This window comes from Pelagibacterium montanilacus (assembly GCF_003992665.1).
Lineage (GTDB): Bacteria > Pseudomonadota > Alphaproteobacteria > Rhizobiales > Devosiaceae > Pelagibacterium > Pelagibacterium montanilacus.
Genome location: NZ_RZMX01000014.1, coordinates 223295 through 280238 on the forward strand (window position 1 = coordinate 223295; position 56944 = coordinate 280238).

The window sequence follows — 56944 nt, forward strand, 5'->3', positions numbered from 1 at the left end:
GCGAAGTCCTGCGAGGGGCAGTATGCGGAAGCTGGCCGGTGCGTGTGTCCCCGCGTTATCGCTTCCAAAACACCTTGGTGCCATAAAGCTGGGCCAGAGGCTGGTAACTGATCGGACGGAGGTCGAACGATGGCGAAGGTGCTGACCGTCATCCTGGCAGCGGGTGAAGGCACCCGCATGAAGTCATCGCTGCCCAAGGTGCTCCATCCCGTCGGCGGGATGCCGATTGCAGGGCATGTGCTTCGCGCCGCGCGGGCGGGGGGATCCGAGCGGATCGCCATGGTGACGGGGCCCGGGCATCAGCGCGTGCGCGATGCGATGGCCGCGATCGATCCCGACGTGAAGTTTTTCGAGCAGACCGAGCGCCGGGGCACCGGTCACGCCGCGCAGATGGCGCGGGAGGCGTTCGAGAGCTGGGACGGATATGTGGCCGTGGTCTATGCGGACCATCCGCTGCTCGAGGGGCGGCATTTCTCTTCGGTGATCGCGCGGCTCGATGCCGGTTTCGATGCCGCGGTTCTCGGCTTTGAGGCTGCCGACCCCACGGGATACGGGCGGCTGGTCGTCGAGGGCGAACGGCTGCTGGCGATCCGCGAGCATAAGGATGCGAGCGATGCCGAGCGTGCGATCCGGCTCTGCAATGCCTGCATCCTCGTGATGCGGGCCGGGCTGTTCAGAAGCCTCGTCGACCGGATCGAGGATTCCAACGCGCAGTCCGAATACTATCTGACCGACCTGGTGGGCCTTGCCCATGGGGACGGGCATAAGGTCGGGTATGCGCTGGCTGACGAAAACGAGGTGATGGGGGTCAATGACCGGGTCCAGCTTTCGCGGGCCGAGCACCTCTTCCAGCAGCGCATGCGCGAGGCGGCGATGCGTGGGGGCGTTACGCTGCACGATCCTTCGACCACCTATTTCTCTTACGACACCAAAATCGCCCCGGACGTGACGATCGAGCCGGGGGTGGTCTTTGGCGTGGGCGTTACCGTCCAGACGGGTGCGGTGATCCATGCCTATTGCCACATCGAGGGCGCGAGCGTGGGCGAGGGGGCCAGTGTCGGCCCGTTCGCGCGGCTGCGGCCCGAGGCCGTACTCGATGCGGGGGCCAAGGTGGGCAATTTCGTCGAGATCAAGAAGGCCCATGTCGGGGCCGATGCCAAGGTCAGTCATCTGAGCTATATCGGGGACGCGGACATCGGCGATAACGTCAATGTCGGCGCCGGCACGATCACCTGCAATTACGATGGCTTCAACAAGGCGCGAACCGTGGTGGGCAAGGGCGCGTTCATCGGGTCCAACAGTTCGCTCGTGGCGCCGGTCGAGATTGGCGAGGGCGCCTATATCGCGTCAGGATCGGTGATCACCGACGCGGTCGAGGCGGACGCGCTCGGGATCGGTCGGGCGCGGCAGACAAACAAGCCGGGCTATGGCGCCAGCCTCCGCTCACGCTTTTCGGCCATCAAAGCGGCCAAATCGAAATAGAAGGACAGCGACCTCATGTGCGGAATCGTAGGCATCATCGGCACCGAGCCCGTATCCGAGCGGCTCGTGGACGCGCTTCGGCGGCTCGAATACCGGGGATATGACAGCGCGGGCATTGCGGCTCTGGCGGGCGGAACGCTAGATCGTCGCAGGGCCGAGGGCAAGCTGCACAACCTCGCGCAGCGGCTCACCGAACAGCCGCTGGCAGGCAATATCGGGATCGGTCACACCCGTTGGGCGACCCATGGCGGGGCGACCGAGATCAATGCCCATCCGCACCTGACCGAGAAGGTGGCGGTGGTCCATAACGGGATCATCGAGAACTTCCGCGAAATGCTCGAGGAGCTGGAGCGAGACGGCTACGTCCCCCAGAGCCAGACCGATACCGAGGCGGTGGTGCTCTGGGTTTCGCGCGAGCTCGACCGCGGCGCCAGCCCACGCGATGCGGTGGCGGCGACGCTGCCCCGGCTGCGCGGCACGTTCGGCCTCGCGTTCCTGTTCCGCGACGACGAGAAGCTGCTGATCGTGGCGCGGCAGGGCTCGCCACTGGCGATCGGGCACGGACAGTCCGAAATGTACGTGGGGTCGGACGCCTATGCCCTGGCTCCGTTCACCAACCGGATCACCTATCTCGAGGAGGGCGACTGGGCCGTCATCGAGCCCGGGTCGGTGCGGATCATGGATTTCGCCGGCAACCCGGTAGAGCGGCGCCAGCAGATTTCGGCTGCGTCAGCGGTGATGGCCGACAAGGGCAATCACCGGCATTTCATGGCCAAGGAAATCTATGAGCAGCCTGAAACCGTCTCGCACACGCTGGCCCATTACATCGACATCGCCAACGAGAAGGTGGCGCTGCGCGAGGAGCTGCCATTCGAATTCGCCAAGCTTTCGCGGCTGACGATTACGGCGTGCGGCACCGCATCGTATGCGGGGCTGGTGGCGAAATACTGGTTCGAGCGCTATGCGCGGCTGCCCGTGGACGTGGATGTGGCGTCCGAGTTCCGCTACCGCGAGCCCCCGCTGTCCGAGGATGGGCTGACACTTGTGATCTCCCAGTCGGGCGAGACCGCCGACACGCTGGCGGCCCTGCGCTACGCTGCGGGGCAGGGCCAGCACATCGCCGCGCTGGTCAACGTCAAGGAATCCACGATCGCCCGGGAGGCCCATGTGGTTTTCCCGACGCTCTGCGGCCCGGAGATCGGCGTCGCCTCGACCAAGGCGTTCACGGCGCAACTGACGGCGCTTGCCGGGCTCGTGGTGGCGGCTGCCGTCGCGCGCGAGACCATCTCGGCCTCTGAGGCCCATGCGCTGGTCCGGGCGCTTATCGAATTGCCGAGCGCGATTTCCGAGGCGCTGCGCCACGAGGCGACGATGAGCGAGATCGCGCGCGATCTCTCGCGTGCGCAGGACGTGCTTTACCTGGGGCGCGGGCAGATGTTCCCCATGGCTCTGGAAGGCGCGCTCAAGCTCAAGGAAATCTCCTATATTCATGCCGAAGGCTATGCAGCGGGCGAGCTCAAGCACGGTCCGATCGCGCTGGTGAACGAGGAGATGCCGGTGGTGGTGGTGGCGCCTTCGGACGATCTGATGGAAAAGACCATTTCCAACATGCACGAAGTGGCGGCGCGCGGCGGTAAGATCATCCTGATTACCGACAGCGCAGGGATCGAGGCCGCCGGAGAGGGCATGCACGGTGTCATCGAGATGCCCCGGGTGCATCCGTTCGTTGCCCCCATCCTCTCGGCAATCCCGATCCAGCTTCTGGCCTATCATACGGCCGTGTTCATGGGCACGGATGTGGACCAGCCGCGCAATCTTGCTAAATCCGTCACGGTGGAATGATACAGTTCTGACGCAATGGTCCTTGATTGGTCGCGTTTGCTGCAAACGCCCAGAGTCGTTGAGCTCCAGAGACGTCGTTAGCGGAGGTGCACTTGAAGGACGAGAACTCATCCGAAAGCCCGATGGACGTCCTGATGCCAGGCGGCAAGCCGTCCATCTGGCGGCGGTTGGTCAATTATTTCCTCGCCGGTCTGGTCCTCGCCGGTCCGATCGCGATCACGCTGTATCTGGCGTGGGCGGTGATCGGATGGGTCGACGGCGTCGTGGTGCCCTTGCTGCCCCGCCAGCTCCACCCCGCCGAATATTTGCCATTCCCGCTACCGGGTCTGGGGCTGGTGGTCGCCATCGTCGCGATCACCGTGATGGGCTTCTTTGCCGCCAATTTCGTGGGCAGGCGGCTGTTCCACTTCGGCGAGCGCGTGGTCGCGCGGGTTCCGGTGATCTCGACGGTCTACAATGCGCTCAAGCAGATCTTCGACACGCTGATCACCCAGCGCGGCACGAGCTTCAAGAAGGTCGGGCTGATCGAATATCCGCGCAAGGGCGTCTGGGCCGTGGTTCTGATCGCCTCGGAAGCGCGCGGGGAAATCGCGCACCGCATGCCGGGCCCGGACTATATGGGGGTTTTCATGCCGACCACCCCCAACCCCACGACGGGGTTCCTGATGTTCCTGCCCCGGGACGAGGTGACGATCCTCGACATGACGATCGAGGACGGCTTCAAGCTGATCATTTCGGCGGGGCTCGTTGCGCCGGCCTATTACCCCTCAGCGCCGACGCAGGACCCCGATAGCCATGTGCAAGGGCCGGACGAGACGACCGTCACCCGGCCTTGAGCAGCGGGATCGCGAGATCCTTGCGGAACAGGTAGAGCAGGGCGCGCACAGCCTCGCCCTGCGGGCCTTCTAGCCCGGGATTGCGATCGAGGATCGCACGGGCGTCTTCATGGGCGAATTCGAGCAGGTGCCGATGCACGTCCGGCACCGCGATGCGATAGCCCGGCATGCCCGATTGCCGTGTGCCGAGCACGTCGCCATGGCCACGCAATTCCATGTCCTTTTCGGCGATCTCGAAGCCGTCATCGGTCGTCCTGATGGCCTCGAGGCGCGCTTTGGCGGTTTCTCCCAGCGGCTCGGTGTGCAGCAGCAGGCAGGCGGAGCGGGCGCTTCCGCGCCCCACACGGCCGCGAAGCTGATGGAGTTGAGCCAGACCGAACCGCTCGGCGTGCTCGATGATGATGATTGTGGCGTTGGGCACGTCGACCCCGACCTCGATGACAGTGGTGGCCACCAGGATCTGGGCCTCCCCGGACTGGAAGCGGGCCATGGCGCGCTGCTTTTCGGCCTGGCTCATCCGCCCATGGACGAGTTCGACCACGCCGGGGAACACCTTTTGCAACTCGGCGAACCGGTCCTGTGCAGCGACGACGTCGATGGTCTCGCTTTCCTCCACCAGAGGGCAGACCCAATAGGCCTGGGCGCCTTCGGCAAGTCGGGAGCGCAGGCGCTCGACCACACGGTCATAGTGCGAGATGGGCAGTACCGCGGTGTCGATAGGTTGGCGGCCGGCGGGCTTTTCCCTCAGGACCGAGACGTCCATGTCGCCGAAATGGGTGAGCACGAGGGTGCGTGGAATGGGGGTCGCAGTCATCACAAGCAGGTCTGTGCCCCGGCCCTTGTCCGAGAGCGCGAGGCGCTGGTGGACGCCGAAGCGATGCTGTTCGTCCACGACGGTGAGGCCGAGCTGGTGAAACCGCACATCGCCCTGAAAGAGGGCATGGGTGCCCACCGCGATCTGCACCGAACCGCTCTCGAGGCCATCGAGCGCGGCGCGGCGCTCGGAGGCGCGCATCTTGCCGGTCAGCAGCACGATCGAGAGGCCGGCCTTTTCGCACAGGGGCTCGAGCGTGCGGAAGTGCTGGGCGGCAAGCAGCTCGGTGGGGGCCATGAGCGCCGATTGCGCGCCGGTCTCGGCCATGGCGGCCATGGCCATCAACGCAACCATGGTCTTGCCCGAGCCCACGTCCCCCTGCAGGAGGCGCGCCATGCGGTCGGGGCTTTCGAGATCGGCCATGACCTCGGCGATCGCCTCGATCTGGCCGGCGGTAAGCGCGAAGGGCAGGGCCTCCTTGACGCGTTCGGTCAGCTGGCCGTTGAAGCGGCGGGCTATTCCCCTCGTGCGCTTCATGGTCGAGCGCACGATGCCGAGGGCAAGCTGGCCGGCCAGATACTCATCATAGGCCAGCCGCATGCGGGCCGGGGAGACGATGTCGCCCTGGCTGGGCCTTTCTGGGGCATGGACGGCGCGCAGCGCTTCGGCGAAGCCGGGCCAGCCCAGCATGTCCTTGCGGAACGAGGCGATCCATTCGGGCATGATGGGGATGGCATCGAGCGCCTGGGCGATCACCTTGCGCAGCACCTTGGAGGAGAGGCCATGGGTCAAGGGATAGACGGGTTCGACAAACGGCAGGGTGTCGAGCTTGTCTTCGGCCACGATGTAGTCGGGGTGCGTCATCTGCCGGGATTTGCCGAAGAACCCGATCTCGCCGGAGACGAACCGGACTTCGCCGACGGGCAGGGAGCGCTCCACCCAGCCGCCGCGCGCGCCGAAGAACGTCAGGCTGATCTCTCCGGTCTCGTCATGGGCGAGGACGCGCAGGGGCGCCCGCGCATTGCCCCGCGGGGGGACGATGTGCTCGTCGATGTGGAGCCGTAGCGTGGCGATGGAGCCCACGGGCGCGTAGGCGACGCCGTGCTGCTGGCGCCGGTCGATGACGCCCGAGGGCATGTGCATGAGCACATCGAGCATGATCGCCTGCTGGCCCTCGGGCGCGCCGAAGAACCGGGCGAGCAGCGCGCCGAGCTGGTCTCCCACGCCCTTGATCGCGCTGACAGACCGAAAGAGCGGAGTTAACGACTCTGGACGCGGCACGGTACTCTCGGACGATGGTGATTCTGGGTGATGCTGGAGGCCATTATTCCTCATTCGGGCCAGCGTGTCACAAAGGCTGACAAATGCCCGGGCACCGCTTATGTAGTGCGCCGACACGAGAGACGATGACCATGGCCGAACACGACGACCTCGAGACCAGACGCCGCAGGATGCTGTATCGCTCCACGCACCGGGGAACCCAGGAGCTCGACATTCTTGTCGGGGAGTATGTCAGGGACCGTCTCGCGGACCTCGACCATGCGGCGCTCGACCGGATCGAGGGGCTGCTGGACGAAGAGGAAACCGAGCTTCAGGCCTGGCTTATGGGGCAGGACGTGCCGCCGGCCGGCGTGGATGCGGAATTGATCGCCGAGATCCGGGCGGCCCGGATCGGGAAGGTGACGCCGTGACGGAGACGGCGCACGAGACCAGGCCGGGACCCGATCGCATCCTCGCCAATCTGCCTGACGGGCTGCAGCCGGCCATGCTCGCGCGCATGGTCGAGCGCCGGCTGGCCGAAGCGCCCGATGCGGCGGCGTCGATCGTCTTTGTCGCGCGCGACGGGCGGCGGCTTTTGCGCATGGCCGACATCCTCGAGGCGATGATGCCGGGCCATCCGGTGCTCTCGATCCCGGCGTGGGATTGCCTGCCCTATGACCGGGTGTCGCCGAACGCGATCACGCTGGCCTCGCGCATGAGTGCGCTCAGCCGGCTGGCGCACGGCACGGCGCCGGGCGCGATCGTGCTCACGGCGGTCAATGCGCTGGTCCAGAAGGTCCCGCCCCGCGCGGCAGTGGCGTCAATGACCTTCAGTGCGTCGGCGGGGGGCATGGTCGACAGCGACAAGCTGATCGGCTGGGCGTCCCACAACGGATATCTGCGCGTGCCCACGGTGCGTGAGACTGGCGAATTCGCCGTGCGTGGCGGGCTGATCGACCTTTATCCGGCGGGTCGGGAAGCGCCGCTGCGGTTTGACTTCTTCGGGCGCCAGCTCGAGACGATCCGGAGCTTTGATTCCGAGACCCAGCGGACCAAGGGCAACCTCGATCGCATAACGCTCGTGCCGATGAGCGAGGCGATGCTGACCGAGGAGACGATCCGCCGGTTCCGCCGCAACTACACGACAACGTTCGGCGGAGATACAGCCGACGATCCGCTCTACGGCGCCATCAGCTCGGGGCAGCGGTTCGCGGGCATGGAGCACTGGCTGCCGTTCTTTTACGAGCACATGGAAACGCTCGAGGATTTTACCGGCGACGCGCCGTTCTTCGTTGACGAGCAAGCCGAGGTGGCCTTCGGCGAGCGGCAGGTGCAGATTTCGGACTATTTCGACGCGCGCAAGCAGGCGCGCGGCAATCCGGCAATGTCGGCGGGGGCACCCTACAAGCCAATTGCGCCCGAACTGCTCTATCGCGTGGAGGGCGGGCTGCACGAATCGCTGGCCGGACAAGAGACGGTCGCGCTGTCGCCGTTCATGCCCGCCGAGGCGGGCGTGCCGGTCGTCGATTGCGGGGGGCGGATGGCGCCCACATTCGCAGCCGAGCGCAACGCCGCCGATACCAATCTGTTCGAGGCCGTCATTGATCGGATCAAGGTCGAGGCCAAGGGCGGACGCAAGACGGTCATCACCTGCTGGAGCGAGGGCACCCGGGACCGCATGGAGCAGGTGCTCCGTGACCATGGTCTGAAAGCCGTGCGCAAGCTGGAGTCCTGGCAGGCCGTGTCCAGCCTGAAGGTCGGGCAGCTCGGGCTGGTCGTGCTGCCGCTGGAATCGGGGTATTTCACCGATTCCGAGGCGGTCTTTTCCGAGCAGGACATTCTGGGCGAGCGCATCATCCGCTCGACGCGCCGCCGGAAGGCCTCCGATGCGCTGACCGAGGCCACCAGCCTTTCGGCAGGGGATCTGGTGGTGCATGTGGACCACGGGATCGGCCGTTTCGTCGGGCTCAAGGCCATCGATGTGGCCGGTGCGCCCCATGACTGCGTCGAGATCGAATACGCGCGGGGGGACAAGCTCTACCTGCCCGTCGAGAACATCGAGCTGCTTTCCCGCTATGGCGCGGAGGGATCGGGGGAGCTCGATCGGCTGGGTGGCGTGGCATGGCAGGCCAAGAAGTCCAAACTCAAGCAGCGCATCCGCGAGATGGCCGATCAGCTGATCAAGATCGCGGCGGCGCGGCAGATGGCGACTTCCGAGCCCGTCGTCGTGCAGACCGGGCTGTACGACGAATTCTGCGCGCGCTTTCCCTATGAGGAAACCGAGGACCAGCTCACCACGATCGACGCCGTGTTCGACGATCTCAGCTCCGGCCGGGTCATGGACAGGCTGGTCTGCGGCGATGTGGGGTTCGGCAAGACCGAAGTGGCCCTGCGCGCCGCATTCGTGATGGCCATGAGCGGGCGGCAGGTCGCGGTCGTCGTGCCCACAACGCTGCTCTCTCGCCAGCATTTCAAGACGTTCTCCGAGCGCTTTGCGGGCCTGCCGGTCAATGTGCGGCAGGCGTCGCGCCTCGTGCCGTCCGGCGAGATGAAGGCCATGCGCGAGGGACTCAAGGACGGCAATGTGGACATCGTCGTAGGCACCCACGCGCTTCTGGCCAAGTCGATCGGGTTCCGGGACCTGGGCCTGCTGATCGTGGACGAGGAGCAGCATTTCGGCGTGGTGCACAAGGAGCGCCTCAAGGAGCTGCGCAACAACGTGCACGTGCTGACCCTTTCGGCCACACCCATACCGCGCACGCTCCAGCTTGCCCTGACCGGGGTGCGCGATCTCTCGCTTCTGGCCACCCCACCCGTCGACCGGCTGGCGATTCGCACCTTCGTGTCGCCCTTCGATCCGCTGGCGGTTCGCGAAGCGCTGCTGCGGGAGAAATACCGGGGCGGGCAGGCGTTTTATGTGTGCCCGCGGATTTCCGATCAGGCCGACATCGCCCGGTTCCTGCGCGAACAGGTCCCCGAGGTCAGCTTCGTCGTGGCCAACGGACAGATGGCGCCGGCCCAGCTCGACGACACCATGAATGCCTTCTACGATGGCAAGTTCGACGTGCTGGTGGCCACGACCATCGTCGAAAGCGGGCTGGACGTGCCAACCGCCAACACGTTGATCGTGCATCGGGCCGACAAGTTCGGACTGGCCCAGCTCTACCAGATCCGGGGCCGGATCGGCCGGGCCAAGACCCGGGCTTACGCGATCTTCACCGTTCCGGCAGACCGCAAGCTCAACGATCAGGCGCAGCGCCGTCTTCAGGTGCTCCAGTCGCTCGAGTCGCTGGGGGCGGGCTTCGAGCTGGCCAGCCACGACCTCGACATCCGCGGGGCTGGAAATCTTCTCGGCGACGAACAGTCGGGCCATATCCGTGAAGTCGGGTTCGAGCTCTACCAGTCCATGCTCGAGGAGGCCGTGGCCTCGTTGCGGAGCGGGGAGACCGAGGATCAGCAGGACGGCCAGTGGTCGCCCCAGATCTCGCTTGGCATGGCCGTGATGATCCCGGAAGGCTATGTGCCCGACCTGCAGGTGCGAATGCAGCTTTACCGCCGGCTGGGCGATCTCAGCAATGCCCGGGAGATCGATGCGTTCGGCGCTGAGTTGATCGACCGGTTCGGGCCGCTGCCCGATGAGGTGGAAGGCCTGCTCAAGGTGGTGCTGGTCAAGGCGATGTGCCGTACGGCCAATGTCGAGAAGGTCGAGGCCGGGCCAAAGGGTGCGCTCATTACGCTGCGCAAGGGCGAGTTCCCCAATCCTGCCGGATTGGTCCGGCATATCGGTGACCCGGCGCAGGCCGCAAAGCTGCGCCCGGATCAGAAGATCATGTTTGCACGCCACTGGTCGACACCCGAGCACAGGCTCAAAGGGAGCGCGGCCATCCTGTCCCGCCTTGCCGGACTGGCTGAGGCGGCTCAGGGGTGAAGCAGATAAGCAACAGCGGGTCGCGGAAGCGGTTTGATTGACGAGGGTGTCATGTTATTGCCCGAATTCGCGGCTCTTGAAAGCGATCAGACACTGTTTACGGTGGACCCGATTCCGCCGAGCCACATATAGGGACATTCATGACATTCAACAGAGCACTCCTTGCCGCCACGGCTGTCCTGGGCATCGCAATGACCCCCGGCGCACTCGTTGCACAGCAGGCTGTCGGCACAGTGGAACGGCAGGCAAGCGCTGAAGTCCAGAGCGCCCGCGCTGCGGAAGACAACTGGCTCAAGGTTTGTGACGAACTCGATGACGGCCGCCAGGCCTGCATCATGCGCCAGGTGATCACCACCGGCGGCGTGTTCAACGGCTCGTTCATGCTGCGCGACGATCCCAGCCAGGAAAGTCGCCTGCTCGCCGTCGCCGCGGTTCCGCTCGGCATGCTGTTGCCCTTCGGGCTGACCTGGCAGATCGACGGCGGCAAGCCGGTTCGCGTGCCTTACATGGTCTGCGACCCCCAGTCCTGCGCTGCCCAGCTCGTGGTCAACGAGGCCTACATCCAGTCACTCAAGCGCGGCGGTCAGCTGACCCTGACGGCCAAGAACCGGCGCAACGAGGACGTCACCATCGACGTCACGCTGCAGGGGTTCACCTCCGTTTATGATAACGAAGACGCCATGACGGTTCAGGAGCTCAACGCCGCCCAGGCCCCCGCTTCTGCTATCGACGCGGCTGTTGAGGACTACGCCAATACGCTGCGCCAGCGGATGGGCTCGGAAGGTGGCGAGGCCGCGGAAGGTGAGGCACCTGCCGCACCGGCTGAAGCCGAAGCGCAGCCGGCCGAGTAATCGCACCGGCGCGATATTTGACTTTCCAAACGGGCCCCTCGGGGCCCGTTTTTTCGTTCAGCCGCGCCCCAGGCCAAAGGCGATGGCCTGGCGGCGAAGGGCGGGCAGGGCGTTGAGCGCCCACAACCCTGCCGAGCGCAGGCCCTGACCGGCGGGCCCGCCCGCGACCAGTGACCCGAAGAGCGAATCCACAAACTGGCCTGTCCGCGCCAAATCTCCGGCGCGCATGCGGGCATAAGACCGGGCGACCGGTTCCCCCCAGGCGTAGGCGCCGGTATTGGCGAGCCGCAGCGCCGCGACCAGATCGCCGACATCGCGCAGGCCGAGGTTGAGGCCCTGGGCGCCTATGGGAGGAAATCCGTGGGCTGCCTCGCCGACCAGAACGCCTGAATTGCGCCCGGCAGTACGGACCCTGATCGAGGAAAGCGGGTAGACGAACGAGCCCGATTTCACCGTGACCGTGCCGAAAAGGTTCTGGCTGCGCTCCGCGATGGCGGCGACCAGATCCTCGGGCGTGCGCCGTGAAGCGTCCAGAATTTCCGGCCTGTCGATCCAGACGAGATTGGCGCGGTTGTCCCCGGCCGGAACGAGGGTGAAGGGCCCCTCGGGGTAATGGAATTCGACGGAGGTCGCGCCCAGGGGCCGCGCCAGTTCGAGATCGCAGACCAGTGCGGACTGGCGGTGCGCCCGTTCGGAATGGGCGATCCCCAGGCTATCGCGGACCCTGGAGCCCCGCCCATCGGCGCCGACCAGCAGCCCCGCCGTCTGGCGTTCGCCGTCGGCGGTTTCGAGGTGCCAGACCCCATCCCCACGGCGCGCGGACTGCAGCAGGGTGCGCGACGAGGCGAGGGTATCGATGCCCGCCGCCACCGAATCGAAGGTCTCGGCCAGCCGCGCATTGGCGAAATTCCAGCCGAAGCGCTCCAGCCCGGCTTCCGATGCCTCAAAGAGCGTTTCGGGTGCGCGGGGGAACCGGCCTGTGGCATCTATTATGCGTATGGCCTTGAGCGGCACGCCCAAATCCTCCGGGCGATCGACCAGCCCGTGGGTGACAAGAAGGTCGATGCTCGGCCCCATGAGGGCCGATGTGCGCCAATCCTCCGGCCCGTCCGGAGCGATATGGAGGGTTCCAAGGCCCAGCCGGGCGATGGCGATCGCCGCGACGCGTCCCACCAGTCCTCCGCCGACGACCGCGACCTGGGTGTGCCTGTCCATTTCGATCTCCTTGATGTGGCCGCTTGGTCGATGATGCGCCATGGGTCGCCCCAAGAGCAATGGCCGCCTTGTCGCATGGGGTCCGGCCATTCCAATGGCCGGGTTGTTGAAGCCCATCAAGCCGTGCAACAGTCCGCCTGATTTGAGCCGACGGCGTCCGGGTGTGTCCGGCGCGGCGGTACCTGACGGACTAATTGCAGGGAAATGCGTTCCATATGAAGGCGATAGCAGTTGAAGATTTCGGCGGCCCGGAGGTGCTTGTTGAGGTGGAGCGGGAGATCGGCGAGCCGGGCTCTGGCGAGTTGCTGATCCGGCACGGGGCGATCGGGGTCAACTTCATCGACGTGTACCACCGCACCGGGCTCTATCCCAACCCTCTTCCGCTGATTCCGGGTTCGGAAGGGGCGGGGGAAGTGATCGCCGTAGGCCCGGGCGTGGCCGGCTTCAAGGCCGGGGACCGCGTCGCCTATCAGGGGGCGATGGGCGCCTATGCCGAGGAGCGCATTCTGCCCGCATCGCGCGCGGTGCAGATACCGGACAGCATGGATTACGAGACCGCCGCGGGCATGATGCTCAAGGGTCTGACGGCATACTACCTGTTGTTCCTGACCTGGCCGGTGGCTTCGGGCCAGACGATTCTCTTTCACGCGGCGGCGGGGGGAATGGGCCTGATCGCCTGCCAGTGGGCGCGCAGCCTCGGCGCGCGGGTGATCGGCACGGCGGGGTCGCCCGAAAAGGTGGACCTGGCACTCGCCAATGGCTGCCACGAGGTCATCAACTACAGCGAGACCGATTTTGCCCCCGTGGTGCGGGAGTTGACCGGGGGCAAGGGCGTCGACGTGGTCTATGATGGGGTGGGGCGGGCGACCTTCGAGGGATCGCTGGACTGCCTGCGGCCCATGGGGATGATGGTCTCTTATGGCAATGCCACCGGCCCGGTGTCGATCCCGGACCTCGGGGTGCTCTCGCGCAAGGGATCGCTGTTTCTCACCCGGCCGACGGGCGCCCATTATTTCGCGGAACGCCCCGCGCTGCTGGCGGGCTCCAGGGCCCTGTTCGCCGCGATCGAATCGGGCGCGATCAAGCCCCATATCGGGCAGCGGTTCGCGCTCTCGGAGGCCGCTGAGGCACATCGGGCGCTCGAGGGGCGCCAGACCACAGGCTCGACGATCCTCATCCCTTGATTGCACGGGATATGCGGCAAGACCCCCGAGAGGCCTGCGGGCGCATTTCAAGGACGGGGAGCGCTTATGCTCCAAACCGACCAGCTCAGGCGCCGCTGACCCCGTGATCGCCGTTCTGCTTGGGAAAGACCGCATGAAATGTGGTGCCGCGTTCGGCGGTCGATTCCACGGAAAGCGTTCCCCCGTGTGCAACGGTTATCTTGCGCGCGATGAAGAGGCCCAAACCCAGATGGGTGGTGCCGGCGCGATCCGATCCGGCGTGCCTGCCGCGCGTCAGCGAATCGAAGATCGTCTTCTGCTTGTCGAGGGGGATCGGGTCTCCCTGATTGTGTACCGATACCACGACCTGATCGCCCTGATCCGCGATCGTCACGGTGACCACGCCGTCGCGCGGGCTGTAATCGAGTGCATTGCCGATCAGGTTTGAGAACACCTGCCCGACCTTGGGTCCATCCCAGGTGCCCCGGGTGTCGCCCGTGACGGTGATTTCGATTCGCGACCCGCCAGAGATCGTGCGCATCTCCTCAACCAACTGGCTGCCGAGCGCGCCCATGTCCCCACTCGCCGGCACCAGCGGCAATTCGGAGTTGAAAGCGGAACGCGTGACTTCGAGCAGATCGTCGAGAATGGACGTCGCGCGTCCCATCGCCATGGCGATATGCTCGGAGATCATCTTTCCCTGATCGTTGGCCATGGCTCCGGAGATGATCATGCGGGCGCCCATCTGAGCGGCCATGATCGGGTTTCGCAGATCGTGCCCCAGAACGCCCAGGAACAGGTCGCGCGACTGTTCGACCTTGCTGGTGTATTCGGCAACCGATTCCGCCAAGGCCTGATCGACAGCTTCGTTGAAACGCGTGATGTCCTCAAGGTCGGTGGGGTGGCGTTCCTGCTCGGCATGGGTCCACAGCTTGACAACGCTGGCCCGCAGCGCCCTGTACTCGGAGACCACCTGATCGATATCGAACCCATCAGCCAGCCGGAGCGCCGCATGGATTTCCGCCGCGCTGCGCATGAATTCGCTGCTGTCATCGTCTAGTCCGCGAGACTTGCGAACCTGCTCGGTTTTCGACTGTGGCGTTTCCAGATCGTCGGCAATGAACGCGAGAAGCTCGACGACATGGTCCTTGAGGGCGAGCTTCGACATGTCATCGGCGGCCGGAGTGCGGGTCTGGGCGAAGGTCACCCAGTCCGCAACGATCGGCTCGCTGTTCTCGCGGATGAAATCGGCCAGCCTTCCCCGTCTTTTCGGGGATGTCGCAGCGCTTGAATCGGTCATTTTCGATCGCTCTTGAAAGGAGGTGCGCTGTGGAACAACAATGAAATTCGGTTGTGTGTTGGTGCGTCTCGCCGCTCTGGTGCTGCCCGAACCATAGTAAGAAAAGTGGCGCCCGACCAGTGCCGCTGCGCCCAACCCGGCCAGTTTGGATGGCGATATGGTTGTCGGCGGTTGGCAGAGATAAGCTCAAGACCCGAGACCGGCCGCCACGCAGCACGATTCGGGGACGGCATGCCCGCCCGAATTCTCATTGCGGCCTTCACCAGCACTTCGAGGAAACGCCTGACATGGAAATCCGTCCCGCCCAGCCATCCGACACCGACGCGATATGGTCGATCCTTGCGCCCGTGGTCGCGGCCGGGGAGAGCTATGCGCTCGACCCGACGATGGGACGGGACGAGGCGCTTGCCTACTGGATGGCGGCGGACAAGGAGACGTTCGTTGCCGAGGACGAGGGCGCCGTCGTCGGGACGTACTACATGCGGCCCAACCAGGCCGGCGGCGGGCGGCATGTGTGCAATTGCGGGTACATGACCGCAGCCGCCGCGACGGGCAGGGGCATCGCGCGCGCCATGTGCGCGCACTCGCTGGACCACGCCCGGGCGCGGGGCTATCGCGCCATGCAGTTCAACTTCGTGGTGAGCACCAACACCCGGGCTGTCGCCCTCTGGGAGCGGATGGGCTTTGCAACCGTCGGCCGCTTGCCCCTCGCCTTTCACCATCCGACGCAGGGCTATGTGGACGCGCTGGTGATGTTTCGGGCGCTGTGAGGCGACGAGGGTGGGGGCGTGGCGAACGGCTGATGTGGGGTGGAGAGGGGACGGGCGGCAATCCGATTGAAAGTATTCGATTGCTGCCATTCCGCCGCGCCCTCAGGCGCCGCGATGGCCCTGCCTTGAATGTGAATAACTTGCTGACCGTACTGGTCCACGGGACTTGCCAAGCAACCTCGAAATGGTAGCTTCAGGAGGGAGGACATAATGGTTATCAGGAATATTTTGCTTTGTTCGCTCGTAGTCAATCGAGCCAACGACCGTCACGGCGAGCTTGAGAACGAAACAGCTGCTATTGCGTGGCTCTTCAAAGAGCGCGAACAGCATATGCGCAATCTTGCAAAGGATATTGTAGATCGACGAGAGATTTACGAGCTTCCCTTGGTGAGTCCAGAGAACGATAATTTCTTAGTCTTCGATGGCAACAGGCGCATCACATGCCTAAAGCTCATCGAAGATCCTCGTCGTGCACCTACGGTTGAGCTTCAGGAGTTCTTTCGCGAGCAACGTGGCCGATGGGGTAAAGGCTTTCCCGAAAGCGTTCAGTGCCAGGTCGAAGCTGATCGGGACAGAATAGACGAGATACTCTTCCGTCGGCATACAGGGTCCCAAAACGGGGTAGGCCAAAGCACCTGGGACGACCGGATGAAGGCCACGTTCGTGGCCCGCACCGGAAAGGGAAGCGGCCCCAGCGTCGCGGACGAAATCGAGCAGCGGCTGGCAAGCGCAAACCTTTTGCCGTCCCATAGGAAGCTGCCGCGATCGACGCTCAATCGCCTTTTGTCAGCTGAGCCGTTCAGAAATCGGGTTGGCATCAGCATGAAGGCTGGGCGGTTCGAGTTCACCCATGACGAAACAACGACCCTTGGGGCCCTAGCCAGGATTGCAAGTGATCTCGCGAGCCGCGAGGTCGTTCTTGGTCATCTTTGGGACGTCGATGGCAAGGAAGCCTATCTCAACAGGCTCGATAGCGAAGGTGTCCTTCCAGGTCCCAGCCACGCCCTTGCAACTGGTGGCAATCAGAAAGATACGCCGAAGCAGCCCAAGACCAAACCCACTGCCAAGGCCGTTCCCACCATACGATCGACCCTCATTCCCCCTAAGGATTTCGGTTTGAGTTGGCCGGGCCGTCTCCAGCGACACCATCAGATCTGGGAAGAGCTGCAGTTTCATCTGAACCTCAAGAAGCACCCGAACGCAGTTTCGGTTCTCCTACGTGTCCTGCTTGAACTTGCCTTGGATAATTACATCAAGGCGGCAACCGTGCCGGTCCATGAGAACGACAAGCTTGCCATGAGACTCGAAAAGGTCGGCCAACATTTGCTGGCTGCGGGCCAGATCAACAGCAAGCAGATGGATGTGATCCGAAAATTCAAGCAGGGCGACAAGCTCGTTTCGGCAGACACTCTAAACCGCTACGTGCACTCACCCAATTTCGCTCCGTCTCCGGAACATCTCTCATCTATGTGGGACAGCTTGGCGGACGTAATCGTGCTCTGTCTGAAAACCTAGCGCCGCCGCTTTTGATTACCGGATACATGTCTTTGAAACTTTGGAAGCGAAAGCTTTTGTCTAGACTGCTCTACGAGGAATTCGGCCATTCCCTCGCCATTGAACCAATAAATGAAATCCACGGAGTTTCTGTCCGGGCTGTCATCGCTAAACGCCGTGAAACCCTCCAACAGCAAATCAAGGGCGTCGTCGTCGCCGGTAAAATCGAACCATTCTCCTGAGTACCAGTATCGCGCAAAACCGGTATGTAGACACCTTTCATGGTGCGACATTCCCCAGAACGGCTTTTGACCGATAAGTGACATGTCTGGTAGCCAGGTCTTCGCCGCATTGAGCCGGTTGTGACCCCGCTTCGACTTTCCAATTTTGTACTTGCCGTGGTTCTCGACGATGTAGATGTAGCCGGGATCCACCCGCTTGATCTGCCACACGGGCATTACGGTACCGGCATGTTTAAATATCATAAGGCCGCTCCCCTACGGGCGAATGGCCCGGCCCTGAATTTTGGCGAGAAGCGACCGTTAAACTCTGGATGAAGGGCGTCATAAAGTCCGTTCATCTGACGCACGACCTTTCTCATGACTGTGTTGAACTCGCGTTGAAGTTCAACTAGGCCCTCCCGGAAAAGTCGTTCGACGGGCAGCGGCCGGCCGTTGGGCCCCACCGCTCCATTAAAGCGGTGCTCGAAGAGACTGGCAACACGAAACACTTGGTCATCCGAGCTGAAACCGCGTTCAAGGCCATGATGAAAACGACGGTTTCGCTCGCGACGCAAGTCGCCCTGATCGTCGATCATGGCCGCCAGACGAGCCAGGATTTCCGGCGGAACCGACTTCTTTTTCAGATTTTGTGCAGTGCAGTTCTCATATGCGAGTCCGCATTCGAAAACTTCGCTGACCAGGATCATGGCGCAATCAACCAGCGAAATGTAGCGCGCGAGGAATACGTCCGCACATACCGTTAGCCATTCGTAACGTGAAACCGGAAACTGCTTGAAATCGTCAGGCATGCTTGATGGCCACAGCATTCCGCCGACCATGTTCAGGGACTCTACGCGCTTAGTCAGCATCGATAGAGCATGATTCACGTCGTGGGCATATTTGCAGTCGTCGTGCTTCGACAGCTCGTCGTAGGAGTCGAAATAGAGCCCGACTATGGAAAGCTCATAGATGCGGCCAACAAAATCGTGGTCGTCGGAGGGAAGTATGTACTGTTTGAGGAATCTGGTCGTCATCTAGCAATTGTAGCTCATACATCCGCTCTTGGCAGGGCATACTGCATCCACCTGATGAATGGCGCCTCGTCTCATCGAGGCGGGAGCATTCGGCAGCGCAGAGGGCGAAATATCGCCATTGACATGACGCCATTCGCGCCCTCCGCAGCTCAAAGGCAGCTGCTGGAAAATCGCAAAGCCTATTGAATGGCCGCAATGGGGTCGCAAGCTGCCTTATCAGTGTCGCAGGATCTTGCGGGCTGTGCACGGCGCGCCGCATGGCGGGTGGGGGGGGATTCGAACCCCCGAGACGCTCTCGCGCCCGCCGGTTTTCAAGACCGGTGCAATCAACCGCTCTGCCACCCACCCGTGTGTCTGCCATTTACCGGCTCGGAGAAGCGCTGTCCAGACGGTGGGGCGACTCGGGGTTCAGCCGCGCGAGAATTCTTCGAGCTTGGCTTCGAGCGCGCGCTTGAAGCGGTCTTTGTCGGGCTCGGCGGCATCGAGCAGTTCCTTGACCCGCCAGAATTCGAGGAGGCCGAAGGCGTTGATCGAGGGCTGGACGTAGATGTCGGGCGGGTAGCGCTCCATCATGTTGCGCACGATGGTGTCGATCATGATCTGGGTGGCGACGAAGCCGGTGTCGACCATGCCGGGGATCTGGTCGTCCTGGGGAGTCATTGCGGTGCCGTTGACGTCTATGCCGATCAGGATGTCCGATGTGGCGGCCACGAGATCGAGCGGGACGGGATTGACCACCCCGCCGTCGATATAGGTGGCGCCCTCGATCCGGACCGGCTTGAACGCGGCGGGAATGGCCATGGAGGCGGCGATGGCGAGCCTGAGCGAGCCCTCGCGGAATACCACCTGCTCCCAGGTGTAGAAGTCGGTTGCCACCGTCGAGAACGGAATGCGCAGGGCCGAAAAGGCGTCCGGGAAGCCATCGGGCAGGAACGCGCCGGTGATCGACTCGGCATCGACCTGAAAGCTCAGCCCGTTCTGGACCATGCCGATCAGGCTCGGGCGGTGCGCCGACAGGACGGTGCCCGCAATCAGTTGGAAGCTGCCCAGAACGGTGGTTGCGTGCTCGCGCAGCTCCTTGCCGGTCATCCCGCGTGCCCATCCCGCGCCGATCAGCGCGCCGATGGAGGTGCCCGCGATGGCCGCGGGGTAAAGGCCCATCTCATCCATCGCTTCGATATAGGGGATGTGGGACAAACCGCGCGCAGCGCCGCCGCCAAGGGCAACCCCGATGCGCGGGGAAGAGATTTCGGCGAGAGCGAAGTTCATTGAGTCTTGTGCCCGGCGTAAGTGCGCGGGTCCACATTAGTTGGGGCTGGCCCTGCGCACAACCGAGCGTTCAGCCGCGACGGGCGCGCAGATGGGCAAGCTCGACGATGATGGGGCTCGCGGGCACGACGTGCTTGCGGAAGGCGATTTCCCAGGCGCCCTCGAGCAACTCCTCGATCGAGAGGTGCAACGGGGTGGGCAGGCTATCGGCCCGCAGGAGGATCTGCGAGATTTCTTCCGCCTGCCCGCATACGGACTGATTGGTTGTAGGCAGTCTGGGGTGTCTGAGCATAGCCAATCCATACCTGCCCAACGCAAAGTCTGCACAAACGCCGGACCTGTGATTTGAATCAAAATCCGGACCGAACCGATCAGTATCGCCGTGTGGGACTGCGTCAGAGCTTCGGCGGTGTGCGGTTGGCCCGTTCCCGCTCGACCACGGCCCGGCTGCGCCTTCGTGAAATCAGGTACATCGAAACCGCGACCGCAAGGGCGGCGCCAAGCATCACGAGGCCGACCTGGGCGGCATCGAGCCCGGACGTGAGCAGCAGGATCAAGGCGAGCGTGAGGCCCGCGGCGATGAGCAACAAGCGCGTGTTCGGCATTCCGACCTCCCTCAGAAGGGGGGAGGATAGCTGCGAGTGCGGGGAAAAGTAAACGCAAAGCCCTCCCGGAGCAGGCTCCGGGAGGGCTTTTGTCCTGCCGATGGCGTGTGGCGCTCAAGCGCGCCGCTTACATAGGATGATGGACGCAGACGTTCTTGATCTGCTGGTAGGCCGAGATGGCCTCGAGCCCCTTTTCGCGGCCGAAGCCCGAGAGCTTGTAGCCGCCGAAGGGGAACTCCACGTCGAGCCCCACGCCGAAGGCGTTGACCCAGACCTGGCCCACGCGCAGGCGCTCGCTCAGGCTCATGGCCTTGTTGATGTTGGTGGTGTGCACACCCGCAACGAGCCCGAAGGGGGAATCATTGGCGATGCGGATGGCTTCCTCGGGGGTATCGAAGGGGATGACCGTAAGGACGGGCCCGAAGATTTCCTCGCGGGCGATGCGTGTATCGTTGCCCGCGCCCACGACCAGCCCAGGCCGCACGAAGGCGCCGTCCGCGAGCGCGGCGTCTGAAGGAATTTCACCGCCGAGCAGCAGTTCGCCGTCCTGGCGGGCGATGTCGTAATAGGCTTCCACGTCCTTGCGATGCGCCTGGCTGACGAGCGGGCCCATGTCGGGATCGTCGATGCCGGCGCCGAGCTGGACATCCTTGATGCGCTCGTGAAGCAGTTCGACCACCCGATCATGGGCGGAGCGTTCCACCAGCAGGCGGGTGCCCGCGTTGCAGACCTGGCCGCAATGGGTGAGAAAGCCACCCGCCACGATCGGGATCGCCCGCTCCATATCGGCATCGGCGAACAGGATCTGGGGGGACTTGCCGCCCAGTTCCATATTGGACGGGATGGCGTGGGAGGCTGCGGCCTCGAGCACGCGGCGACCGGTGGGCACCGAGCCGGTGAAGGTGATCTGGTCGACACCGGGATGGCGGGCCAGCATGTCGCCCACCAGCGAGCCGCGCCCGTTGATGAGGTTCACCTGACCTTCGGGCAGGCCCGCTTCCAGACAGATCTTGAGGAACTCGTAAGCGGTGACGGGCGTTTCGCTGGCCGGCTTGATGACCACCGAGCAGCCTGCCGCAAGGGCAGGGGCAACGCCACGTGCGATGAGCTGGAAGGGATAGTTCCACGGGATGATGTGCAGGCTCACACCGATGCCTTCACGCACTGTCCAGTCCGTATAGTTGGGGCCAAGCGGGATCGAGTTGCCGTGCAGCTTGTCGGCGGCGCCGCCGTAAAACTCGAAGAAGCGCGCCGCGCAGTCGACTTCCCAATAGGCGTCGCGCATCGGCTTGCCGCTGTCTTCGCTCTCCTTGCGCGCGATCTCGTCGCGCCGCATCAGAATCAGCTCGCCGATCCGGTGCAGAACGCGTCCGCGCTCGAAGGGACGCATCTGGGACCACGGACCGTCGTCGAAGGCCTTGCGCGCCGAGCGGACGGCCAGATTGACCTCGATTTCCCCGGCCCGGGCATAGGTGGCGATCACTTTGCCGGTGGACGGGTCGCGGGTCTCGCCAACACCGTCCGATGCGTCGGCGTATTCCTTGTTGCCGATGACGAGCGGGATAACGGGCGTGCTCATGGTGTACTCCTCAAGTGACCTTTTCTGGCGCCAAGTTGTATACACCAAAATTTAGATTGTCGACATAGTTTGACAAAATGTGCGCACCTTGCTAGCAAAACTGCTGTCTGAATTGGAGGATCGAATGGAGCTGGGTCTCAAAGGCAAGCGCGCCTTGATCACGGCCGCCTCGCGCGGGTTGGGGCGTGCATCCGCTCTGGCCCTGGCAGGCGAGGGCGCACGAATCGCGGTTGCCGCGCGCAATCCCGAGGCCGCCCGCGGCTTCCTCGATGAGCTGCGCGATGCGGGTGCGGAGCAGGCGGACGTGGTGCACATCGACCTGGCCGACCGCGATACGCTGGCGTCGGGCGTCGATCAGGCTGCAGAAAAGCTTGGCGGGCTGGATATCTTCGTGGGCAATACCGGCGGGCCGGAAGCCGCGCCGTTCCTCGGCGTCAAGCGCGAGGGCTGGGAAGCAGCGCTGGGCGAAAGCCTTTTGCCGCTGGTCGACCTGACGCACGCGGTGCTGCCCTATATGCGCGAGAGCCAGTGGGGCCGGATCGTCTACATCACGACCGTGGGCGTGAAGATCGTCCAGCCCAATATGGTGCTCTCGGATTCCATCCGGCTTGCCGTCGTTGGCATGGCCAAGTCGCTGTCGATCGAGTTCGCCCATGAAGGGATCATGGTCAACTGCCTTTGCCCAGGCCCGTTTGCGACGGACCGCATGGAATATCTCGTCAATTCCAGCGTGGAGCAGCAGGGGCTGAGCCGCGCGGATGCAGAGAAACTGTGGCTGAACGAAGTGCCGGTGGGCAAGTTCGGCGACCCCGCGGACTTCGGCGCCTTCGTGGCTCTGCTTTCCTCCGAACGTGCGGGCTTTGTGACCGGAACGGCCATCGCGCTCGATGGTGGCAAGTCGCGGGCCTATTGACCGCCTAACCTATGGAAAAGACCATGACAAATCAGTTCGACGGTGGCGCTGCGATCGTCAAGTGGCTCAAGAACGCCGGCATCAAGAACGTCTATTCGGTTTCGGGCGGGCCCATCAACGCGATCTATCGCGCCTGCGCGCATCAGGGACTGCAACTGGTCCATACCCGCCATGAATCCGCTGCCGGTTACATGGCCGAGGCTGCGGGCCGGGTGTCAGGCAAGCCCGCCGCTCTCGTGGTGACGCTCGGGCCGGGGGTCGGCAATGCGGTGACCCCGGCGCTGGTCGCCAATCTCGGGGGCACACCGCTGCTCATCATCGGCGCGCAATCGGCGACCGCCTCGTCCGACAAGGGCGCAGGCATGTCGTTCGAGGTGCTGCCGACCATGCGCAGCGTGACCAAATGGGCCGCGCGCTGCACCGATCCCGCACGCCTGCCGGAATATCTCGACATGGCCTGGCGCAAGATGTGGGCCGGACGGCCGGGGCCGGTTTTCCTCGAAGTGCCCACCGATGTGCTGCATGCGCCTATCGACGCTGAGCCCGATACTATCGCGGCACAGGCGCCGGTGATGCCGGGCAAGCCGGGCCTTGGTGCAGAGGAGCGGGCCGCGTTCCTCGCACGGTTTGCGGCAGCCAAGCGCCCCATCCTGCTTCTGGGCGACGATACGTTCTACGATCCGAGCGAGAAGCTGCAGGGCGCCGTCGAAAAGCATGGGCTGCCGTTCTTCACCCTGCGACTGGCGCGCGGCATCATCGACGAGCGCCACGCGCTCTGCGCCGGGCCGGGCTATACCCCTTGCAACGGTGCCCTGCGCCGGGCCCTCAAGGAATCCGATCTGGTCATTCTGCTCGGGCATCACTTCGAGTTCGATCTGGAATTCGGTTCGACGATTCCCGATGGCACCGAGATCGTGCAGATCGCGCCCGATCAGGAGGTGCTGCACCGGAACCGCCGGGCGAGCCTCGCCATCGCGTCGACGGCCTCGGCTTTCGTCGAGGCGCTGGCCGGGGCCGATACCGGTGAACTCGACAAGGACTGGATCGAGGGCGTGATCGCCGAATGGCACGTCGAATTCGATGGCCAGAAGGGCGAGGACGACGAGAGCGGGCTGCATCCGGTCAATGCCGTGGACGCCGTGCGCGCTGCAATGCCCGATGACGCGATCTTCGTCACGTCCCACGGCAATATCGATTTCTGGGCCGATGCGCGGCTCAAGGTGCCGGGCCGTGGCCGCTATCTGCGCGCGGGGCAGTCGGGCACGCTGGGCGCGGAGGTGCCCTATGGCGCCGGCGCCAATTTCGAAGATCCCGAATCACCGGTGGTGGTTTTCGTCGGCGACGGGGGCGTGGGATACCACGTGACCGAACTCGACACCGCCGAGCGCTATGGGCGTGCGTTCACCATCGTGGTCCTCGACGACCAGATGTGGGCAGCCATCGCCCTGCCGCAGGAGATGAAGTACGGCGAGACCTACGAGATGAAACTGCCGCGCCGCGACTGGGCGAAGGTGGCCGAGGGGCTCGGGGGCAAGGGCTATGTCGCGACCACGGCACAAGAGATCGATGCGGCCATGAAGGACGCGGTCGCTTCGGGCAAGCCGGCCATCGTGCAGGTGCCCGTTCGCTCGGTGCTCAGCCCCTACATGGCGTACATCTCCTAAGTGAGCAATTTCTGACAAGAAACGGATTGTGCTATGAAAATCTTCAAGGACGGTAATAAGACCGGCATCACCCCGCCCAACCATTTCGGCGGTCTGAACGTGCTCGATATCGTGCCGTTCGCCGGCAGCAATTTTGCCGTGCAGGTCTCCAAGGCACCCAAGGGTGGCGGGGGCGAGATGCACCACCATGACGACATGACCCAGGTCTTTTACGTCGTGGAGGGTGCGCTGACCTTCGACACCGGCAAGGAACGCTTCACCCTGAGCGCGGGGCAGGCCGTGGTTTTCGAGCCCCTTGATCCCCATTACACGATCAATGAGCAGGAAGAGGAGTGTGTAAGTCTGGTCATTTCAGTAAAGCAGTGAGGCTAAATTGACGCGACGGTGACGCGGCAATAGATAAAGTCATCCGCGTATTTCCGGAGAGCACTTATGGCCTCAGACGTTGCAACTGAACCCCAGGCACATGGCGCCTCGTCGTCGAACCTCATTCGGGTTCTCGAGGACGATATCCTGAGCGGCGCGTTGCGGCCCGGTGACCGGTTGGACGAACAGGCCCTTGCCCGACGGTTCAGTGTGTCACGCACCCCGGTCCGGGAAGCCCTGAGGCATCTGGCGTCCAGCGGGCTCGTGGAAATCCGGCGCAATCAGGGAGCGATGGTTCGCTCGCTGACCACCGGGGAGCTCGTGGAAATGTTTCAGGTTCTGGCCGAGATGCAGGGTCTTGCGGCGCGTCTTTGTGCGCGGCGGATGTCCCGCAGCAAGGTCAAGGAACTGCGGCAGCTCAACGAGGCCTGCGAGCGCTATGCGGACCGCGACGAGCATGTGCAGTTCTTTGCGGCCAACACCGAGTTCCACGATGCTATCGAACGCGGTGCGCAGAACAGCTTTCTGATGGAAGAGAATGCCAAGCTGGCCAAACGGCTTCGCGCCTATCGCTGGCACATGACCTTCCAGCCCCGCCGGATGTCCAATTCGGTCGAGGAGCATTTCCGGATCGTCGAGGCGATCGAGCGGGGTGACGAGGAAGCGGCGCACAAGCTCATGCGGGCCCATGTGGACCTGCTCGCGGGCTCGGCCACCGACGTGCTGATCGCTCTGGAAGCCAAAATCAACGGTTAGGCAAACGCTCCGGGTCGACCGGAGTTGAGCTGATGTGAACAACGCGGCGCCGCTGCGCCAGCACGCGCGCGCCTGGGCTTTCGAGCTTTGCCTGTTCCGAGGGATCGGAACGCTGGCTCCAAGCCTCTGATTTATCGCGCTCCCGGCCCGGAAAAGTGTGTGCACTTTTTCCTCGGAGCGCACTTGCCCGGAGGACTAGATTGATGACCGCCCTGAAGTTGACCGCCAACAGATCGGGTCACCTCGACGAGACGCTCGATGCCACCCAGAAAAAGGTCGTGGGTGTGCAGGCGCCAGAGGAGGTCCGGCGCTATCTCGGGGCGTTTCCCGCCTATGCGCCGACCCCGCTCGTGGAGTTGCCCGACCTGGCCGCATCGCTCGGGGTCGGGCAGATCGCCATCAAGGATGAAAGCCCGCGCTACGGCCTGTGCAGTTTCAAGGCGCTGGGCGGCGCCTATGCCGTGGCGCGGCTGGTGCACCGGTTTTTGGAGGATCGGCTGGGCCGCGCGGTCGATCCGGCGGAAATGCTCGGGGACGAGTGCAAGGCGCTGGCCTCCGAGATGACCGTCAGTTGCGCGACGGACGGCAATCACGGACGTTCGGTGGCTGCGGGGGCCCAGATGTTCGGCTGCCGCTGCGTGATCTTTCTCCATGCGGGGGTGAGCGCGGGCCGCGAGCGCGCCATTGCCGGCTTTGGCGCGGAAATCCGGCGCACGGACGGCAATTACGACCAGTCGGTCGCCGAAGCAACCGAAACGGCCGAGCGCGAGGGATGGACGACGGTCTCGGACTTTTCCTGGCCGGGCTATGAGGAAATTCCCGGTCTGGTCATGCAGGGCTATACGCTCATGCTCGACGAAATCTTCGCCCAGTCCGAAGCGCCTTTCACCCACATCTTCGTCCAGGGCGGCGTGGGTGGCCTTGCGGCCGTGGTGGCGGGCTATTTCCTCGATCGGATGGGCAAGGACCGCCCGAAGGTGGTCGTGGTCGAACCGGATCTTGCCAACTGCCTGCAGCTGAGCGCACAGGCCAATGAGCGGGTGTCCATGGAGCCGGGGCGCTCCACGGTGATGGCGATGCTCGAGTGCTATGAGCCGTCGCTTGTCGCCTGGGGCATTCTCGAAAAATCTGCCGACTACTACGTTGCGATCCCGGACGACCACGCGATCGAGGCCATGCGGCTTCTGGCGAAACCGATCGGGTCCGACAGGCCCCTCGAAATCGGGGAGTCGGGCGGCTCGGGACTCGGCGGATTGATGGCGGTCATGGCAGACTCAAAGGCAAGAGAGACGCTGGGGCTCGGGCCATCTGCGCGCATCCTGTTGCTTGGAACCGAAGGGGCTACGGACCCCGAACTTTACAAATCGCTGATCGAGGGTCAGCCGTTTTCGCAGCCGGAGGCGCACGCATGACCGATATTTTCCAGAGCACAGTCGTCAACGAGGCCGCCTACGACAGCGCGCGCAAGGCGCTCCACGACAATGGCGTGCGTCTGCCCCGGATATCCGAGTTGGCAAACCCCGAGACGATCGAAGCCGGGGTGACCGAGAGGCTGAGCGATGTCGATCCGGATTCCGCCGATCCGCTCAACCTCTTCCGTATCCACTGGCACAATGACGAGGGCAGGGCCGGGCAGGGCGGCGTGCCGGCCCATGTGGTGCTGCCTCCCGAGCTGACGGGCACCAAGGCCAAGATCATCGTTCTGATTGGCGACAGGTTCCCGATGATCGGCGCACACAAGGTGCTGGCCGCCTATGGTTGCCTGATCCCGCGGCTGCTGACCGGCCAATTCGATCCCGCGACCCAGCGCGCCGTGTGGCCCTCGACGGGCAATTACTGCCGCGGCGGGGTGGCGATCTCGACCATCCTGGGCTGCCGCAGCGTCGCCGTGCTGCCCGAGGGCATGAGCGCCGAGCGATTCGGCTGGCTGGAATCCTGGGTGCGCGACCCTTCCGATATCGTGCGCACGCCGGGTAGCGAGAGCAATCTCAAGGAAATCTACGACGCGTGCGCGGAACTGGAAAAGGACAGCCAGAACGTCATCCTCAACCAGTTCAGCGAATTCGGAAACTACGTCATCCACCGCGCCGTGACCGGGCCTGCCTTCGAGGCCGCTTTCAACGCGGTCAAGGGCGAGAGCGCTCTGCGCGCCCGCGCGTTCGTCTGTGCTTCGGGGTCCGCGGGGACACTTGCGGCGGGCGACCATCTCAAGCAGGCGCTGGGTAGCCAGATCGCCGCTGTGGAGTCGCTGGAGTGTCCGACCATGCTGCGCAACGGCTATGGTGAGCACAACATCCAGGGCATCGGCGACAAGCACATGCCGCTGATCCACAACGCGCTCAACACCGATTACGTGATCGGGGTTTCCGACCAGGCGTCCGACACGCTCAACGTGCTGTTCAACTCCGAAAGTGGGAAACAATATCTTCGCGATAACAAGGGTTTTTCGGAAGAGCTTCTTTCAGAACTTCATCATTTCGGGCTTTCGGGCCTCGCCAACATCGTGGCTGCGATCAAGCTGGCGAAATATCTCGACCTCGGCGAGGACGACGCGCTGTTGACCGTGGCCACGGACTCGGCGGCGATGTACGGCTCGCAATATGACAAGACGCTGTCGAGCGCGTATCCGGGTGGATTTGCGGCGCTCGATGCCGCGGAGGCCTTCGGCAGACATATCGGCGGGATCGCGACCGACAATGTCGAGGAGCTGGACCGGATCGGGCGGGAACGGATTTTCAATCTCGGCTATTATACCTGGGTGGAACAGCAGGGCACGCCGCTCGAGCTCTTCGACCGTCGGCGCCATCAGTCGTTCTGGGATGGTCTGATGGCGTATGTTCCGGTTTGGGACGAAATGATCGATGCTTTCAACAGGGCGGGCTGAGCTGCCCGATTCGCGACCGATTTCATGCGCTCCGCAAGGCGTGGGCCAGCAACCCGGCGGGCCCGTTTTTGCGGACTACGTCTTGCCTGCGCTGCTCGAGTTCATGAGGGCAGGCAAAAGCACGGCTCTGGTCACGCTCGTCGCTATTGACGGCTCCTCGCCCCGGCCGCTCGGCAGCCAGATGGCCGTGTGCGAGGATGGCACGGCCGTGGGCAACATCACCGGCGGCTGCGCTGAGGCGGCCATTGTCGCAGAGGCGGTCCAAGCGATGGACGAGGGGCGGGATCGCCGGGTCCGCTACGGAGAAGGCTCTCCCTATTTCGACGTCCGCCTCCCATGCGGCTCGGGGATAGAAATCTACATCAACGTGTCGGTGAGCCGGGCAACGATCGAAGCGCTGGACACGGCGGTCGTCCAGCGCGCGCCCACGACGCTGATCCAGAACGTTTCGACCGGCGAGACAGAGCTGAAGCCCGGCAGCGCAGACTGCGGGTTCGACCCGGAAGGGAGCCTCTTCGCGCGTCCCTTCCTGCCCGTTCCGCGCCTTGTCGTCATTGGCCGGGGGCCCGTGGTGACCAGTCTCGTGCATCTTGCGTCGGGGCTGGACTGGGACGTTCGGGTGCAATCCTCGGACGAGGCGCTGCTCGATGCGCTCGCGTCAACGGCCAGCCAACGCGTGCACCTGTCCATGCCCGACAGCTTTTCCGCCGAGGACCTCGATTTCCGGACCGCAGGGGTGCTGCTGTTCCACGACCACGACTGGGAGCCCCCGATTCTCAAGCGCCTGCTGGCGTCCGAGTGCTTCTATGTCGGCGCACTGGGCAGCCGCAGGACCCATGCACGCCGGGTCGAGATCATGAGCCAGATCGGGGTGAGCGCGGAGGACATCGCGCGGGTGCGTGGGCCCGTGGGGCTCGATATCGGCGCCAAGTCCCCGCCCGAGATCGCGATCTCGATCCTCGCCGAGATCATCGCGGCCCATCATGGCAAGCTGGCCGACAATGGCTGACGCGGAGGGCAGCTCGGCGGTTCTTCTGGCGTCGGGGCTCTCGTCCCGGTTCAGTGCCGGCCACAAGCTGGCCGCCGCTCTGCAGGACCGTCCGGTGGGCGTGTGGGCGCTCGATGCGCTCGCCGCTTCCCGGCTGGACCTCGTGCGGGTGGTGTGCTCTCCGCCAACGCCTTTCGAGGTTCTGGCGGCGGCGCAGGATTTCGGGTTCGAGATCGTCCACAACCCCGATCCTGAAGCCGGGCTGGGCGCTGCCATCGCCATGGCGTTCAGCCGTCCGGGTCTGGGGGCCCGGGCGTTCATCGCCCTCGCGGACATGCCGTTCGTGCGGGCGGAGGATTATGTCCGGTTGCAGGGCGCGCTGAGTGCCGCGCCCGACAGAACCATCGCCGTGCCGACCCATGAGCGCCGGCGGGGGCATCCGGTGCTCTTTGACAGAAAACATTTCGCGGCTCTCGGCAGGCTGACCGGTGACCGGGGCGCAGCGGGCATTCTTCGTGAAGAGGGCGACGCGGTGCTCGACGTGCACGTGGATAACCCCGGTGTGCTCATCGACATCGACACGCAGGAGGCGCTGCAGGCCGCGCAGGCGTTCACCCTCGAGGGTTCAGAATAGTCCGCCCGGGGCGAAGGCGCCGGGAAGGAATTCGGCGAATGCTTTGACCGCGGGCCGCATGATCTGGTTGCGGAGCCGGAGGCTGGTGACCCGCACCGAGGGGAGCTTTTCCACGATCGGACGCGCGGCGACGAGGCTCCCGTCATAGGTGATCGAGGTGCCGGGCAGGGCGTTATGGATCGTGTACCCGCGTCCATGGCCGACCAGCCCGCGGATCAGTTCGTAGGATTTGGAGCGGTAGAACACCACCGGCTCGACCCCGCAGATGCTGAACAGGTTCATGAAGTATTCCCGCGAGTGGGGCAGGTCGAGCAGGATGAAGGGCTCGTTGGCCACCTGCTTAAGGCTTATACGCCTTTGACCGGCGAGCGAGTGCCCGGCGCCGACCAGAAGATAAGGCGGCAGCTCCACGAGCGTGTCGCCAGTGATCTCGGGCGGCAGTGCATAAGCATAGGCGATGGCGATTTCCATGCGGCCCGAGAGCAGTCCTTCGACGATCTCCTGCTGGTTGCCCTCCTCGAGGCGGACGGTGATTGTGGGGTGGTGGTGCGCGAAGGCCGACAGCAGGGATGGCATATACCGGGTCGCGAGGGTGCCGAAGCAGCCCACAGTGATTTCGCCTGCGATGCTGGTGCCCATCGTCGCTGCCGATTTCTCGAAGTCCGCGGCGTGCTTGAGAAGCTGGCGCGCCTCGTGCACGAAACGCGCGCCGGCGGCGGTCAGCGTGATGCCGCGGGCGTGGTGGCGGATGAATATCTGGGTGCCCAGTTGCGCCTCCATTTCCGAGATGGCGCCAGAGATGGCGGGCTGGGAAATGCCGAGTTTCCGGGCCGCGGCGGTCACGGTACCCAGGTCGGCGGCAGACACGATATAGCGCAGCGAACGGAGGGAAATCGGCATCAGTTTTTCCAAAGCAAAAGCACAGATAATACTATTTTACTAATGCTGGCTATTGCGACAACCTCGTCATTGTGATGATCGCCTCGGGGGGAGGTTTCCCGCCAGGACGGAACGGCAGACAGCGTCTGCACACCGGAATCTTCAAGGCCTGTGGGGGGCCGCAATGGAGGTTCGCAGGTGGTACTTTCCTGGCATCACGTATCCCGCCGATGTGGTCTTCATCGAACTTTATCGAGGAAGGGAACATCTCATGGGTTTAATCAACGCACTCAAACTCTCATGCGCGACAGCAGTTGTCGTCGGCTCTCTGGCCGGTGGCGCCTTTGCGCAGACTTCGCTTCGGCTCGCCGTGGAAACGACCTCGGGCGATCCGACCAACGTGATGCTCGCCACATTCCGTGACGAGCTCGAGGCCGCGGCGGGCGACGACGTCTCGCTCGAGTTCTTCGATGGCGGCAGCCTGGGCGACGAAATCGCGCTCATGGAAATGATCCGGGCCAATCAGGCCCAGGTCGTGCCGATCGGGTCCGATATCGTCGACCTCGACACGCACTTCTCGATCTTTGACGCCCCGTTCCTGTTCGGCACCAAGCAACAGGCCCGCGACGCGCTGGATGGCGAACTGGGCGATCTGCTCAAGACGTCGCTGCGCGAAGAGGCAGGGCTCGAGGTTCTGGCCTTCGGCGAACTGGGCTTCCGCGTGATCTCCAACAATGTGCGCCCGATCAACACGCCCGAGGATCTGGCCAACCTCAAGCTGCGGACCCCGGGCAGCCCGACGCGCATCATGGCGTTCACGACGCTCGGTGCCGCGCCAACCCCGATGTCTCTGGGCGACGTCTATGTCGCGCTGCGTCAGGGTGCGCTCGATGGACAGGAGAACCCGATGTCGGTCATCGAGGAATTCTCGTTCCACGAGGTTCAGGACTACATCACCCTGACCAACCACGTTTATACGCCGATCACGCTCGCCATGAACGGGGGCGCCTACGACGCGCTGTCCGACGAACTCAAGCAGGCTGTGGCCGAAGCCGCCGAGACCGCAGCAATTGCCACGCGTGAGCTTTCCGACGAACAGGATGCCCGGCTGGTGGCCTTCTTTGAAGAAGCCGGTGTCGAGGTGAACACTCCGGATCTCGCGTCCTTCCAGGCAGCGTCCGAGCCGATCTACGATGAGATCGCGGCGGTCGTCTCCCAGGAGTTCATGGATAGCGTGCTCGAGATCATCAATGAATAACCGGGCAATCCAGCGGCAGGACGAAAGTCCTGCCGCCCCTCATTTCCGCTACGACGGCAACGGCACCAAGGCACGCATCGGCCTGATCTTCATGGCATCGAGCATCGTCATGGAGTCCGAGATGTGGGCCATGGCCGCCGAGGGGGTCGCCACCCACACAGCCCGCATCAAGCTTCCCAAGGTGACCGTCGAGGGCATCGAGGAGATGATGACGGCGCCAGAGCTCGAGCAGGCTGCGCGGCATCTGGCCTCGGCACCGATCGATGTCTTGTGTTTCGGCGGCACCAGCGCCTCGTTCCTACATGGCACGGCCTACGACAAGGCCCTGATCAAGAAGTTGCAGGGCTGGGCTCCCGGGCCCAAGGTCACCACCGCCTCGACGGCAACGCTTGCGGCGCTCGCCGAAGTCAAAGCCGGGAAGGTGGCGCTCGCCACCCCTTATGTTGACGGGGTCCACCAGCGCGCGATCCGTTTCCTCGAGGAGAACGGCCATGAGGTGGTCTCCTCGGACAATCTCGGGATCGATACCGACCAGGCGCTGGCCGAAGTGCCGCCGCAGAAGGTTTATGATCTGGTCTGTTCGGTCGACCATTCCGACGCCAGTGCCATCTTCATCTCCTGCACCAATTTCTGGTCGGCAGGGGTGATCGATGCGCTCGAACAGAAGCTCGGCAAACCTGTCGTTTCGGCAGTCCAGGCCTCGTTCTGGCACTGCCTCGAGATCCTCGACGTCAACGGCGCCAAGCCGGGCTATGGGCGGCTGTTCGCCCGGCGCCTGGCCGAGCAAGCCACAGGATAATCGCTATGACCTCACTCGGCATGTCCGTGCCGCCCGGCAGTTCGCCGCCACCCACGCTGGTCAGTCGGCTCTCGCGGGCAGTTCAGTGGATCCTCGAAACGGCGGCGATGATCCTGATGGGAGCGATGGCAATCCTCGTCTTTGCCAACGCCTTTAGCCGATACACCTTTTCGCGTCCGCTTCCCTGGACCGAAGAGGTGGTGTCCAACATTCTCGTCTGGCTGGTCGCCGTGGGCGTGGTGCTGGCCGGGATCAGACAGATCCTGATCTGCTGCGACATCCTTTCGGTCCGCCTCAAGGCGCCGACCCTGCGCCTCGTGACGATCTTCTGCACGGTTGTCGGCGCGGTCGTCCTTGCCTATTGCGCGTGGCTGACCTGGCAGTATCTGGACCTGTTCGGAGGTGACCGCTCGTCTATCCTGCGGCTACCAAAAAGCATCATGATCAGCGCCATTTTCTTCGCGCTGGCAGGGCTTTCGGCGACGTTGCTCATTTCCCTCTTCAGGCGCGGGTGAGATCATGCTGTGGATCGCTCTCTTCATGATCGTCCTGCTCTGCACGCTCGCTGTGCTGGGCATGCCCATCATTATCGCCCTCGCCACTTCGATCGTGGCCTTCATGCTGATCAGCGGGGGCTGGTCGCTCGCTCTACCCCAGCAGGTGCTCAACGGGGTCAACGACTACATCCTGATCACCCTGCCGCTATTCATCCTGGCCGGTGGCATCATGAACACGAGCGGCATCGCGGACCGGCTGTTCCAGTTCGCGGGCGCCATGGTGGGCTGGATGCGGGGCGGGCTGGCGCATGTGAACGTCGCTGTCAGCGTGATGTTCGGCGGGATGATCGGCACCTCGGTGGCCGATCTGGCCGGGACCGGGTCGGTGATCATCCCCAAGATGAAGGAGGCCGGATATCCCGGGCCCACTTCGGCGGCGCTGACGGCGACATCCTCCGGTATCGGTGTTCTGGTGCCGCCCAGCTCCCCGATGATCCTTTATTCGGCGGTGACTGGCACCTCGCTCGGAGCGCTGTTTCTGGCGGGCATCCTGCCCGGGCTGCTGATGGCCGCGGTTCTGATGGGCGTGGTCGGCATCCTTGCGCGCCGTCACGGATGGAAGCCCATGCAGAGCTTTGCCTGGAGCGAGCTTGTGCGCACCGGTCGGCGGGCAATCCTGCCGATGGGCCTGCCGGTCCTCGTTCTCGGGGGCCTGGTCATAGGCCTGTTTACCCCCACGGAAGCGGGAGCGTTCGCGGTTGCCTATGCGCTCTTTCTCTCCATGGTGGTCTATCGGAGCCTGAGTTTCGAGCGGTTGCGCGAGGTGCTGGTCAATGCGGCGATCCTCACCGGCGAGGTGATGCTGGTGGTGGGCTTTTCGGTCGCGCTCGGCTGGGCGCTCTCGGAGGCGCGGGTGCCGGTTATGCTCGCGGAGTCTCTGCAGACGCTGTTCCCGTTCGACACGGTGGTGCCGCAGATCCTGATCCTGCTGCTGATCGCGCTGATCGCCGGGATGATTCTTGATCCATTGATCCCGATGATCATGCCCGTGCTGTTGCCGACGCTGCTGGCGCTCGACGTCGATCTGCTCCACTTCGGGGTCCTGATCATCGTCACCGTCGTGATCGGGCAGGTGACGCCGCCCGTGGCGCTGGCGCTGATCGTCGCGGCGCGAATAGGCAAGGTGGACGTCATGGACACGCTCAGGGCCAACACCCCATTCCTGATCAGTCTTGTCCTGTTCCTGATCGTTCTGGTGCTGTTTCCCGGGCTGTCGACATGGCTGCCCAGCGTTCTGATGTAGCCCGACCTCCAATCGTCACCATTGCCGGCCGGATTTTCTGGCCGGCAGCCAAAACCGAAACCCGGTCCGGCGGCGGGAGGCGCGCCTTGGGCGCACCCCTGCGTCGGACCGAATCAACCCAATACATGCTCAGGTGTATCCCATGTCCTCATTAGCCCAGACATCCGATATCGGCCTCGGCCAGCAGACCAAGTCGCTGGTGTTCTACTCGGAATTCGACGACCCCACGGAGTGGCGCGAGGCCCTTCTGGCAGAGCTGCCCGATCTCGACTTCCGCGTCTATCCCGACGTGGGTGACCCTGACAGCGTGGCCTATGCGCTGGCCTGGCGTCCGCCCTCGGGCTTTTTTGAGCCGTTCCGCAATATCGAGCTGGTGGTCAATCTCGGGGCAGGGGTGGACTCGCTGACCGGCCGGGACGATTTGCCGGATGTGCCGATCTGCCGGCTGTCCGATCCCGGCATGGTCGCGCTGATGCGGAGCTACGTGCTGTTCTCGGTCATCCGATATGCGCGCGACATGGACGATTTCGAGGCGGCGCAGCGCCGTCGCGAGTGGCATTACATCCACCCCACGCCGCTCGACAAGGTCCGGGTCGGGGTCCTGGGCCTGGGCGCGCTGGGCTCGGCTGCGGCGCAGGGGCTTGCCGATACCGGGTTCGATGTCCGGGGGTGGGACATGAGCCCCAAGGAGCTGCCTGGCGTCACGGTCGAAACCGATCCGGCCAAGTGGGGAGCGTTTCTGGGCGACCTCGACATTCTGGTCAACATGATGCCGCTCACCGCCGGCACGCGCGGGATGATCGATGCGAGCGTCTTTGATGCGCTCTCGCCCGGGACCAAGTTCGTCAATGCTTCGCGCGGCGAAGTTGTCGACGAGGACGCGCTGCTGGCGGCGCTGCAATCGGGGCAGGTCGGGGCGGCGACGCTCGACGTGTTCTGCACTGAGCCCCTGCCGTCCGAACATCCGTTCTGGGCGATGGAGAATGTCTACATCACCCCGCACCTGGCCAGCATCACCGTGCCGGAATCGGCGGCGCGGGACGTCGCCGAGAGCATCCGCCGGATCAGCGCCGGGCAGTCCCCGCTCCATCAGGTCAATCCCAAGGCCGGGTTCTAAGCTGAATCGACCGCGGCAACCGGGGGCTGCCCTTGCGGCAAGCCCCCTTCTTTGCGCGCTCAGGCGATCGTTAGGCTTCGCCCCGCAGATGCGCCGAGAGGTGCCAGATGGCACTGGCCTTGAGCGGGGTTTCGCTCACCTCCACATCGAGAGCGTTGGAGACGGCATTGGCGATGGCCGCCGCCGGCCCGATGGCACCGCCTTCGCCCAGGCCCTTGGCGCCGAGCGGCGTGAGGGGGGTCGGGGTCTCGATGTGGTGCACCTCGATATCGGGGATTTCGGGCGCCTGCGGCATGAGGTAATCGGCAAAGCTCGTGGTCAGCGGCTGGCATTCGGCGTCGTAGACGAAGTGTTCGAAGAGCGCCGAGCCGATACCCTGTACCACGCCCCCGCGCACCTGTCCGTCAACGACAAGCGGGTTGAGGATGGTGCCGCAGTCTTCGACCACCACGAAGCGCTTGAGCTTCATCTTGCCGGTCGGCACGTCGATCTCGACCACCGCCGCGTGGACGGCGTTGGCATAGGTGCCGTCCCTGGGACCATCGAGGCTGAATTCGGCTTCAAGGCCGGGGATCATGCCTTCGGGCAGGTTCTCGACATTACGCAGCGCATGGCGCGCCAGCGTCCTGATCTCGACGAACCGGTCAGGATTGTCCGTCACATAGGCGCGACCGCCATAGAGCGTGATCGCGTCCTTGTCCGCCTGCATTTCGTGGGCGGCGAGGACCTTGAGCTTTTCGGCGATCTGCATCGACGCCATGTGGACGGCACCGCCGCCCAGAGGGCCGCCGCGGCTGCCCCACGTGCCCATGGAATAGGGTGAGGTGAGGGTGTCGCCGTGGCGCACGAAGATGGTCTCGGGCAGGACGCCCAGCGCATCGGCGGCGACCTGGGCCATCGTGGTCTCCAGCCCCTGGCCGTGGCTTTGCAGGCCCAGCCCGATCACCACCGTTCCATCGGGTTGCATCTCCACCCGGGCTGAAATGTAGCCGGTCTCGATGGGCACGCGACGGCGGGTGAAGTCAGGGGTTCCGTGGGCGGTCTGCTCAACGAAGCAGGCGATGCCGACGCCGGTTCTGGTCGTTGCCGAGCTTTTGGACGCTTCTGCCGCCGCGATATCGTCGGCCAGAACGTCCCGGATCTTTTCGAGCGATTCCGCGTACGAGCCCGGGTCGTAGGTGAAGCCGAGGACGTTCTTGTAGGGGAACTCGCGAATGACGTTCCTGAGCCGGAAGGCGATGGGGTCCATGCCTATTTCCCGGGCGATGTCGTCCATCAGCCGCTCCTGGGAAAAGACCGCCGATGGCCGCGCAACGCCGCGATAGGTGCCAATCGGACATTTGTTGGTTGCAAAGCCCCGGAACGTGGCTTCATAGGCCTGGAAGTCGTAAGGGCCGGGCATCACCTTGGCCGCCATGCCGGGATCGCCGGCAGCCGTGAAGGGGAAGGTCGAATAGGCGCCGACATCGACGCTGATATCGGCCCAGAGGCCGAGCAGCCTGCCGTCGTCCGAGACGTACGCCTCCAGCGTATGTTCGTGATCGCGGGCGTGAAGGCTGGCGACGAGATGCTCGCGCCGGTCCTCGATCCACTTGACCGGGCGACCGGTCTTGATCGCCAGCCACGCGACGAGAACCTCTTCACCGAACACCTGGCCCTTGATGCCGAAGCCGCCGCCGACATCGGGTGCGATGACGCGGATGCGCGCCTCGGGAAGGTCGAGCTCCTCGGCGATATAGGTGCGGACCAGATGCGGCATCTGGGTGGAGGACCAGACGGTCAGCATGCGATCGCCGGGGGTATAGTGCGCGACCACCCCGCGGCACTCCATCGGCACCCCGGCCTGACGCTGGTTGCGGTATGTGCGCCGGATGACGTGCGCGGCCTGGGCCCGCGCGGCCTCGAGATCGCCGCCCTTCATCTGGCGCTCGACGAACATGCTGTTCTTCCAGCCTTCGAAGATGGGCGGGATGGACGCGTCGCGCGCCTGATCCATGGTGCCAACGACGGGCAGGGGATCGTAATCAACGAACACCAGCTCGGCAGCGTCTTCGGCCCGATAAGGATCCTCGGCGAGAACGGCTGCGACCGGTTCGCCGACGAAGCGGACCACGTCGCGGGCAAGCAGGGGCTGCTCCGAGTACTGCATTTCCGGGTAGTCCTGATGCGCCTTCATCGAGAGATTCCCGATGTCCTCGCCGGTAAAGACCCAGGTGGGATAGCCGATGTCCTCGAGCCCGAAGGTGTCGATCTCGAGTATGCGCCCATGGGCGACCTGCGCGCGCACGAAGCTCAAGTGAAGCGTGTTGGGCAGGCGGATATCGTCGATGTAGCGCGCCGCTCCCGAGAGGAGGCGGGTGTCCTCGAAGCGCTGGACGCGGGCGCCGATCTGGCGGGGGTTCTCAGCCTTCATCTCACTGTCCTCCGCCGATCTGGTCACCGATGGCCTTGCGGACCGCCGCGACGATGCCGTGATAGCCCGTGCAGCGGCAGATATTGCCGCTCATGGCTTCGCGGATATCTTCGTCGCTGGGCAGGGTGCCCCGGGCGACGTTCTCCTCGACATAAGGGACGAGAGTCATCAGAAAGCCCGGCGTGCAGTAGCCGCACTGCAGACCGTGTTCGCTCTTGAACGCCAGCTGGAGAACATGGGTGGCATCGAACCCGCCCAGGCTCTCGACGGTCTTTATGTCCCTGCCGTCGCACTGGACCGCGAAGGTCAGGCATGAAAGGCGCGGTGTCCCATCGATATGGACGGTGCAGCATCCGCAGGCGCCGTGGGCGCAGCCGATGTGCACGCCGGCGATATCGAACTCCTGGCGGATCACGTCGGCCAGCAGCCGCCGCGGCTCGACGTCGAGGGTACGGGTCTGCCCGTTCACTGTGAGGGTGGTTTCAGTCATGGTCATGCACTGGCTTTTCCTGCGGCGTGCGCGATGCAGCGCCGGGTCAACTCCTTGATCAGGCCTTTGCGATATGCCGCCGAGGCGGCGTGATCGCCCACCGGATCGATGGCGGCCGAAAAAATACGTCCCGCTTCCTGGGCGCCCGGATCGGCGAGCGTCCGGCCGACAAGGAAGGCCTCGACGTCTGCCGAGCGGACCGGGACAAGCCTTGCGCCCGAACACACTATCCGGGCGCTGGTGATGGTGTTTCCGTCATGGCCCAGAACCACACCGATGCCGGCGATCGCGAAATCCCCAACGCGTTCTCCGAGCTCCATGAAGGCGCCGCTCGTGGGGCCCGAAGGCAGCGGGAACTCGACGGCTGTGACCATCTCGCCCGGCTCGAGCGCGGTGACATAGGCATTGAGGAAGAATTCGGTGGCGGGGATGCGGCGTTCGCCCGATGCCGATGCGGCGACGATCAGCGCATCGTGCAGCACGCAGACGGACGGCAGTTCGGCCGTCGGGTCGGCATGGGAGACGCTTCCGCCCATTGTCCCATGTCGGCGAATGGTCGGATGGCCGATCCAGTGCACCGCTTCGAGGAAGGCCGGAAAGTGCTCGGCAATCAGAGGGTCGGTGAAATAGCGCTCATGGCGCACCAGCGCCCCGATATGAAGAGCATCGCCGCGGATCTCGATGGCATCGAGCGGGAGCGCGTTGATGTCGACGAGATGGCGGGGGCGTGCAAGCCGCAGGTTCATCATGGGCACGAGGCTCTGGCCGCCGGCCAGCGGGCGCCCGTCATCCCCGAACTCAGCGAGCAGCGCCAGCGCTTGGTCGAGCGTGGACGCCTTGTGATAATCGAAAGCGGAAGGCCGCATCCGGTTCTCCCTCAAGATACTGCGCTTAAGGCGCGCCCGCAGACGCGCGTCTGATCCTCACGCAGCGCCTTGCGCGCATGCGTTCCCTTGGGCTGAACCGTAAGTCAGGCCCTCATTGTATGCAATAGAAAAAACTTTGTAGACAAATTCTGGAAACGCGTATTATCGTTCGACTGCTTCCTGATGCGAACTACGGGCGCAAGGAAGGCCACGCCTGTCGGTACGGGCGCGATCGGAACCACGTAGGAGGGAATTCATGACATTCATATCCACAAAGGGCGTACTGGTAGGCGTTCTCGCCGCAGGGATCAGCGCGACCGCATTCTCTGCAGCTTCCGCTCAGGAAACTCTGCGCATGGTCGGCGCATGGGCGCTCGGCTTCTCGCCCACCGGCGAAATCGGCCAGAACTTCATGGACAATGTGAACCGTCTCGGCGAGGGCGTCGTGCAGATCGAATATCTGGGTGCGGACGATGTCCTGCCTCCGTTCGATCAGCCCGAAGCTCTGGTCAACGGCGTATTTGACGTCTGGTATGGCGCCCCCAACTATTGGGCCGGCGTGGTCCCTGGCGGCGACATCACCGAGCTTTCCCCGCACCCCGTGCCCGATGGCGGACCCGGCAGCGAGCTCTATGACTTCATCGTGGGCCTTTATGAAGCACGCGGCGTGCGTCACATCGGTCACGCAGCGGGCGACATCGGGGTCGGGGTGCACTATTTCAGCACCAACTTCCCCGTGACCTCGATCGACGATCTCGAAGGCCGCCAGATGCGCGTGACCCCGCTTACGCGTCATATCGTTCAGGCTGCGGGCGGCGAGTCCGTCACCCTGCCGCCGTCCGAAGTCTACCTTGCGATGGACCGCGGCACCGTGGACGGCTTTTCCTGGCCGGTCGCGGACGGGTTCACCCGTTATGGCTGGCAGGACGTCACCGACTACATGATCGACCAGCCGATGTACCGCAGCGGCGGCAGCATCGCCATGAACCTCGACAGGTGGAACGGGCTCTCCGAGGAAGCTCAGGACATCCTGCTTCAGGCCATGGCCGAGACTCAGGAATGGACCCCAGGCTGGTTCGCCCAGAACCTGGAAGAGCAGACCACCCTCATGCAGGAAGCCGGGATGGAAATCCTGACCCTCTCGGAAGAGGAAGCCGAGCGCTGGAACACCGTGGCGGTCGATTCCCTGTGGGCCTACTATGAGACCATCTTCGACGCCGAGCAGATCGCTGAAGTCAGGGCGCTGTTCGACGCCGCCGAGTAACGGCAGATCATGATATGTGCCGGGCGCTGGCTTCAAGGTCCGCGCTCGGCACGTCTTTTTCCCGGAGGAGAAGCGGAATGAAGGCGCTGGGCCGTGCTTTCGATACCATACTCAACGTTCTGGCCGTCATCGCCGGCGTGATCCTCGTGTCCATGATGCTGATGACCGTGACCAAGGTCGGCATGCGCGTGGTGATGAACCACGGCATTCGCGGCGTCGACCAGATCAGCGGCACGATGATGGTCTACATGACGTTCCTGGGCGCGGCATGGGTCCTGCGCAAGGAAGCGCATGTGACCGTCGATCTGATTGTTGCGGTCGTGCCCGACAAGGTGCGGCGTATCATGCACGTCACGTCGTCCCTGATCGGAGCCGCCGCGTGTTTTGCAGTGACCTGGTTCGGCACCAACGCCGTTCTGCTGTCGCTGAGCCGTCAGGTCGTTGTCGCCGCCGAACTCGAGATTCCGCGCGCGATCAATCTCGTGGTCATTCCGCTGGGCTGTCTGCTTTTGGGCATCGAGTTCCTGCGCCGGGCCATCCGTTTCTATCGCGGTGACGTTCCCGCGACCAAGCCTTCGGAGATCTGACATGGCCTGGTGGCAATTCCTTATCTTCTTTTTTGCCGGTCTCACATTCCTGATGTTCATGGGCGTGCCGGTAGCCATCGCGTTCCTCGTGGTCAACATGGTCGGCGTGTTCATGCTGTGGGGCGGCTTCAATGGCTTCAACCAGCTGATCCTGAGCATCGACAGCTCGATCTCGACCTTCTACCTCGTGCCGATCCCCATGTTCATCCTCATGGGCACGCTGATGTTTTATTCGGGCATAGCGCCGCGGATGATCAAGGTGATCGACCAGTGGCTCGGCTTCATTTCCGGCCGTCTCGCCGTCCTGACCGTGGGCGCCGGCGCTGCGCTCGCGACCCTTACCGGTGTCGCCATGGGCAGTGTGGCCATGCTCGGTTCGACCCTGACCCCGGAGATGGAAAAGCACGGCTATTCGCGCTCGCTCTCGATCGGACCGGTGCTCGGCAGTGGTGCGCTCGCCATCCTCATCCCGCCCAGCACGCTGGCAATCGTTCTGGCCAGCGTCGGCGGGTTCTCGGTGGCCAAGACCCTCGTTGCCATTGTCGCGCCGGGCATCCTGCTGGCGATCATGTATGTGCTCTACATCCTGATCCGCGTTAAGCTGCGGCCACACGAGGCGCCGGCCTATCACGTGCCCCATGTTCCGCTGGGCGCCAAGGTCAAGGACACGGTGCTCTATCTGCTGCCGCCACTTTCGATCGTGGTGCTGGTCATCGCGTTCATCTTTTTCGGCTGGGCGACGCCCACCGAATCCGCGGCGATCGGAACGTTCCTGACGTTCCTGCTCATGGTGGCCTACGGCAAGGCCAACCTAGCCAATCTCAAGACTGCGGTCGGGCAGGCCACGCAGCTTTCGGTGATGATCCTGATGATCCTGACCGGGTCCGCCGCCTTCAGCCAGCTTTTGAGCTTTTCGGGCGCCACCTCCGCGATCACCACTCTGGCGACGACGCTTCCCGTCGAGCCGGTGATCCTGATGCTGCTCATGATGCTCATCGTGATCGTGATCGGCATGTTCATCGAGCAGACCTCGATCGTTCTGGTGACGATCCCGATCTTCCTGCCGATCATCAATGCCATGGGGTGGGACCCGATCTGGTTCGCCGTCATCATGATGGTGAACCTGGAACTGGCGACGATCACGCCCCCGGCAGGGCTGTCGCTCTTTGTGATGAAGGGCGTGGCGCCGGCCGGCACCACCATGACCGACATATACTGGGCCGCGCTGCCGTTCATCATGATCAACATCCTCCTGATGGTGATCCTGATCCTGTTCCCGCCCATCGCGCTGTGGCTGCCCAGCTTCATGTAATCCAGAGCGGGCGGCCCGGCCGCCCTGCTCAATGCCCGAAGAAACCTCCGGAGTTATTCCCATGAGCCAAGATACCCGCAAAGCCATTCTTGACACCATCGATGCCAACCGCGATGCGGCCGTAGCCTTCCTCCAGAAAATGATCACCATCCCTTCGGTCACCGGCGACGAGGCGGCGATCCAGGATTTCGTGGGCGGATACATGTCCGATATCGGGCTTGAGGTGGATTCCTGGGAAACCGATTGGGAAGAACTCAAGGAGCACCCGGGCTACCGGCCGGTGGCGCGGGGTTATGAGGGCCGCCCTAACATCGTGGCGACGCACAAGGGCACGGGTGGCGGCCGCTCGCTGCTCCTGAACGGGCACACGGACGTCATCCCGGTGGGCAATGGCGAGGGCTGGTCGGACAACCCATGGTCCGCGAGCATCAAGGACGGCCGGATCTACGGGCGCGGCTCGGCGGACATGAAGAGCGGCGTGGCCAGCCATATCCTGGCCGTGGAATATCTCAAGGCGGCAGGGGTCAAGCTCAAGGGCGATGTGCTGATCAACGTGGTGATCGACGAGGAAGTCAGCGGGCACGGCACACTCGACACCGTCATCCGCGGCTATAAGGCCGATGCCGGAATTTCAGGCGAGACCAGCGATCTCGCCGTACAGCCGGCCTGCATCGGGCGGATCTGGTTCGAAATCTCCGTTGCCGGCAAGGCCGCTGGCATCCAGAAGCGCTATGAGGGCATCAGCGCGATCGAGTTGGGCAACAAGGTCGTTGCCGCGGTCAAGGAGCTCGAGGACGAGCGCGTGGCCACGGTCACCCATCCGCTCTATCCCAATGCGCTGGATTCGCTACCCTGCATGATCGGCAGCTTCCAGGCCGGCAACTATCCCAGCGCCTTCCCGGACACTGCCGTGCTCAAGGGCAGCATCGGGACGGTCCCGGGTGAAGACCATGAGGGCGTCAAGCAGAGTCTGGTGGACAAGATCGCCGCCATGGCCGCGCAGGATCCCTGGATGAAGGATCATCCTCCGGTGGTGCGGTTCGTGGGCTACGACGCCGAGGCGTCGGAGATTCCGGTCGAGCACCCGGTCGTGGACCTCGTCTCCAAGGCCTATACCGAGATCACGGGCAAGGCGCCCGTCATCAGCGGGCGTCAGGGCGCTGCGGACACCCGCTTCCTCAACAGCTACGGCGAAACCCCGACCGTCATCTTCGGTCCCGGTTCCACTGCGGTCATGCATTCGAACGACGAGTACGTCTCCCTCGAGGACTACATCACCGCGATCAAGGTGATGGCGCTGTGCATTTATGACTGGTGCGGCGCCGAGGAGGCCAACTAAAGGAATATGCCATGCCTGCCATCAAACAGGTCTTTACCGTCAATCACCCCCGCGATGTCGTCTGGGACAAGTTCCAGGACATCGACGCCGTGGTGGAGTGCCTGCCCGGCGCATCGCTGACCGGACCCGTCGTCGACGGCAAGGCTAAGGGCCGGGTGACCGTCAAGCTCGGCCCGGTCAAGGCCGATTTCGGCGGCGAAGCCGAAATCACGACCGACGAGGCCACCCATACCGGCAAGATCGCCGGGGTGGGCATCGACAAGAACCACAGCTCCCGCGCCAAGGGCACCGCGACTTATACGCTCGAGGATGCCCCCAACGGCGGCACGGTCGTGACCGTGGACGTGGAATATTCGCTGTCCGGTTCGCTCGCCCAGTTCGCACGCGGCGGCATCGTCGATGCGGTTGCCGAGCAGATCTGCCAGGACTTTGCGGCCAATCTCGAGGCCGAGCTGTCCGCCGATACGTCCGAGCCCGCGCGTGCTGCACCGGGTTCCGCACCCGTGGAGGGCGAAGGGGTTTCCCCGATCGCTCACGAGGCGACGACCCAGCCGGCTCCGGCCGTGGCGCCAAAGCGCAAGCAGACCGAACTGAACGCATTCGGACTGTTGTGGACGGTGTTCAAGAAGCGGATCGCCCGGCTGTTCGGGCGGGGCTGACGCCCGCGGCGACCCGTCTGGCATTGGACAGGCCCTCAAACTAGGATAGGCACCGTCCTGAACAAGGGGGTGCCTGTCTTGCGTGATATTGAGGCGCGATATCGACCCGCGACCTTGCTTGCCGTGGGCGACAATGGGCTGCTGGTGCGGTTCGCGAGGGAGCTGGAGGAAGAGGCGACGCAGCGCGCGATCGCCTTTTTCCGCGTTGCCGAGCAGGCGGGGCTGCCGGGCGTCGTGGAGATCGTGCCCAACCTCGTATCCGTACTGCTGCGATACGACCCACGGGCAGTGAGCTTTGACGCTCTTGCCGGCGAGGTGCGTCTGCTGTTCGCGCGCGAGGCGGTGCCGGGTTCAGAGGCGGGGGCCTATCGGATCGGAATCCGGTTTTCAGGGCCGGATCTGGCCGAAGTTGCCGAAAGGCTGGGCCTTTCGCGCGATGAATTCATCGAGAAGCACAATCTGGACCCCATGCGGGTGCTCGGGGGCGCGTTTGCGCCGGGGTTCATCTATTGCGGATTGCACCCCGAGGACATGCGCCTGCCGCGCAAATCGGATGTGAGGCCGACTGTGCCGCCGGGCAGCGTGCTGTTCGCAGCGGGGCAGACCGCCATAACCTCGACGACCATACCCACCGGCTGGCATGTGATCGGCGAGACCGATTTCCGCAATCTCGACCTTTCGGCCATGCCTCCGACCCGATTGCGAGCAGGCGATGTCGTCCAGTTCGAGGCCTTGTCTTGAACCGGCTCGAGATCACGCGCGCCGGACCGCTCACCTCGGTTCAGGATGCCGGGCGTCCCGGAATGCTGGGATACGGCGTGGCTGCATCGGGTCCGATGGACCCGTCCGGCTTTGCGCGGGCGCAAGCTGCAGCCGGCGTGAGTTGCGGCGCGGCGGTCGAGTTCAGCATGGCCGGGATGGCGTTCACCTACCGGGGCGGCGGCGCCACGCTGGGGCTTGCCGGAGGGGCGTTTACAGCGAGCCGCAATGGCGAGCGGCTGACCTGGCCGGGCGGCGCCAAGCTCCAGGATGGGGATATGATCGATATCCGGCCCGGACCGTGGGGCAATTACGGCTATGCCCGGTTCGACCATGAGATCGACGTGCCGGTGCTCATGGGAAGCCGGTCCACCAATGTCACGGTGGGGCTGGGGGGCTTTGGCGGCAGGGCACTTCGCGCGGGCGACGCGCTGGCTCTGATGGCGCTGGCGAGCGCCCCCGCATCGCTTCGGGCTGCTGGGGACGCGCCCGATCCCGACCAGCCGATCCGGTTCATCTGGGGCATTCATGCCGACATGTTCTCGCACGATGACCGGGCGGCGTTCTGCGACACGCCCTTCGTGGTCTCCCCGCGCATCGACCGCATGGGCGTCCGGCTCGTGGACAATGGCATATTCGCAGGCCAGCGCATTCTCTCTCTGGTTTCGGACTGCGTGGTGCCGGGCGACGTGCAGGTGCTGGGCGACGGGACCCCGATCATCCTGATGGCCGATCACCAGCCGACGGGCGGCTATCCGCGTATCGCCACGATCGTCGGGAAGGATCGCCCGCGGGTTGCTCAGGCGCGGCCCGGTGCATCGCTGCGCTTTGCGCCCATTTCCCTCGACACTGCACGGAGGCTTGCCCTGTGACCCGCTCGACCCCGCTCGATCTGAACGCCGATATCGGGGAGGGCATGGCAGACGATGCCAGGCTGCTCGAGATCATCACAAGCGCATCGATCGCGTGCGGCGGGCATGCCGGGGATGTCCCGACGATGCGCGCGGCGCTGCGGGGGGCAAGAGCCAATGGCGTTCGGGCAGGGGCCCATCCCGGATTTGCCGATCCCGAGCATTTCGGCCGGAGGCGGCTCGCGCTTGGGCCAGAGGAAATCTGTCGCCAGGTCGTAACCCAGACCGCCGCCCTTATGGCCGTCGCCGCCGAGGAGGATGTGCCGGTGGCCTACGTCAAGCTTCACGGGGCGCTGGCCAACATGGCTGCCGAAGATGTGTCCCTCGCGCGCCGGGTCTATGCCGAACTTGCCGACCGATGGCCCGATCTGGCGATCATGGCGCTCGCGGGGTCCGCTCAGCAGCACGCTGCCGAGGCCCTGGGCCTCGGGGTGATCGTCGAGGCCTATGCCGATCGCGGCTATGCCCCCGACGGCCTTCTGGCCTCGCGGAGCCTGCCCGGTGCGGTTCTGACAGACGCTGACGAGATCGCCGCACGTTGCCTGAGGCTGGCCCGTGACGGTGAGATTGTCGCGACCGATGGCACGACAATCGCCATCGCCGCGCAATCGCTCTGTGTGCACGGTGACACGCCCGGAGCCATTGCGATCGCGGCCAAGGTACGTGATAGGCTCGAGGACGCCGGACTTCTTCAGGGCAAGTGGAGAAATTGACGATCCATTAACAGCTTGTATACAAAGCTATGGTTGTTGGAAGGTGCGCATGCGCCCGTTTCGGGGCGCGGCGTGAATGCGGGACACGAACCTCACGGATTGACCTGACCATGACTGATACGCCAGCCGCGACGCGCAAGCGCCATTCACGACTGACGGTAATCGCGCTGGGCCTCGCGGCCATCACCCTGGCCGGGTGCGAAGGCGGTCCTGCCGATCTTTTTGCAGGCAATGAATTCTTCTCGGAATCGTCAATGGGCGTTTCCGCCTCGCCTCGTGTGACCACTTCCAAGAACGTGCCGAAGGGGGGAGGGCGCTATCAGGTCGGTCAGCCCTACACCGTGGCGGGCCAGACGTTCACGCCGCGCGAACAGCCCGGGCTCGACCAGACCGGGCAGGCCTCCTGGTATGGGCCGGCCTTCCACGGCAGGCTGACCGCCAATGGCGAAGTGTTCGACCAGTACCATCTGTCTGGCGCGCATCCGACGCTGCCGCTGCCTTCGTATGTGCGGGTCACCAATCTCGACAACGGAACGTCCGCCATCGTGCGGATCAATGACCGTGGTCCCTTCTCCAAAAGCCGCGTGATCGATCTCTCCCGCCGCACCGCAGAGGTTCTGGGCTACAAGCAGCAGGGCATGGCGCGGGTCCGCGTCCAGTATGTGGGACCGGCGCCGCTCGAGGGCGACGACACGCGGTTCCTGACCGCAAGCATCAACCAGCCGATGCCCGCTTCTGCCGGGGCCACCCGCATGGCCTATGCCGACGAGCCTGCGGCAGCGCCCGCTTCCTCGGCGGTTGCCCAGGCGTCCGCTCAGGCCATGGTTCCGCCCGCCGATCTGCCGTTCCAGCTCCTCTCGTATGGGCAGTCCGGCCAGTCGATGGGTGTTGAGCTCGAGGTCGAACCCAATGGCGAGCCCGTGTGGATCGCGCTGGGCGAATACGGCGATCCGCTGGTCGCGACCGAGCTCGAGCAGTCCTTCGCGCTGCTCGGAGCGGTCGAGCGGCGCGAGCTTGTCAACGAGGGGCGCGTGGACTCGGTGCACCTTGCCCTTACCCATCTTCGCGCAGGTGTGACCGGCGAGGATGTGACGAATCTGGCCGCCGAGCTTGGCTTACCTGCCCCGATTTTGTATTAGACTGACTGCGATCACCGCATAACTCTCACCGGCATTTCTGCCGTGGAGGCTGCGCGCGGCGGTATAGAGGTCGGATATGGTAGCTGTGCGTCCGTTGTTCTCGAGCCTCGTGCTCGCATTCGCCCTCTGGCTCGGCGCCATTGCGGCGGCCTTTTCGCAGGCGGAGTTCGAGACCAGCGCGCCCTATGCGCTGCTGATGGACCATGCGTCGGGCACGGTGCTCTACCAGCGCGACGCCGACGCGTTGTTCCATCCTGCGTCCATGGCCAAGCTGATGACAGTGGCCGTGGTTCTGGACATGGTCCAGTCCGGTGAGCTCAGTCTCGATGATGAATTCATCATCAGTGAGCATGCCTGGCGCACGGGCGGTGCGCCGTCCACCGGCTCGACCATGTTTGCCGAACTGGGCTCCATGGTGCGGGTCGAGGATCTGCTGAAATCGGTCGTCATCCAGTCGGGCAATGACGCGTCGATCGCGCTGGCCGAGGGTATAGCGGGAAATGAAGCGGTTTTTGCTTCGATGATGAACGAGTTTGCCGACCGGATCGGGATGGAAAATTCCAATTTCACAAATCCCAGCGGCCTGCCCAATGAGGACATGGTCTCGACAGCGCGGGACATCGTGACGCTTGCGCGCTACATCATCAACGAATTTCCCGAGTATTATCCGTGGTTTGGCGAGACAAGTTTCACCTGGAACAACATCACCCAATCGAACCGCAACGCGCTGATCGGCCAGCTCGGGATCGATGGTCTCAAGACCGGGCACCTGGGCGAGGCGGGATATGGCATCGTGGTCTCGGGCCAGCAGGGCGACCGGCGGCTGATCGGCCTCGTGCACGGGTTGGAGACGGAATCGAGCCGCACCGAAGCGGCGCGACAACTCATGACCTGGGGCACGCGGGCGTTCGAGCGGGTCGCCGCTTTTGCGGATGGTGATGTGGTGGGCGAGGTGCGCGTCTATGGGGGCGAGCGGTCACACGTCGCGGTGAGCGGTGAGGGTCCGATCGATCTCTACCTGCCGCGCGGCAGCCGGCGGTGCATTTCGGCCAATATCGTCTATCAGGCTCCGATCAGTCCGCCGGTCGAACAGGGGCAGCTGCTTGCCGAGTTGAACATCCTCTGCGATGATCGCCTGATCCAGACGGCGCCGCTCTATGCGGCCGAGTTCGTGGGGCAGGGCGATCTGACGCGCCGGGCAGCCGACGCTTTGGTCGAGCTGACGCTGGGCTGGCTTTAACGAAGAACCGCATGCAATCATCCGACAATGGCAGCCGAGAACGCGGGCGTTTCATCACCTTTGAAGGGGGTGAAGGGGTCGGCAAGTCGACCCAGGTCCGGCACCTGGCGGCGCGGCTTGGCGCGTTCCACATTTCGGCGGTCCAGACGCGTGAGCCGGGCGGCACGCCCAAGGCCGAGGCGCTGCGCTCCTTCATCCTGCGGGGCAGCCCGGAAAGCTGGGGCGTGGGTGCCGAGGCGGTGCTGTTCGCCGCAGCGCGGCTCGATCATGTCAACGAGTTGATCGCGCCCTCGATCGCCGCCGGAAAATGGGTGATCTGCGACCGGTTCGCGGATTCCACCCGTGCCTATCAGGGGCTCACCGGCGGTGTGGACGAGCGGCTGATCGATGCGCTCGAGGTGCTGGCGCTCAATGGCCAGCGTCCGGACCTCACGATCATTCTGGACATGGAGCCCGAAACGTCGTTTGCGCGCATCCGCAAGCGGGCGCAGGCCAAGGGCGAAGCGGCGGATCGCTACGAGCGCGAGGATTTCGAATTCCATCGCCGGCTGCGCGACAATTTCCTCTCGGTAGCAGAGAACGAGCCCGAGCGTTGCGTGGTGCTGGCCGCCGACACCGACGAGGAGGGGCTGGCCGAGGTGATATGGACCATCGTCAAGGCCCGCTTCCCCGAGCTAGCCGAGGCGGAGCAGGCGGTTTGAGCGCAGAGGTCCGAGAAGCCGATCAACTGCCCGATGTGCCGGCGCCCGAGTTCGTCACCCGCCTTGAGGGCCACGAGGGCGTTCGCAACACGCTCGAGACGGCCTTTCGCACGTCTCGCGTGCCGGGCGCGGTCATGCTGCACGGGCCACGGGGCATCGGCAAGGCGACGCTGGCGTTCTCGCTGGCGCGTGCTCTCTTCACACTGACCGGCGACGAGCCTGCCGATCGCACAGACGCGCAGGTCTCGGCTCTCTCGCACCCCAATCTGGCAGTGCTGCGCCGCAGGCGCGACCCGAGCTCGGACAAGTTCGCCTCCGCAATCCGGGTCGATGACGTCAGATCAGCGCGAGACAGCCTGCACCGCACGAGAGGGCGCGCGGGCTATCGCGTGGCGATCATCGATGCGGTCGACGATTGCAATGCCAACTCGGCCAATGCGCTGCTCAAGATTCTCGAAGAGCCGCCCGCTGAAACGCTGTTCATCGTGATTTCCCATAAGCCCGGCGGCCTGCTGCCCACGATCCGGTCGCGCTGCCAGAGCTTTGCCATGCGCGGGCTGGCCGATGACGACGTCGCGCGCGTGCTTCAAGCGCGGCGGCCCGATATCGCCGAGGCCGAGCTGGGGCGAGCCGTCTCGCTGGCGGGAGGGCGGCCAAGGCGAGCCCTGGAGCTGCTGGGGCTGGCCGAGGGCGAGGTTCTCGACGCGCTCGGAGTCTGGCTTGAGGCGCCATCGCGGCACCCGGCGCGCGGCCATCTGACCATCGCGGATGCGCTCGCCGCGGCAAAGGACGGTGCGGAAATGGGGTTCGCCCGCGAGATGATTCTCGAGTGGATCGCAAGCCAGGCGAGGGCCATGGCGGGGCAGGGCGGCGCGGCGCGTTTCCGGCTTGCCTCGCTCAATGCCTTGTGGGACAAGGCAAACGCTCAGTTTGCGGATGCCGACATCTACAATCTCGACCAGCGTCAGGCGCTGATCGCGATTTTCGACGCCATCCGCCACCATGAACGGCGGTTCACCACAGCGGATCAAGAAGTTCGATGACCAAGCCCACCTTCTATATCACCACGCCGATCTTCTATCCCAATGGGGTGCCTCATATCGGCCATGCCTACACGGCCATGGCCACCGACACGATTGCGCGCTTTCACCGGCTGGACGGCAAGGACGTGTTCTTTCTGACCGGTACCGACGAGCACGGCCAGAAGATGCAGCAGACTGCGCAGAAGGAAGCCATCACTCCGCTCGAACTGGCCACGCGCAACTCAGACGTCTTCCGCAAGCTCTGGGCCAGCCTCGACATCTCGTTCGACGACTATATCCGCACCACCGAGCCCCGGCATCATCGTGCGTCCGAGGCCATCTGGCAGCGGATGGCCGACAATGGCGATATCTATCTCGACAGCTATGCCGGCTGGTATTCGGTGCGCCAGGAGGCTTTTTTCGACGAGGGCGAAACCACGCTCGGGGACGACGGCGTGCGGCGCGAGCCGCTCGGATCGCCCGTCGAGTGGGTCGAGGAAAAGAGCTATTTCTTCCGGCTTTCCGCCTACGGTGACAAGCTGCTTGCCCATTATGATGCCCATCCCGAATTCATCGCCCCCAATGAGCGGCGCAATGAGGTCCGGAGCTTCGTGAAATCCGGGCTGCGCGATCTTTCGATCTCGCGCACGACGTTCGACTGGGGCGTTAAGGTGCCCAGCGATCCCGACCATGTGATGTATGTGTGGGTCGACGCGCTCACCAATTACCTTACCGCGACCGGCTACCCAGACGAGGGCGCCGAGCGCAGCCGCTTCTGGCCCGCCGATGTGCATATGATCGGAAAGGACATCGTGCGCTTCCACGCGGTCTACTGGCCGGCGTTCCTGATGAGCGCGGGCATCGACTTGCCCCGCCGCGTCTTCGCCCACGGGTTCCTGTTCAACCGGGGTGAGAAGATGTCCAAATCGGTGGGCAATGTGGTCGATCCGTTCGAGCTGGCCGAGCGCTATGGCGTGGATGCCATGCGGTACTATTTCCTGCGCGAGGTGTCGTTCGGCCAGGACGGGTCCTACAGCCACGAAGCCATCGTCAACCGCATCAATGCCGACCTCGCCAACGATCTGGGCAATCTGGCCCAGCGCTCGCTCTCGATGGTTGCCAAGCATTGTGACGCGAGCGTGCCGGTGTGCGGCGCGCTTTCTGCCGAGGACGAGGCCATTCTGGGCGCTGCCGATGCGCTGCGGGCAAAGACGGCTGCGGCGATGGACGAGCAGGCCATCCACACAGCGCTGGCCGCGGTTTGGCAGGTGGTTGCCGATGCCAACCGGTATTTCGCGGCCCAGGAGCCCTGGGCGCTGCGCAAAACCGATCCCGAGCGCATGGCGACGGTGCTGTATGTCACCCTCGAGGTCATCCGGCAGATCTCCATTCTGGTGCAGGCCGTGATGCCGGAATCGGGGCGCAAGCTGCTCGACCTGCTGGCGATCGCCGAGCCTGACCGCATGTTCGCCGCTCTGGGAGAATCGGGCCGGCTGGTGCCTGGCACGCCGCTGCCGGCGCCCCAAGGCGTGTTTCCGCGCTATGTCGAGCCGGAGACCGGGGACGCCGCGTGATCCTGATCGACAGCCACTGCCATCTCGATTTCGATGTCCTGCAGGACGATCTGGAGGGCGTCGTCGCGCGTGCCCGCGAGAACGGGGTGACCGGAATGGTCACCATATCGACCCGGATCGCGAAGTTCTCCGCGCTCGTCGGGATTGCCGAGCGGATGGGAAATGTCTGGTGCACGGTGGGAACGCATCCGCACAATGCACATGAAGAACTCGATATAAGTGCACAGAAAATAATAGAATTGTCGCGACATCCTCTCTGCGTCGGTATTGGCGAGGCCGGGCTGGACTATCACTATGACTCGTCGCCGCGCAACGCCCAGGCCCAAGGGTTCCGCGCCCATATCACCGCGGCGCGCGAGACGGGCCTGCCGCTGGTCATCCACGCCCGGGCGGCCGACGAGGACATGATTTCGATCCTCGAAGAGGAAACCGGGCAGGGGGCCTTCCCCTTTGTCCTGCACTGCTTTTCTTCGGGCCGTGCGCTGGCGGAACGCGGTCTCGAGCTGGGCGGCTATGTCTCGTTCTCGGGCATCGTGACGTTCAAGAATGCCGCGGAAATCCAGGACGTGGCGCGCATGGTGCCGGCCGACAGGTTCCTCGTCGAAACCGATGCCCCGTATCTTGCGCCGGTGCCGTTCCGAGGCAAGCCGAACCAGCCGGCCTATGTGCGTCATACTGCCGGGAAAGTGGCCGAACTGCGCGGTGAAACGCTCGAGACGATCGCGGAACAATCCACGGCGAATTTCTTCCGGCTGTTTTCCAAGGCAAGGCTCGCGCAATGACCGGTGAGCCGGCCGAGCGTATCGTTGCGACGATTCTGGGCTGCGGTTCGTCCGGTGGCGTGCCCAGGATCGGCAATGTCTGGGGCGCGTGCGATCCGGCCAATCCCAGGAACCGCCGGCGGCGCTGCTCGGTGCTGCTCACCGGCACGCGGGCCGACAGCACGGGCGCGACGCGCGTCGTGATCGATACCGGGTGCGACCTGCGCGAGCAGATGATCGACGCCCGGGTCAGTGAAATCGACGCGGTGCTCTATACCCATGACCATGCGGACCACACCCATGGTATCGACGACCTTCGGGTGCTGGCGCTCAATGCGCGCAGCCGCGTGGACTGCTACATGACCGAACCGACCGCGCGGCGTCTCCACGAGGCCTTCGGATATTGTTTCGCATCGCCGGCCGACAGCGCGTATCCGCCGATCCTGAACGCCCATATCATTGCCGATGGCGAGCGCATGACCATCGATGGTGCCGGGGGCCAGATCGAGATCGCAGCATTCGAGCAGACCCACGGCACGATCACCTCGCTGGGTTTCCGGATCGATGCCTTCGCGTATTCCTGCGACCTGTCGGCATTGCCCGAGAGTTCGGAATGGGCCGTCACGGGCCTGGAGACATGGGTGCTCGACGCATTGCGCTACTCGCCGCATCCGAGCCATCTGAGCCTCGAGGAGTCGCTGGCGCTGATCGCGCGACACGCGCCGCGCCAGTCCGTGCTGACCAATCTGCATATCGATCTCGATCATGACATCCTGGATGGTGAGACGCCGGAACATGTCAGGCCTGCCTATGACGGCATGGAGATCGTCATTCGGGGCTGATTTGGCCGATGGATCCCGGATTTCGGGCGTTTGCAGACACGCATAAGTTCCATAATATATATTATGCGAATTTCTGATGGCGGGTTTGGCGCCGGGATGGGCTGGCAGCGTGCGATACCCTGCCTTGCGTGGGACGCCCTTTCGTTGGCCGCGCAGGCTCGTATGATGACGGCGCCAACCGACTCAGCATTTCCGTCTCACTCAGCCACCGGAGCTTCCCATGCAGCCATCGCGAGACCTGTCCACGCTTCTTGAGATCATGGCGCGGCTGCGCGATCCCGAGACGGGTTGCCCGTGGGACATCGAGCAGGATTTCGCGTCCATCCGGCATTACACGATCGAGGAAGCCTATGAAGTCGCCGACGCCATCGAGCGCGAGGACTATGAGGATCTGCGCGACGAACTCGGCGATCTGCTGCTCCAGCCGGTGTACCACGCCCAGATGGCGTCCGAGCGCGGCGTGTTCGACATCGGCGACATCATCCTAGCTGTCACCGAAAAGCTGATCCGGCGCCATCCGCATGTGTTTGGCGACGACGAGGCCGGGACCGCAACAACCAGCGAAACGCGCTGGGAGACGATCAAGGCGGCAGAGCGGGCGCGCAAGGCGGAACGCCGGGGCGGGGATACGCCGCCTTCCCTGCTCGATGACGTGCCCGTCGGCCTGCCTGCCCTGCTTCGGGCTTCCAAGCTGGCCAAACGCGCGGCCCGTGTAGGCTTTGATTGGCCCGATACGGCATCGGTGATCGGGAAATGCAGCGAGGAGCTCGAGGAGGTCCGCGAAGCGATGGAGAGCGGCAACGAGCGCGCCCAGGTCGAGGAGATCGGCGATCTGCTGTTCTCGGTCGCAAATCTTGCGCGCCATGCCGGCATCGATCCCGAAGCAGCGCTGCGCGAGGCCAATGCCAAATTCGTCAGGCGCTTCCAGTATGTCGAGGACAGGTGCCGGACCGACGGCATCGCGGCCGAAGATGCGGGCCTCGAGCGGCTGGACGGCTATTGGAACGAGATTCGCCGGCGCCACAAATCAACCCTCGATGGCGTTGATCCGTCCGGCGAACCGATCGAGAAACTCTGAGCGGTTCCGGGGCAGCACGCGCACCACGAAGCTGGTGCCCTTCTCGTCGGGTTCCCTGCGCTCGAGCACTTCGGTGTGCTCGTAGAGCCAGCCTGTGTCCGAACTGGCGCTGTGCGGGACCAGCACGTAAAAGCGCCGGGAATCCCTGGCGAGGCACTTCTCGATCGCATCGAAGAGCTGTGGAAGCCCTTCGCTGGTCAGGGCCGAAACGGCAACCGTGGTCTCTACGCGTCCGACAGCGCGAACCGAGCTCAGCCCCCTGCCCGATTCCTCTGCATCGGGCGGCAGCCGGTCGATCTTGTTCCAGACCTCAATGATCGGCGTAGTCTCACCACTGACGCCCAGATCGTTGAGCACCGAGAGAACATCGCTCGCCTGGGCGGAGTGATCGGGATTGGAGATATCCCGCACGTGCAGAATGACGGACGCGTCGATCACCTCCTCTAGCGTGCCCCGGAAGGCTGCAACGAGGTCGGTGGGCAGGTCCGAGATGAACCCGACGGTATCGGACATCACAACGTCGCGCCCATGGGGTAGCCTGGTCTTGCGCACTGTGGTGTCGAGCGTGGCAAACAGCAGGTCCTGCGCCATGACGCCGGATCCGGTCATCGCATTGAAAATGCTGGATTTTCCGGCGTTGGTGTAACCCACCAGCGCCACGACCGGGAACGGAACGGATTCGCGCGGGCCGCGCTGCAACCGTCGGGTGCGGCGGACTTTCTCCAGCCGCTTTTCGAGCAGCACGATGCGGTCCTGGATCTGGCGACGGTCGGACTCGATCTGCGTCTCGCCCGGCCCACCGAGAAAACCACCGCCGCCGCGCTGGCGCTCGAGGTGGGTCCATGAGCGCACAAGGCGCCCCTTCTGGTAGTTGAGATGGGCAAGGTCGACCTGCAGCACACCCTCACGGGTAGCCGCGCGTTCGCCAAAAATTTCAAGAATGAGGCCGGTCCGGTCGAGCACTTTCACGCCCACAGCGCGCTCGAGGTTGCGCTGCTGGATCGGCGACAGGCTCGCATCGACGAGCAGAAGTTCGATGTCTTCTGTCTTGGCCTGCTCGACGAGTTGCTCAACCTGCCCGCCGCCGAGATAGGTCGCCGGCTTGACCTCCCGGACTCGCATCACCTGATCGAATCGCAGATCGAGATCGATCGCTGCTGCGAGCGAGACGAATTCGGCGTGCCGTGCTTCGGCGGTGCGTTTGGTGTCCCCGCCACGGACGTCGGGCGTAACGACGCCCGCGCGCGTACGGTGAATAACGCGGTCGATCAGCTCGCGCCCGCGTCCATGGGATTCAGCGTTCCCGTCTTCAGAATTCAATCGGTGTTGCTCTCAGGGTCAAACAGCTGGATCGGTGCACCGGGCATGATGGTGGAGATCGCGTGCTTGTAGACAAGCTGGGACTGTGCGTCGCGACGCAACAGAAGGCAGAAATTGTCGAACCACGTAATCACGCCCTGCAGCTTGACGCCGTTCACCAGGAAGATGGTGACGGGGACCTTTTGCTTGCGGACATGATTGAGAAAGGAATCCTGCAGGTTCTGCACCTTTTC

The 56944-nt window shown here is 64.1% G+C and carries 53 protein-coding genes and 1 tRNA gene (1 of these 54 only partly in view); 38 read left to right on the top strand and 16 right to left on the bottom strand.

The window, feature by feature from the left end; all coding sequences use genetic code 11:
• Positions 1-129: 129 nt before the first annotated feature.
• The 3 genes from glmU to EO136_RS06015 all read left to right on the top strand — a co-directional run bounded on the left by glmU (position 130) and on the right by EO136_RS06015 (position 4160).
• Entirely contained in the window at positions 130-1482 is a 1353-nt protein-coding gene (gene glmU / locus EO136_RS06005; RefSeq protein ID WP_127143553.1) for a bifunctional UDP-N-acetylglucosamine diphosphorylase/glucosamine-1-phosphate N-acetyltransferase GlmU, read from the top strand.
• Positions 1483-1497: 15 nt separating this feature from the next.
• Complete coding sequence (gene glmS, locus EO136_RS06010) at positions 1498-3324, top strand: glutamine--fructose-6-phosphate transaminase (isomerizing) (RefSeq protein ID WP_127143554.1); 1827 nt, start codon at positions 1498-1500, stop codon at positions 3322-3324.
• A gap of 92 nt (positions 3325-3416) precedes the next feature.
• Positions 3417-4160: a DUF502 domain-containing protein gene (locus EO136_RS06015; RefSeq protein WP_425466589.1), complete on the top strand. Its 744-nt coding sequence runs from the start codon at positions 3417-3419 to the stop codon at positions 4158-4160.
• On the opposite strand, the gene recG is transcribed toward EO136_RS06015, so the two are convergent.
• Positions 4147-6309 (bottom strand): ATP-dependent DNA helicase RecG, encoded by a 2163-nt coding sequence (gene recG / locus EO136_RS06020; protein WP_127143555.1) that lies wholly within the window; start codon positions 6307-6309, stop codon positions 4147-4149. The two genes, EO136_RS06015 and recG, sit on opposite strands and share 14 nt — an antisense overlap.
• 71 nt (positions 6310-6380) lie before the next feature.
• On the opposite strand from recG, the gene EO136_RS06025 reads away from it, so the two are divergent.
• The 3 genes from EO136_RS06025 to EO136_RS06035 all read left to right on the top strand — a co-directional run bounded on the left by EO136_RS06025 (position 6381) and on the right by EO136_RS06035 (position 11013).
• Complete coding sequence (locus EO136_RS06025; protein WP_246018269.1) at positions 6381-6665, top strand: FAD assembly factor SdhE; 285 nt, start codon at positions 6381-6383, stop codon at positions 6663-6665.
• Positions 6662-10162, top strand: a complete 3501-nt coding sequence (gene mfd, locus EO136_RS06030) for a transcription-repair coupling factor (RefSeq protein WP_246018270.1) — start codon at positions 6662-6664, stop codon at positions 10160-10162. Before EO136_RS06025 ends, mfd begins: the two co-directional genes overlap by 4 nt.
• 140 nt (positions 10163-10302) lie before the next feature.
• A complete protein-coding gene (locus tag EO136_RS06035; RefSeq protein ID WP_127143556.1) occupies positions 10303-11013 on the top strand; it encodes an invasion associated locus B family protein in 711 nt (236 codons plus the stop codon).
• A 57-nt stretch (positions 11014-11070) separates the two neighbouring features.
• Here the strand turns inward: EO136_RS06035 and EO136_RS06040 are convergent, their stop codons facing one another.
• Positions 11071-12228, bottom strand: coding sequence for an FAD-dependent monooxygenase (locus EO136_RS06040; RefSeq protein WP_164730463.1), 1158 nt, complete (start codon positions 12226-12228; stop codon positions 11071-11073).
• Between the two features lie 215 nt (positions 12229-12443).
• On the opposite strand from EO136_RS06040, the gene EO136_RS06045 reads away from it, so the two are divergent.
• The gene (locus tag EO136_RS06045; RefSeq protein WP_127143558.1) at positions 12444-13412 is read left to right on the top strand and encodes a quinone oxidoreductase family protein; all 969 of its coding nucleotides are present in this window, start codon (positions 12444-12446) and stop codon (positions 13410-13412) included.
• A gap of 85 nt (positions 13413-13497) precedes the next feature.
• On the opposite strand, the gene EO136_RS06050 is transcribed toward EO136_RS06045, so the two are convergent.
• Positions 13498-14691, bottom strand: coding sequence for a sensor histidine kinase (locus EO136_RS06050; protein ID WP_127143559.1), 1194 nt, complete (start codon positions 14689-14691; stop codon positions 13498-13500).
• 287 nt (positions 14692-14978) lie between these two features.
• Between EO136_RS06050 and EO136_RS06055 the strand changes: the two genes are divergently transcribed.
• Together EO136_RS06055 and EO136_RS06060 are read left to right on the top strand one after the other, a co-directional pair.
• Complete coding sequence (locus EO136_RS06055; protein ID WP_127143560.1) at positions 14979-15461, top strand: GNAT family N-acetyltransferase; 483 nt, start codon at positions 14979-14981, stop codon at positions 15459-15461.
• Between the two features lie 210 nt (positions 15462-15671).
• The gene (locus EO136_RS06060) at positions 15672-16976 is read left to right on the top strand and encodes a hypothetical protein (protein WP_127143561.1); all 1305 of its coding nucleotides are present in this window, start codon (positions 15672-15674) and stop codon (positions 16974-16976) included.
• On the opposite strand, the gene EO136_RS06065 is transcribed toward EO136_RS06060, so the two are convergent.
• From EO136_RS06065 to EO136_RS06095, 7 genes are all read right to left on the bottom strand, one after another.
• Positions 16973-17440 carry a GIY-YIG nuclease family protein gene (locus EO136_RS06065; RefSeq protein WP_127143562.1) on the bottom strand — a complete coding sequence of 156 codons (468 nt, stop codon included), beginning with the start codon at positions 17438-17440 and terminating at the stop codon, positions 16973-16975. The genes EO136_RS06060 and EO136_RS06065 overlap by 4 nt on opposite strands.
• Positions 17437-18210 (bottom strand): hypothetical protein, encoded by a 774-nt coding sequence (locus EO136_RS06070; RefSeq protein WP_127143563.1) that lies wholly within the window; start codon positions 18208-18210, stop codon positions 17437-17439. Before EO136_RS06070 ends, EO136_RS06065 begins: the two co-directional genes overlap by 4 nt.
• Before the next feature lie 258 nt (positions 18211-18468).
• A tRNA-Ser gene (locus tag EO136_RS06075) sits at positions 18469-18558 on the bottom strand.
• 60 nt (positions 18559-18618) lie between these two features.
• The gene (locus EO136_RS06080; RefSeq protein ID WP_127143564.1) at positions 18619-19479 is read right to left on the bottom strand and encodes a patatin-like phospholipase family protein; all 861 of its coding nucleotides are present in this window, start codon (positions 19477-19479) and stop codon (positions 18619-18621) included.
• Positions 19480-19549: 70 nt separating this feature from the next.
• Positions 19550-19771 (bottom strand): hypothetical protein, encoded by a 222-nt coding sequence (locus EO136_RS06085; RefSeq protein ID WP_127143565.1) that lies wholly within the window; start codon positions 19769-19771, stop codon positions 19550-19552.
• A gap of 103 nt (positions 19772-19874) precedes the next feature.
• The gene (locus tag EO136_RS06090; protein WP_127143566.1) at positions 19875-20084 is read right to left on the bottom strand and encodes a hypothetical protein; all 210 of its coding nucleotides are present in this window, start codon (positions 20082-20084) and stop codon (positions 19875-19877) included.
• 127 nt (positions 20085-20211) lie between these two features.
• The gene (locus EO136_RS06095) at positions 20212-21663 is read right to left on the bottom strand and encodes an aldehyde dehydrogenase family protein (RefSeq protein ID WP_127143567.1); all 1452 of its coding nucleotides are present in this window, start codon (positions 21661-21663) and stop codon (positions 20212-20214) included.
• A 124-nt stretch (positions 21664-21787) separates the two neighbouring features.
• On the opposite strand from EO136_RS06095, the gene EO136_RS06100 reads away from it, so the two are divergent.
• The 8 genes from EO136_RS06100 (at position 21788) to EO136_RS06135 (ending at position 29868) form a co-directional block, all read left to right on the top strand.
• Positions 21788-22576: an SDR family oxidoreductase gene (locus tag EO136_RS06100; RefSeq protein WP_127143568.1), complete on the top strand. Its 789-nt coding sequence runs from the start codon at positions 21788-21790 to the stop codon at positions 22574-22576.
• Between the two features lie 23 nt (positions 22577-22599).
• Positions 22600-24240 (top strand): thiamine pyrophosphate-binding protein, encoded by a 1641-nt coding sequence (locus EO136_RS06105; RefSeq protein WP_164730464.1) that lies wholly within the window; start codon positions 22600-22602, stop codon positions 24238-24240.
• A gap of 33 nt (positions 24241-24273) precedes the next feature.
• Positions 24274-24606, top strand: coding sequence for a cupin domain-containing protein (locus tag EO136_RS06110; protein WP_127143570.1), 333 nt, complete (start codon positions 24274-24276; stop codon positions 24604-24606).
• 66 nt (positions 24607-24672) lie between these two features.
• The gene (locus EO136_RS06115) at positions 24673-25362 is read left to right on the top strand and encodes a GntR family transcriptional regulator (RefSeq protein ID WP_127143571.1); all 690 of its coding nucleotides are present in this window, start codon (positions 24673-24675) and stop codon (positions 25360-25362) included.
• Between the two features lie 203 nt (positions 25363-25565).
• Positions 25566-26774 carry a diaminopropionate ammonia-lyase gene (locus EO136_RS06120; protein ID WP_127143572.1) on the top strand — a complete coding sequence of 403 codons (1209 nt, stop codon included), beginning with the start codon at positions 25566-25568 and terminating at the stop codon, positions 26772-26774.
• Positions 26771-28246: a pyridoxal-phosphate dependent enzyme gene (locus tag EO136_RS06125; protein WP_127143573.1), complete on the top strand. Its 1476-nt coding sequence runs from the start codon at positions 26771-26773 to the stop codon at positions 28244-28246. Before EO136_RS06120 ends, EO136_RS06125 begins: the two co-directional genes overlap by 4 nt.
• A gap of 82 nt (positions 28247-28328) precedes the next feature.
• Positions 28329-29255 (top strand): XdhC family protein, encoded by a 927-nt coding sequence (locus tag EO136_RS06130; RefSeq protein WP_206513275.1) that lies wholly within the window; start codon positions 28329-28331, stop codon positions 29253-29255.
• Positions 29248-29868 (top strand): nucleotidyltransferase family protein, encoded by a 621-nt coding sequence (locus EO136_RS06135; protein WP_164730465.1) that lies wholly within the window; start codon positions 29248-29250, stop codon positions 29866-29868. Before EO136_RS06130 ends, EO136_RS06135 begins: the two co-directional genes overlap by 8 nt.
• Here EO136_RS06135 and EO136_RS06140 read toward each other — a convergent pair.
• Positions 29860-30768: a LysR substrate-binding domain-containing protein gene (locus EO136_RS06140; protein WP_127143576.1), complete on the bottom strand. Its 909-nt coding sequence runs from the start codon at positions 30766-30768 to the stop codon at positions 29860-29862. The two genes, EO136_RS06135 and EO136_RS06140, sit on opposite strands and share 9 nt — an antisense overlap.
• Positions 30769-31018: 250 nt before the next feature.
• Here EO136_RS06140 and EO136_RS06145 point away from each other — a divergent pair, with 250 nt between their 5' ends.
• From EO136_RS06145 to EO136_RS06165, 5 genes are all read left to right on the top strand, one after another.
• Complete coding sequence (locus tag EO136_RS06145; protein ID WP_127143577.1) at positions 31019-32005, top strand: TRAP transporter substrate-binding protein; 987 nt, start codon at positions 31019-31021, stop codon at positions 32003-32005.
• A complete protein-coding gene (locus EO136_RS06150) occupies positions 31998-32804 on the top strand; it encodes a maleate cis-trans isomerase family protein (RefSeq protein ID WP_127143578.1) in 807 nt (268 codons plus the stop codon). The genes EO136_RS06145 and EO136_RS06150 overlap by 8 nt, the downstream gene beginning before the upstream one ends.
• 5 nt (positions 32805-32809) lie before the next feature.
• The gene (locus EO136_RS06155) at positions 32810-33319 is read left to right on the top strand and encodes a TRAP transporter small permease (RefSeq protein ID WP_127143579.1); all 510 of its coding nucleotides are present in this window, start codon (positions 32810-32812) and stop codon (positions 33317-33319) included.
• Between the two features lie 4 nt (positions 33320-33323).
• Positions 33324-34604, top strand: coding sequence for a TRAP transporter large permease (locus EO136_RS06160; protein ID WP_127143580.1), 1281 nt, complete (start codon positions 33324-33326; stop codon positions 34602-34604).
• A 142-nt stretch (positions 34605-34746) separates the two neighbouring features.
• Positions 34747-35721 (top strand): 2-hydroxyacid dehydrogenase, encoded by a 975-nt coding sequence (locus EO136_RS06165; RefSeq protein ID WP_127143581.1) that lies wholly within the window; start codon positions 34747-34749, stop codon positions 35719-35721.
• Between the two features lie 70 nt (positions 35722-35791).
• On the opposite strand, the gene EO136_RS06170 is transcribed toward EO136_RS06165, so the two are convergent.
• The 3 genes from EO136_RS06170 to EO136_RS06180 are packed head-to-tail and all read right to left on the bottom strand — an operon-like array spanning position 35792 to position 39490.
• A complete protein-coding gene (locus tag EO136_RS06170) occupies positions 35792-38134 on the bottom strand; it encodes a xanthine dehydrogenase family protein molybdopterin-binding subunit (RefSeq protein WP_127143582.1) in 2343 nt (780 codons plus the stop codon).
• A gap of 1 nt (position 38135) precedes the next feature.
• On the bottom strand, positions 38136-38630 hold the full coding sequence (locus EO136_RS06175) for a (2Fe-2S)-binding protein (protein ID WP_127143583.1): 495 nt from the start codon (positions 38628-38630) through the stop codon (positions 38136-38138).
• On the bottom strand, positions 38627-39490 hold the full coding sequence (locus EO136_RS06180) for an FAD binding domain-containing protein (RefSeq protein ID WP_127143584.1): 864 nt from the start codon (positions 39488-39490) through the stop codon (positions 38627-38629). Before EO136_RS06180 ends, EO136_RS06175 begins: the two co-directional genes overlap by 4 nt.
• A 256-nt stretch (positions 39491-39746) precedes the next feature.
• Here EO136_RS06180 and dctP point away from each other — a divergent pair, with 256 nt between their 5' ends.
• The 16 genes from dctP (at position 39747) to mazG (ending at position 55391) form a co-directional block, all read left to right on the top strand.
• Positions 39747-40754, top strand: a complete 1008-nt coding sequence (gene dctP, locus EO136_RS06185) for a TRAP transporter substrate-binding protein DctP (protein ID WP_127143585.1) — start codon at positions 39747-39749, stop codon at positions 40752-40754.
• A 77-nt stretch (positions 40755-40831) separates the two neighbouring features.
• The gene (locus EO136_RS06190) at positions 40832-41341 is read left to right on the top strand and encodes a TRAP transporter small permease (RefSeq protein ID WP_164730466.1); all 510 of its coding nucleotides are present in this window, start codon (positions 40832-40834) and stop codon (positions 41339-41341) included.
• Position 41342: 1 nt separating this feature from the next.
• Entirely contained in the window at positions 41343-42653 is a 1311-nt protein-coding gene (locus EO136_RS06195; protein WP_127143587.1) for a TRAP transporter large permease, read from the top strand.
• 61 nt (positions 42654-42714) lie between these two features.
• The gene (locus tag EO136_RS06200) at positions 42715-43992 is read left to right on the top strand and encodes an ArgE/DapE family deacylase (RefSeq protein ID WP_127143588.1); all 1278 of its coding nucleotides are present in this window, start codon (positions 42715-42717) and stop codon (positions 43990-43992) included.
• A gap of 11 nt (positions 43993-44003) precedes the next feature.
• A complete protein-coding gene (locus EO136_RS06205; RefSeq protein WP_127143589.1) occupies positions 44004-44651 on the top strand; it encodes an SRPBCC family protein in 648 nt (215 codons plus the stop codon).
• A gap of 78 nt (positions 44652-44729) precedes the next feature.
• A complete protein-coding gene (locus EO136_RS06210; RefSeq protein ID WP_164730467.1) occupies positions 44730-45392 on the top strand; it encodes a 5-oxoprolinase subunit B family protein in 663 nt (220 codons plus the stop codon).
• Positions 45389-46282, top strand: coding sequence for a 5-oxoprolinase subunit C family protein (locus EO136_RS06215; protein ID WP_127143591.1), 894 nt, complete (start codon positions 45389-45391; stop codon positions 46280-46282). Before EO136_RS06210 ends, EO136_RS06215 begins: the two co-directional genes overlap by 4 nt.
• Positions 46279-47034, top strand: a complete 756-nt coding sequence (locus EO136_RS06220) for a 5-oxoprolinase subunit PxpA (protein WP_127143592.1) — start codon at positions 46279-46281, stop codon at positions 47032-47034. The genes EO136_RS06215 and EO136_RS06220 overlap by 4 nt, the downstream gene beginning before the upstream one ends.
• 110 nt (positions 47035-47144) lie before the next feature.
• Positions 47145-48173, top strand: coding sequence for a septal ring lytic transglycosylase RlpA family protein (locus EO136_RS18950; RefSeq protein ID WP_127143593.1), 1029 nt, complete (start codon positions 47145-47147; stop codon positions 48171-48173).
• Between the two features lie 76 nt (positions 48174-48249).
• A complete protein-coding gene (locus tag EO136_RS06230) occupies positions 48250-49413 on the top strand; it encodes a D-alanyl-D-alanine carboxypeptidase family protein (RefSeq protein ID WP_127143594.1) in 1164 nt (387 codons plus the stop codon).
• A gap of 11 nt (positions 49414-49424) precedes the next feature.
• On the top strand, positions 49425-50114 hold the full coding sequence (gene tmk, locus EO136_RS06235; RefSeq protein WP_127143595.1) for a dTMP kinase: 690 nt from the start codon (positions 49425-49427) through the stop codon (positions 50112-50114).
• A complete protein-coding gene (locus EO136_RS06240) occupies positions 50111-51157 on the top strand; it encodes an AAA family ATPase (RefSeq protein WP_164730468.1) in 1047 nt (348 codons plus the stop codon). Before tmk ends, EO136_RS06240 begins: the two co-directional genes overlap by 4 nt.
• On the top strand, positions 51154-52710 hold the full coding sequence (metG, locus tag EO136_RS06245; protein WP_127143597.1) for a methionine--tRNA ligase: 1557 nt from the start codon (positions 51154-51156) through the stop codon (positions 52708-52710). Before EO136_RS06240 ends, metG begins: the two co-directional genes overlap by 4 nt.
• Positions 52710-53492 (top strand): TatD family hydrolase, encoded by a 783-nt coding sequence (locus EO136_RS06250; protein ID WP_127143690.1) that lies wholly within the window; start codon positions 52710-52712, stop codon positions 53490-53492. Before metG ends, EO136_RS06250 begins: the two co-directional genes overlap by 1 nt.
• Positions 53489-54313 carry an MBL fold metallo-hydrolase gene (locus EO136_RS06255; protein ID WP_127143598.1) on the top strand — a complete coding sequence of 275 codons (825 nt, stop codon included), beginning with the start codon at positions 53489-53491 and terminating at the stop codon, positions 54311-54313. The genes EO136_RS06250 and EO136_RS06255 overlap by 4 nt, the downstream gene beginning before the upstream one ends.
• 220 nt (positions 54314-54533) lie before the next feature.
• Positions 54534-55391, top strand: coding sequence for a nucleoside triphosphate pyrophosphohydrolase (mazG, locus tag EO136_RS06260; protein WP_127143599.1), 858 nt, complete (start codon positions 54534-54536; stop codon positions 55389-55391).
• Here the strand turns inward: mazG and hflX are convergent.
• On the bottom strand, positions 55341-56711 hold the full coding sequence (hflX, locus tag EO136_RS06265) for a GTPase HflX (protein ID WP_246018271.1): 1371 nt from the start codon (positions 56709-56711) through the stop codon (positions 55341-55343). The genes mazG and hflX overlap by 51 nt on opposite strands.
• Positions 56708-56944: the 3' portion of an RNA chaperone Hfq gene (gene hfq, locus EO136_RS06270; protein ID WP_127143600.1), read on the bottom strand. The gene runs 9 nt beyond the window's last position; 237 of the gene's 246 nt are visible here — the last part of the coding sequence; its start codon lies off the right edge, out of view; the stop codon is at positions 56708-56710. The genes hflX and hfq overlap by 4 nt, the downstream gene beginning before the upstream one ends.

What these genes read in the sequence shown, in the direction of transcription:
- dctP (WP_127143585.1), top strand. Translation starts at nt 39,747, where the DNA reads ATGACATTCATATCCACAAAGGGCGTACTGGTAGGCGTTCTCGCCGCA.
- EO136_RS06065 (WP_127143562.1), bottom strand. Translation starts at nt 17,440, where the DNA reads ATGATATTTAAACATGCCGGTACCGTAATGCCCGTGTGGCAGATCAAG.
- EO136_RS18950 (WP_127143593.1), top strand. Translation starts at nt 47,145, where the DNA reads ATGACTGATACGCCAGCCGCGACGCGCAAGCGCCATTCACGACTGACG.
- EO136_RS06255 (WP_127143598.1), top strand. Translation starts at nt 53,489, where the DNA reads ATGACCGGTGAGCCGGCCGAGCGTATCGTTGCGACGATTCTGGGCTGC.
- EO136_RS06115 (WP_127143571.1), top strand. Translation starts at nt 24,673, where the DNA reads ATGGCCTCAGACGTTGCAACTGAACCCCAGGCACATGGCGCCTCGTCG.
- EO136_RS06205 (WP_127143589.1), top strand. Translation starts at nt 44,004, where the DNA reads ATGCCTGCCATCAAACAGGTCTTTACCGTCAATCACCCCCGCGATGTC.
- EO136_RS06095 (WP_127143567.1), bottom strand. Translation starts at nt 21,663, where the DNA reads ATGAGCACGCCCGTTATCCCGCTCGTCATCGGCAACAAGGAATACGCC.
- EO136_RS06050 (WP_127143559.1), bottom strand. Translation starts at nt 14,691, where the DNA reads ATGACCGATTCAAGCGCTGCGACATCCCCGAAAAGACGGGGAAGGCTG.
- EO136_RS06195 (WP_127143587.1), top strand. Translation starts at nt 41,343, where the DNA reads ATGGCCTGGTGGCAATTCCTTATCTTCTTTTTTGCCGGTCTCACATTC.
- glmS (WP_127143554.1), top strand. Translation starts at nt 1,498, where the DNA reads ATGTGCGGAATCGTAGGCATCATCGGCACCGAGCCCGTATCCGAGCGG.
- EO136_RS06070 (WP_127143563.1), bottom strand. Translation starts at nt 18,210, where the DNA reads ATGACGACCAGATTCCTCAAACAGTACATACTTCCCTCCGACGACCAC.
- metG (WP_127143597.1), top strand. Translation starts at nt 51,154, where the DNA reads ATGACCAAGCCCACCTTCTATATCACCACGCCGATCTTCTATCCCAAT.
- EO136_RS06230 (WP_127143594.1), top strand. Translation starts at nt 48,250, where the DNA reads ATGGTAGCTGTGCGTCCGTTGTTCTCGAGCCTCGTGCTCGCATTCGCC.
- EO136_RS06200 (WP_127143588.1), top strand. Translation starts at nt 42,715, where the DNA reads ATGAGCCAAGATACCCGCAAAGCCATTCTTGACACCATCGATGCCAAC.
- EO136_RS06125 (WP_127143573.1), top strand. Translation starts at nt 26,771, where the DNA reads ATGACCGATATTTTCCAGAGCACAGTCGTCAACGAGGCCGCCTACGAC.
- EO136_RS06165 (WP_127143581.1), top strand. Translation starts at nt 34,747, where the DNA reads ATGTCCTCATTAGCCCAGACATCCGATATCGGCCTCGGCCAGCAGACC.
- EO136_RS06135 (WP_164730465.1), top strand. Translation starts at nt 29,248, where the DNA reads ATGGCTGACGCGGAGGGCAGCTCGGCGGTTCTTCTGGCGTCGGGGCTC.
- EO136_RS06090 (WP_127143566.1), bottom strand. Translation starts at nt 20,084, where the DNA reads ATGCCGAACACGCGCTTGTTGCTCATCGCCGCGGGCCTCACGCTCGCC.
- EO136_RS06055 (WP_127143560.1), top strand. Translation starts at nt 14,979, where the DNA reads ATGGAAATCCGTCCCGCCCAGCCATCCGACACCGACGCGATATGGTCG.
- EO136_RS06060 (WP_127143561.1), top strand. Translation starts at nt 15,672, where the DNA reads ATGGTTATCAGGAATATTTTGCTTTGTTCGCTCGTAGTCAATCGAGCC.
- EO136_RS06025 (WP_246018269.1), top strand. Translation starts at nt 6,381, where the DNA reads ATGACCATGGCCGAACACGACGACCTCGAGACCAGACGCCGCAGGATG.
- EO136_RS06045 (WP_127143558.1), top strand. Translation starts at nt 12,444, where the DNA reads ATGAAGGCGATAGCAGTTGAAGATTTCGGCGGCCCGGAGGTGCTTGTT.
- EO136_RS06110 (WP_127143570.1), top strand. Translation starts at nt 24,274, where the DNA reads ATGAAAATCTTCAAGGACGGTAATAAGACCGGCATCACCCCGCCCAAC.
- EO136_RS06085 (WP_127143565.1), bottom strand. Translation starts at nt 19,771, where the DNA reads ATGCTCAGACACCCCAGACTGCCTACAACCAATCAGTCCGTATGCGGG.
- EO136_RS06140 (WP_127143576.1), bottom strand. Translation starts at nt 30,768, where the DNA reads ATGCCGATTTCCCTCCGTTCGCTGCGCTATATCGTGTCTGCCGCCGAC.
- EO136_RS06180 (WP_127143584.1), bottom strand. Translation starts at nt 39,490, where the DNA reads ATGCGGCCTTCCGCTTTCGATTATCACAAGGCGTCCACGCTCGACCAA.
- EO136_RS06105 (WP_164730464.1), top strand. Translation starts at nt 22,600, where the DNA reads ATGACAAATCAGTTCGACGGTGGCGCTGCGATCGTCAAGTGGCTCAAG.
- EO136_RS06080 (WP_127143564.1), bottom strand. Translation starts at nt 19,479, where the DNA reads ATGAACTTCGCTCTCGCCGAAATCTCTTCCCCGCGCATCGGGGTTGCC.
- EO136_RS06155 (WP_127143579.1), top strand. Translation starts at nt 32,810, where the DNA reads ATGACCTCACTCGGCATGTCCGTGCCGCCCGGCAGTTCGCCGCCACCC.
- EO136_RS06120 (WP_127143572.1), top strand. Translation starts at nt 25,566, where the DNA reads ATGACCGCCCTGAAGTTGACCGCCAACAGATCGGGTCACCTCGACGAG.
- EO136_RS06035 (WP_127143556.1), top strand. Translation starts at nt 10,303, where the DNA reads ATGACATTCAACAGAGCACTCCTTGCCGCCACGGCTGTCCTGGGCATC.
- tmk (WP_127143595.1), top strand. Translation starts at nt 49,425, where the DNA reads ATGCAATCATCCGACAATGGCAGCCGAGAACGCGGGCGTTTCATCACC.
- EO136_RS06040 (WP_164730463.1), bottom strand. Translation starts at nt 12,228, where the DNA reads ATGGACAGGCACACCCAGGTCGCGGTCGTCGGCGGAGGACTGGTGGGA.
- recG (WP_127143555.1), bottom strand. Translation starts at nt 6,309, where the DNA reads ATGAGGAATAATGGCCTCCAGCATCACCCAGAATCACCATCGTCCGAG.
- EO136_RS06170 (WP_127143582.1), bottom strand. Translation starts at nt 38,134, where the DNA reads ATGAAGGCTGAGAACCCCCGCCAGATCGGCGCCCGCGTCCAGCGCTTC.
- EO136_RS06150 (WP_127143578.1), top strand. Translation starts at nt 31,998, where the DNA reads ATGAATAACCGGGCAATCCAGCGGCAGGACGAAAGTCCTGCCGCCCCT.
- EO136_RS06145 (WP_127143577.1), top strand. Translation starts at nt 31,019, where the DNA reads ATGGGTTTAATCAACGCACTCAAACTCTCATGCGCGACAGCAGTTGTC.
- EO136_RS06100 (WP_127143568.1), top strand. Translation starts at nt 21,788, where the DNA reads ATGGAGCTGGGTCTCAAAGGCAAGCGCGCCTTGATCACGGCCGCCTCG.
- glmU (WP_127143553.1), top strand. Translation starts at nt 130, where the DNA reads ATGGCGAAGGTGCTGACCGTCATCCTGGCAGCGGGTGAAGGCACCCGC.
- EO136_RS06190 (WP_164730466.1), top strand. Translation starts at nt 40,832, where the DNA reads ATGAAGGCGCTGGGCCGTGCTTTCGATACCATACTCAACGTTCTGGCC.
- mazG (WP_127143599.1), top strand. Translation starts at nt 54,534, where the DNA reads ATGCAGCCATCGCGAGACCTGTCCACGCTTCTTGAGATCATGGCGCGG.
- EO136_RS06160 (WP_127143580.1), top strand. Translation starts at nt 33,324, where the DNA reads ATGCTGTGGATCGCTCTCTTCATGATCGTCCTGCTCTGCACGCTCGCT.
- EO136_RS06175 (WP_127143583.1), bottom strand. Translation starts at nt 38,630, where the DNA reads ATGACCATGACTGAAACCACCCTCACAGTGAACGGGCAGACCCGTACC.